Below are 56,280 nucleotides of genomic sequence, written 5' to 3'. Positions count from 1 at the left end.
GCAGTGGATGACCACCTCGTCGGGCCGGAAGGTGTGGCCGCACACCCAGCACCGGTGCCGCGTGGGCGCGCCGTCCCCGGGGCCCGGGTGCAGCCGCAGCAGCGGGTGGCCCCGGCGCAGCCGTACGGTGCTCAGCTCGGGCGGCGGCGGATTGGCCTCGTCCAGCCCGCGGTGGAACTGCTCGGCCACGGCCGACGCGGCCTCGCCGGTCCCGGGGTTGAGGCAGTCCAGCCGCCTGCTGTGGTGCTTGAGGACGACGCCGGGACCCGTGTCCGCGCGGTGGATGGAGATCTGCTCGCCCAGCCGGAAGGAGTGATGGCAGACCGGACAGGTGGTCCCGGCCCGGCCGAGCTTGCGCAGCAACTGCGAGGTGACGACGGTGACCTCCTCCTCCTGCGGCGGCCGCTCCTCCACGTCCTCGCCGTCCACCGGTGCGGCGAGGCCGGCCGCGTCGCGGCGCCCGCCGGCCTGGCCGAGCAGGAAGTCGTACGCCACCTGGCTCGGGCCCTCACCGGCGCCCTCGCGGGCCTCCGCCTCCGCGCGCTCGCGTTCCTGGCTGCGGCGGCGCCGCTCCGCCACGTCCACCCCCGGCGGGACCTGCACCCGCACCGGGCGGCGCCGCTGCTCCGTCATGCGCCGCCGCCCTCCGCCGGGCGCGGCATCCGGCGCAGGTCAGGGACGCCGCGCGGGCCCAGCGCGAGGCCCGCCCGGGCCTGGGCGAAGGCGCGGTCCAGGGGTTCGCCGAGGGCGAGCGCCGAGTAGTAGCCCCGGCAGAAGGCCAGCGCGTCCTCGTCGGCCAGCGGCTCGGCGGCGCCGATGACCTCCTGCGCGTACGGGGAGATCACGTCCAGGTAGCGTCCCAGGTGGCAGGCGTTGAGCACGGCGACCGTGACGCCGCCGACGGCGTCGAGGACGGTGGCGAGGGCCCGGGCGGACACCGGAGCCACCGTGCCGTCGTCCTCCTCCAGCAGGAGCAGGCCGTTCGGCGAGCCGTGCCCGGCGAAGTGCAGGATGTCCGGCTTGTGTTCGCTGATCGCCGGTACGACGTCGGCCCGGCGGGTCGCGGCCGACAGCCGGACGTTCAGGGTGCGCCGGCGCCCCCTGCGCGCGGCCTCCTCGATGGTGCGGAACTCGCGGCGCAGCTGCAGCTGGGACGGTCCCCTGGGGCCGGCGAGCAGACACAGAACGGTCAGCTCCTTCGGCGGTGCGCCGTCCGGCCGGACCGCCCCGCCGGCGCCCACCAGTTCGCTCAGCACGGCGTTCGAGGGGTAGTCCCGGTGCGCCGCGGCCAGAAGGTCCTCCAGGGTGAACGCGAAGGCACCGTGCTCGATCGCCAGACACGCCTGGAACCAGCTGCCGAGCGGCACCTGGGTGCCGCCGAAGTTCGGCAGCCGCGCCAGGTCCGCGCCCAGGCCGTGGAGGAGCTGCTGGGCGCCGACGGGGTCGGCGTAGAGCGTGGCGAGGACGCGCAGTACTCCGTCGCGGTGCAGCTGCCCCGCCGTCAGAGCCATCGGTGCCCTCCCCGTCGTCGTCGCGCCCGCACGGTGTCCCCGACTGTACCGGCCCGGAATGATCGCGGACTCGCCTTCATTCAACCGAAGTTGATCGGCCGTCAGACGCCGTGGAGATCCCGTGCACTCGATCAGGGGGCTGTGTCCGAAGCGGGGGCACGGGGCCCGCGTTCTGTGATAGTTGGTGTTCGGGGCGGGCCCGGCGTCACCGCATGGGGCCCGGCGGGGCCCGGACGGGGAGGAGGGGCGGGGTGGAGGAGTTCCGCGGGCGACGGCCCGGCTCCGGCGACGGGGAAGAGGTGACCTTCGCCCTCCAGGCGGACCCGGGGGAGAACGCCCGGTTCGAACAGCCGCCCTTCCGTGTGCGGCGGTACCGCAGGATGCCCGGCCGCCACCCGGTCATGGTGCAGGAGGCCGTCGGCCCCGAGGCCGAGCGGCGCATGCGCCGGCACGTCCGGCTCTTCGGCAGCCTGGCCGACTTCCACGGCCCGCACCTGCCCCGGCAGCTCGCCCACGTCCTCGCCCACGACGACACCACCCGTCCCCACCGGCTGCTGCTGGACTGCCGCGGCGAACGGCTCGCCGACCTCGGCTCCCCCGACCGGCTGCACGGACCCCGGCTGCGCACCGTCGTACGGGACCTGTTCGAGGCCGTCGCCGGACTCCACGAACCCCGCCTGGTGCACGGCCGGATCAGCCCCGAGCACCTGTGGTGGGACGACACCGACGGCCTGCAGCTGGCCGGACTGGACGGCGCCGTCCACGCCACCGAACCGCTGCCCGAGCGGCCGGCCACGCAGTGGGACGCGCCGGGCTTCCGGCCCGGTCTGCCGGCCGCGGCCGAACAGGACGTGCACAGCGCCGCCCTCGTCGCGTTCTGGATCGCCACCGGCGAGACCCTGCCGCGCGGCGCCTCCCGCGAGCATCTGCACGCGCTGCTCGGACAGGGCCACGAGGACTGGCTCCAGGAACTGCTCCGCTCGGCGTTCCCGCTCGGCTCCGCGGGTGCGGCGCCGGCCCGCGAACTGGTGCGCCTGCTGGCGGACGGAGACGAACCGTCGGGACTGTTCGAGCGCCCGTTCGCCGAGCGGCTGCGCCGCCGCGAGGCCGTGGCCCGCGAGGAGTTCCGCGCGTTGCGCGCCCGGCAGCGCACCGACGGCGCCGGACGCCCCCGAGCGGTGGTCGCGCCCGCCGTGCCCGGCACCCGGCGGCCGGGCTGGTGGCGCCGGATCCCGCTGCGCCCGCGGTCCGGGCGGCCCACCGCCCGCGGCCTCGTGGTCGAGTGCCCCATGTGCCTGAGCGAGCTGGACTGGGACACCGCCGAGCGCGTGGTGCTCGACGAGGCCCGCGGCATGGTGCCGGAGGCGGAACTGACCCCGCCCGGCGACGCCGCCCGGGACGCCCAGCTCGCCCGCACCTACGTCGTCTGCCCCGGCAACGACGACGTGCCCCGGCACGAACTTCCCTACCGCTACCCCACGTTCGGCACGGAACCGGTGCGCATCGGACTGGTCGGGGCCTCCACCACCGGCAAGTCCCACCTGCTGGCGGCCATGATCGACCAGGCCCGCAAGTCCACCGTCATGGCCCGGTTCGGGCTGCGCGTCGAGGCCCTCGACCCACAGCGCTACCACCGCTACCTCGGTGACGTCGTCACCCCGTTCATCGACGGCCGCCAGGAGCTGCCCGCCACCGCCGACCGGCCCGACCTGCGCTACTCCACCGGACTGATCGTCACCGACGAGCACTCCCGGCGCTCGCACAGCGTCATCTTCTTCGACGTGGCCGGCGGCCGGCTGGAGCGCACCGGCCGGGAGTCGGACTTCCTCAACCGGCTCAGCGCCCTGCTGTGCGTGGTCGACCCCACCCGCGTCGAGGGACTGACCGGGCACCGCGGCACGACCGGGCGCGACCCGGCCTTCGAACACGTCCGGCAGCGGCTGCGCCAGCAGCTGGCCGACCCCGCCGTCCCCTTCCTGCCGGTGCCCTGCGCCCTGGTCGTGACCAAGTGCGACCTGCTGCGGTTCCGCGGCTACCGGGAGATCGACGGCTGGCTGCACGAGAAGCCGGACGCCGAGGGCGACCTGAGCACCGTGGAGCAGGAGAGCGAGGACGTGTACGCGTTCCTCGGCGCCCGCGGCGGCGGCGACTGGCTGCAACTGGCCGGCGAGTGCCGGAACTCCACCCTGCACCTGGCCTCCGCCACCGGATGCGGCCCCCGGGAGCAGTCCGACGCGAGCGCGCCGCGCCGCTTCGACGAGACCCTGTTCCGCCAGCACCGGGTGCTGCGGCCGCTGCTGTCGCTGCTGGCGATGCAGGGCGTCATGACCGGCCCGGCCGCCGACGCCGTCCTCGGCGGAGGGGGACACGGCGCATGAGCCTGCCCGAATACGCCGGCCCGCGCGCCGACATGACGGTCTACCGCTGGTCCGAGCGGTCCCTCACCGGACGCGGCGACGTCGGACCCGTCACCACCTCGCTCGACCGGGACGCGCTGCTGCGCTGGAACAGCCGCATCGAGAACATGGTCTGGGCCACCCAGGACCACCCCGGCGACACCACGCCCGGCTTCGTCTACGTCCGTTACGAGGACGAGGCCGCCGTCCTGCGCAAGCTCCCGGTGCGCGACCCGCACGGCCGCTCCGGCTCCACCCTCACCCACGTCCTGACCGGCCCGGCCGCGGGCGTCGACCTCCATCTCGCGCTGGCCGCCTGCCGCAGCGACTGGGACGACTGGCTCCCGCCCCGCGCCCGCCAGTCCGCCCTGCTCGGCGGCCACGCCGGCCCGGGCCACGACGCCGGGCGGCTGCCGCCCGTGCCGCTGGGCAACGTGCGCCGGCTGCTGCTGGAGCAGGAACCCCTGCTGGACGCTCTCGACGCGGCGGCCGAGGACCTGCCCGACGCCCTGCTCGCCCGGCTCGCCGAGGCCCTCATGGCGGAGCCCGGCACGCCCCTGACCGTGATCGGCTCACCGGTGCCCGGCGAGGTCGTGGTGCACGCCCTCGCCGGTCTGCTGGGCCGCGTCCTGGCGGGCGGCTGGACCTTCGCCACCCGGGAGGAGAACGACGGGGCCAAGGACCTGCCCCGCTTCGTGTTCGTCCGCGGCGACGGCGCCGGCGTCCCGCACACCGGCCGGCGCCGGATCGACGCCACGGCCGACGCGGGGCCGGGCGGACCGCTGCGCGACCAGGCCGCCCGGCTGATCGCCTTCCGGCGCCGCCGCGGACCCGACGCCCTGACCCGGCTGCTCCCCGCGCAACCGCTGGCCAGCTCCGCACAGGTCGCGGACTGGGTGACCCGGCACCAGGTCGCCCCCGGCGTGATGAGCGACGTCACCAGCCTGCTGGAGGCCGCCCCGCACGGCGACCTGTCGCCGGAGGAGGACGCCTACCTGCGCAACCCCGCCGCCGTCCCCCGCGTACAGATGGAACTGCGACGCATGAGCGAGGGACACCTGGCCCGGCTGCTCACCACCTGGCGGACCCGCGGCACCGCGACCCCGTCCCTCCGGCACCTGCTGCGCGAGATGTACGTCGAGGCACTGCACCGCTGCTTCGACGCCGCCGTGCACGGCGGCACGTCCGAACTGGAAGGCGTGCTCGCCGCCGGCCCGCCCGACGGGCGGCTCGTCCAGGAGGTGCTGGACCACCGGATGGAGCTGGCCGGGCGCCGCGGTGAGCCCTTCGACGTGCTGCCCATGTTCCGCGCCGCCGGGCGGATCGGCATCCCGGTGGCGGAGCTGGACGACCTGACGGACGTGCTCGTGGACCGGTTGGCCACCGCCGACCTGCTGGGCGAGGTCGACCGGATCAGCCGCGTCGCCCCCGCGCAGGCCCGCGCCCTGCTGGCCCGCTGCGCCCGGCGGCGCGGCTCGTCACGGCAGCGCCGCGACCCCTTCGACGTGCTGCGCCGCACCCGGTTCCTCGCCGACGCCGTGGACCGCATGGCGCCCCACGCCCCCCGGCAGGCCGTGGACCTCTACCGCCTGCTGCTGTCGTGCACGGTGGGGGACTCCCCGGGCCAGCGGGAGGTGCTCGCCGTCCTGGAGGCGGCCGGGCACTCGCCCTCGCCCGCGCTGCTGCGGGCACTGCTCGACACCTGCCGGCGCGGGCGCGCCCAGGACCTCGTCGCCGGTGTCGTCGTGGAGCAGTACTTCCGCGAGCACCTGCCCGGCACACCGTACGACGGGGAGCACGGTGCGCCGTCCCCCCGCGACCCCTGGCACTGAAAGCGCGCACCGAGCCGTGCCCCGCACTCGCGCACCGCATCTCTGCACCGGGAAAGAGGTCAGGTCTTGGCCAGCAGGAAGCCTGTGAAACCCGAGTCTCCGCCACCGGCCCCCGCACCCTCGCCCTCGGTGGGCGCGGCAGCCGAGCGACTGGAGACGCTCGCCCTGCGCTGCCCCGCGGACAGCAGCGGCCGCGAGGTGCTGGCCTGGATCGCCGAGGACGCCCGCGCCGGCGGGCGGGCCCTGGCCGGTGTCAGCCTGCTGGACGCCTATCCGCCCGAGGCGCTGGTGCCGGACGCGCCGCCCCGGCACAGCGGGCTGATCGCCACCCTGGGCACCCTGCGGGACGTGGCCGTCTTCGTGCCGATCGTGCTGACCTGGCTGTCGCTGTGGTTCGCGTTCGAGGACTTCATGGACGCGCCGCGGGGCACCAACTTCGTCCAGCTGTGGGCCGAGGGCTTCGGTGGCACGGCGGTGTTCATCGTGGTGCTGCTGATCAGTGGGGTCGTCCTGGTGACCCTGTGGCTGCAGCGCCTGGAATGGGCCGCGGAACGCGACGCCTCGCGGGCCGCGCTGCGGCAGGAGGTCGCCGGGCAGCTGGCCGTCGTCACCATGGAGCTGGCCAGGCACGCCGTCCTGGAGGCGGCGGCCGTCCCGGCGGGCCAACTCGTCGGCATCGCCCGGGACATCACCAGGAGCACGGCCGAGCTCTCCCGCACCATGACGCACAGCGCCGACCGGATGGCGGAGATCTTCGCTCCGGGCCCGGAGGGCAGGTTCGTCGCCGCGCTCGACCAGTGGACGCGGTCGGCGGGCGAGCTGAGGGAGATGGGCCGGTCCCTGACCGTGCCGCACGAACTGCTCCGGGACTTCGCCCGGATGCGCGACGAGCTGCGCGCCGACGAGGAGGCGACGCGGCAGTCCCTGAGCCGCCTGCTGACCGAGCTGCGCAAGGCGGCGGGCAGCTCCCAGGAGGCCAACCGCGTGCACGCCACCGTCGCGGACGAGGTCTCCGAGACCACCCGCAAGGTCGGCGAGGCGATGCGGCTGTTCGTCGACAACAGCCAGCGGCTGTACGCCTACATGGAGGAGCTGGAGCGCGTCCTGGCGCTGCTCGAGACCGGCCGTACGGGCGGCGTCCCGGTCGGCGCGGCCATGACGAACTCCGACGGGTACGCCGACGGTTACGCGGGCGCGGACGGATACGGCGGTCCCCCCGGGGACGGCCAGGGCAACCACGACGGCCGGCCGGCGACCGGCGGCCCAGGCGGCCACCCGGGTCCCCCGCCCGGGACGGGGCCGGCCGCCCCGGACGCCGGAGGGATCGCGCCGCCGCGCCGGCCCAGTGACGACTGGTACGGCGAGGGGCCGAGGTGAACCGGCACCTCCGTCGCCCCGGCCCCGGTATCGCCCCGCGCCATCTGGCGGGCTGGCTCTTCGCGGACCTGTTCCTGGTGCTGTTCGTCGTCGCGCTCGGCATGGTCGTCTCGGACGGTCCGGGCCGGCCGGTGGCCGACGCGTCACGGAAGCCGTCGCCGTCGGGGACCGCCTCGCCCTCCCCGTCACGCACCGAGAAGGGCCCCACCGGACTGGACCCGAAGCGGCACGTGTTCGGCGTCCGGCTGTCCGGCGGCGCGACCGGGCGGGCGGCGGGCGACGGCTCCCTGAGCGCGGCCGACCGGCAGAGGATCGTCGCCGCTCTGGACAAGGAGGTGCGCCGCAGCGGCAAGGGACGGCGCATCGGCATGGTCATCACGTTCGGCGTCGGCCCCCAGGCCATGCTCGGCGCGGCGACCGACCTCGCCGAGGACGTCAACCGCACCCTCAAGTCGCGCCGCCCGAACGCCTTCTGCGGCGGCAACGTGGGCACCCGGCCGTTCTGGTCGGGAGGGCAGCCGGACCGCGTGGAGATCGAGGTGTACTACATCAACGCCTGCGAGGCCGAACGGTAGGCGGGCGACTGCCAAGAGGAGGACCAGGATGACCGAACCCGACGGCCGCAGCAACCCGGACCAGCCCGAGCCGGGCAGCGTCCGCTACGACGAGCAGGGCAGGGTGGAGTTCTACGACGGCACCGAGTGGAAGCCGTACGGAGCCGTCACCGATGCCGACGAGCCCCCGGTGTTCAGAGACGAGATCACGGCCGCCTTCGAAGCCGAGGTGCCCGGTCCGGCGGAGCCGCGGTGAGCCTGACCGAGGGGCAGCCGCCCGGCCCGGACCCGGCCGAGCCCGCCGCCGCGGTGTCCGCCGCCCAGGCGGCCGTGGCCGACATGCGGGCCACGGCACGATGGATCATCGCCGCCTTCGCCGCCACCGGTTCGGTGCTGCTCGGCGGACTGCCCCTCGCGGGCATCGGCAAGGTGGAGGGCGGCCCGGACACGGCGCTGGCCACGGGCGGGCTGGCCATGGCGGTGCTCGGCGTGGCCTGGGCCATCTGGCACACCAGCGAGGCCCTCACCCCGAGGCTGACCACCTTGCGCGTGCTGACCGACCCCACCCCGCGCGAGGCGCGCGCCCTGAAGGACCTGCACGCCGACCTGACGGCCGCTCCCCGGGCGTTCTACGGCCCCTTCGGCACCACGCCGGGCGAGCTGGACGCGGCCTGCCGGCTGCATGCCACGGTCGCGGCGCGCCTGGAGGAACTGCTCGTCCACGAGACCGACGACACCCGCCGGGCGGAGGCCACGCACCGGCTGGGCCTCGCCCGTGCCAACGCGGAGCAGGCGCTGCGCCGGCGCCGGGCCCTGCTGGAGCTCGCCCACGCCTGGCAGGTGCGCGGGGCGCTGCGCCGGGCTCGGCTGCACACCGTGGCCGGGGCGTTCGCGGTCGTCGCCGGAGCGGTGGTGTTCCTGCTGGCGACGACCTCGTGACGGCCTCAGACCACCGCGGCCATCTCGGTCTGCAGATCCGTCGCCTTGCGCAGCGGACCGCGCATGACGACGACGAACATGGCGAACGCCGCCCCCACACCGGCGCAGGCGAGCGCGGTGGCGAGCGCGCCGCGACGCCGGCCATCGCCACCGTCGCGTAGGGCACGGCTAGCGGGGCGTCGGGAGTACAAGGACGCTGACGTACCGTCGGCTCAGTCGGCCCGGTGGGGTGCGAGGCGAGGGATCTCGATGGCCGGGCAGCGGTCCATCACCATCTCCACACCCGCGGCCCGGGTCCGGTCGTACGCGGCCTCGTCGACGACGCCGAGCTGGAACCACACGGCCGCGGCGCCCTTGGCGACCGCCTCGTCGGCGACCGGTCCGGCCAGGTCGCTGTTGACGAAGACATCGACGACGTCCACGTCGAAGGGGATGTCCGCGAGGGAGGCGTAGCCCCGCTCGCCGTGCACCGTCTCGGCCTTGGGGTGCACCGGCACGACCCGCTTGCCGAAGCGCTGCAGCACCTCCGCGACGCCGTACGCCGCGCGCCGCCGGTTCGACGACAGGCCGACCACGGCCCAGGTGTCGCCCAGCTCGGTGAGAATCCTGCGGACGGTTGCGTCGTCGCCGTACATCCGGCGCCTCCTCGATCTGTGGAACGGACCCGGGCCCGCGAACAAGTCCCGGCCGGCTGTCTCGGCAACACCCGGCTGTCCCCTCGACAACGGACGACGGCGCACGGTGATTCCCCCGGCACGATTCCCTGGGCACGCGGACGCCGGACGCGCGCTCCCGGTGCGCCGGGGGCCCGGCCCGCCTAGGCTCACCCCGTGCTGCGCATCATCGACGCCCGGACCGGTGAGCCGGTTCCCGCCGCCCCCGCCCGTCGCGGCCCCACCCGCGTGGAGGCGCACGCGCAGGGCCGCGACGCCACCGGCCTGCGCGTGCTGCTCGTCGCCGACCTCCTCGTCCGCGCCCTGGAACTCGGCGGCACCCCCGTGTGGGCGCTGCTGACCGACGCCGAGGAGCGGGCGGAACTGCGGGCGGACGCCGCCGCCCTCGGCATCCGGCCCTTCGAGGACGGCCGAGACGCCGGCGCCGGACCGGGCAGGGCCCAGACCGTCCGTGTCGTACGCGAGGGTGGCGCGGCCACGGACGGGGCAACGGTCACCGTCGCGGCGGTCGAGCCGGCGGAACCGGATGGCATGGAGTCCGCCGGCCCAGACGCCCTGCGCATGGCCCTGCTCGCGCGGCGCCGGAACGTGCCGGTGCGGCTCGACGCGGCCGTGCTCGGCGACGCCCGTGCCGCCCTGCTGCGCCGGCGCCGGGCGGTCGCGGACTGGGCGCGGCAGCCCTCGCGCCCCGTCCCCGACAAGGTCCGCGACCGGCTCCGGGCCGCCTGGGAGGACGACCTCGACACCCCCGGTGTCCTGCGGATCCTGGACGAGGTGGCGAGCGATCCGGACCTCCCGGACGGTGCCCGTTTCGAGATCCACGCCTACGCCGACCGGTTCCTCGGGCTCGATCTCACCCGCGACCTGGGATCCTCCGCATGATCGCGCGTCCCGGGGCCGGACCGCTGCGCCGCCTGGTCGTCCTGCGGCACGCCAAGTCGGCCCGCCCCGCCGGTGTCGCCGACCACGACCGTCCCCTCGCCGGGCGCGGCCGGCGCGACGCCCCGGCCGCCGGGCGGGCGCTCGCCGAGGCCGACTGCCTGCCGGACCTCGCCCTGTGCTCCACCGCCGTGCGCGCCCGCCGGACCTGGGAGCTGGCCTCCGCCCAGTGGGGCACCCCGCCGCCGGTGCGCCACGACCCGCGGCTGTACGCCGCGGACGTGCCCGGACTGCTGGCAGTGGTGCGCGAGGTGCCGGCCGAGGTCGAGACGCTGCTGCTGATCGGGCACAACCCCGGCCTGGAGGACCTGGTCCTGACCCTGGCCGGCGACGACCTGGACCACGCGCTGGACCGGCTCCGGGTGAAGTTCCCCACGTCGGCGATCGCCGTACTGGCCTGGCACGGCGCCGCCTGGCGGGACCTCGCCCCGGGCGCGGCCCTGCTCACGGCGATGACGGTGCCGAGGGGCGCGAAAGGGTGAGCGCATAGGCTGGCCGGATGCAGGACGAGTACCGCACGGTCGCCCGCGCGGGCGTGCACGAAACCGAGATCAACCGCTCGCGCTTCCTGTGCGCCCTGGCCCCGGCGGCCACCGAGCAGGAGGCCCAGCAGTTCATCGCGGCCGTGCGCAAGGAGCACGCCGACGCCACCCACAACTGCTGGGCGTACGTCATCGGCGCCGACGCCGCCGTCCAGAAGGCCAGCGACGACGGCGAGCCCGGCGGCACGGCCGGCGTCCCCATGCTCCAGATGCTGCTGCGCCGCGACATGCGGTACGTCGTCGCCGTCGTCACCCGCTACTACGGGGGCGTGAAGCTCGGCGCCGGCGGACTCATCCGCGCCTACGGCGGAGCGGTCGGCGAGGCGTTGGACACCCTCGGCACGCTCACCCGCCGCCGGTTCCGGCTGGCCACGGTCACGGTCGACCACCAGCGGGCCGGCAAGCTCCAGAACGACCTGCGGGCGACCGGGCGCACCGTGCGTGACGTGCGGTACGCCGAGGCCGTCACCATCGAGATCGGCCTGCCGGACGCCGACGTGGACGCCTTCCGCGCGTGGCTCGCCGACACCACAGCGGGGACGGCCGGGTTCGAGCTGGGCGGAGAGGCGTACGGGGACGCCTGACAGCGGCCGGTGCCTAGAGGACCGCGATGCCGAGCGGGCGCCGCCCGACCGGCAGGCGCGTCACCTCACCCGTGCCGACGTCGACGACGCTCAGGCCGTTCCAGTAGCCGTCGCGGGTGAAGCCGCCGGAGACGTAGGCGGTGTCGCCGTCGGCCGACAGGGCCACGTCCTCGTGCGGACCGTCGAGGGGGACGACGCGTTCGCGGCCGTCGGGGGTGCGGACGGTCAGGGACGGCCCGTCGTCCTCGGACGGGTCGATCGGGCCGGTACCGACCGCGAAGAGGGTGCCGTCCTCGCCCGCCGTCACACCGTGCTGGTGGGTGTTCGCGGTCATGCGCTCGATGCGCACCCGGCCGGTGCCCGGGTCGACCACCGCGAGACGCTCGCCCTCGAAGGGCAGCAGCAGGGCGCCGTCGGACGGGCGTACGGCGGTGTAGTGCGGCTTGAGCCAGGAGCCGAGGCCGCCCTCGGTGCCGTACGGGGCGACCTCGATGCGGCGGGTCGTCCAGTCGCCGGTGTCGACGACGGTGATGTCGAAGGAGTCGTGGTTCGTGGCGTAGACGTGCCGGCCGTCGCGGGAGACGTCGACGTCGAAGGGGCGGCGGCCCACCGGCACGGTCGCCGTCACCTTCCGCCGCCCGGTGTCGATGACCTCCAGTGTGCCGCGCCCGCCGGGGACGTTCACGCCGACGTAGACCCGCCCGCCGTCCGGGGAGAGCACGATGCCCATGCCGCCGCCGCGGTACTCGCCGGTGGTCACGGGGCCCGTGTCCGTCGTGTACGGGATCAGCGCGGTGCGCTCGCGGGTGCGGGTGTCCACCGCGGCGACGCCCTGCGCGGTCGCCACCCATGCCGTGCCGTCGTCGCCGAGCGCGATCCCGTACGGCGCGGTGCCGACCCGCACCGATCCCAGGTCCGCCGCCGCGCCCCGCCGGGACGGATCGACGAAGGTGACCGTGTCCGCTCCGAAGTCGGTGACCAGCAGGGTGCCTTCGGGCGTGCGAGCCGGGGCGGATCCCGATGGCGTGGATGCGGGCGGGGCCGACGCCGGTGGTGCCGATGCGGACGGTGCGTCCTGCCCGCCGTCGCCGGGCGCGCACCCGGTGAGCATCGCCACGGCGGCCAGTGCGGCGAGCGCGCCCGTGGCGGTGTGCCTGATCATCGCTGCCCGTCCTTCCCGCCGACTCCGGCCACCCGCTCCTCGGCCCGCCGCAGCATGTCCGCCATCTCGCGGAAGCCGAGGCGTTCGGCGTGGGTGCGGGCCGTGACGCCGTCCCCGTCCGGCAGCAGCGGGTCGGCGCCCGCCGCGAGCAGGGCCTCCACCACCTCCTGGTAGGGACGGGTGCCGTCCCCGAGGAGCACCGCCTCCAGCAGCGCCGTCCAGCCCAGCCGGTTGACGTGGTCGACGTCCATGTCCGTCTCGGCGAGCACGGCCCGTACGTACGGCACGTGGGCGCGCTCGGCGGCCGGGATCACCGACACACCGCCGAAGCGGTTGGTCAGCGTCACGTCGGGACCGCCGGGCAGCAGGGCCCGCATCATCGGCACGCTGCCCGTGACACCGGTGACCAGCCACGCGCTGTCCTCGCGGGAGTCCTGCGCGTTCACGTCGGCGCCCGCCGCGACCAGCAGTTCGGCGACCGCGACGTGGCCGGCCAGGGCGGCCCGCAGCACCGGCGTGCGGCCGACCGCGTCGCGTGCCTCCGGGTCTGCGCCCGCGGCCAGCGCTTCGCGTGCGGCGGCGACGTCGCCGCGACGGGCGGCGGTCAGCAGGGCGATGTCATGGGGGGATGGTGACTTTTCGCTCATGGCAGGATTCCTTCGCAGGGGAGCGGACAACAGGACCGCACCGAGGCGCGCGCTCACTCCGCGATGCTCGGCGGGCATCAGCTTCCGTCGCCCAGCGCCGCGACTCCGGCCCGGGCGAACTTCTCGTCCAGGTCGCCGGAGGGGGCGCCGGCGACGCCGACGCCCGCGACCGGCGCGTCGTCGTGGGCGACCGGGGCGCCGCCGCCGAGGAACAGCGTGCCCGGGATGTCCTTCAGGTTCGGGGCGTTCTCCAGGCGCTTGGCCAGCTCGGAGGTGGGGGCGTTCCAGGAGACCGCGGTGAACGCCTTCTTCACGGCCGACTCGTACGACTGAGGGCCGGCGCCGTCGCCGCGCAGGGTGACCAGGGTGTTGCCGTCGCGGTCCACCACCGCCACGCTCACCCGCTGCCCCTCCTTCTCGGCGGCGTCCAGCGCGGCCCGGGCGGCGTCGGTGGCCGCCTCGACCGTGAGGTGGGTGCTGGTGGTCACGGCCTCGGACCGCACCGCGACCGGGGCGGCCGCAGGGGCGGCGGACGTGGTGTCGGCGGTGGCCGAGAACGCGCCGAACGCCCCGGCGCCGACCGCCGCGACGCCCGCGGTGGCCGCTATGGCCTTGGTGCGGGCGGAGAACTTCTTGGCCCTGTGCTGCATGGCAGGCAACTCCCTGTCGTATCGCGTCGTCGACGCGCTGCGCTTCTTGCGCCGTGCCCCCAGCCTCCGCCCGCCGAGGGCGCGCACCGGTCGGCGCACCGGCTGGTACGGGCGGGCGGAACGGCTGACGGCCCTGTCATCCGATCGGCTGACCCGCGGGACCGGATCGAGGCCGGTCTGCTCGCCGACGAGATCGATCTCGGGATCGCCTTCGAGGGGCCCCGCGCCGCCGGCATCACCGCCCAGGCCCTGTTCACCGAGCACCTGAGCCTGGTGGTGACGGCCCATGGCGGGGACCCCGAGGCAGAGAGGCCCCTGCCCGTGGCGCGGCTCGCCGAGCAGCGGCTCGCGCTCCTCAGCAACGACATCGTCACCCGCGGCCACATCGACGGCTGCTTCGCCGAGCACCACGTCAGCCCGCCCATCGCCGTGGAGGCCAACTCCATCCAGGCCCTCACCGAGATCGTGCAGCGCACCCCCTCGCCGGCCACGGTGCTGCCCGACGCCGTCACCGACGACCACCCCCACCTCCGGCCCGTCGCCCTCGATCCGCCGCTGCCCGCGCGCAGGGTGACCCTGCTGCGCCGGGACAGCGCGTACCACAGCGCGGCGGCCCGCGCCTTCGCGGAGCCGGCGGCCGGGGCTACGCACCGGCCCGGGCGCGCCGCGGCGGCCGGCTTCCGGCGGGCCCCGCGGCCGCCCGGCGGTCGATGGCACACTGAGGCCCGTGGGGGAGCAGGTACCGGCAGGCGTTAGCGTGGTCGGTGCCCACAGTGCGGACCCGACCGGTCCGGCACGGGGTTCCGGAAGTGGAGTGAGGGGAAGCATGCGGGTCGGAGCGGCGCCTTGAGGATTCTGCACACCTCCGACTGGCACCTCGGCCGGGCCTTCCACCGGGTGAACATGCTCGACGCCCAGTCCGCGTTCATCGACCACCTGGAGACGGCCGTGCGCGACCACGGCGTCGACGCCGTGGTCGTCTCGGGAGACGTGTACGACCGGGCGGTGCCGCCGCTCGCCGCGGTCGAGCTGTTCGACGACGCCCTGCACCGGCTGGCCGGCCTCGGCGTGCCGACGCTGATGATCTCCGGCAACCACGACTCGGCCCGCCGCCTGGGCGTGGGCGCCGGGCTCATCGGCCGCGCCGGCATCCACCTGCGCACCGACCCCGCCGGGTGCGGGACCCCCGTACTGCTGCCGGACACGCACGGGGAGGTCGCCTTCTACGGGCTCCCCTACCTCGAACCGGCCCTCGTCAAGGCCGAGTTCGGGGTCGACAAGGCCGGTCACGAGGCCGTGCTCGCCGCCGCCATGGACCGGGTCCGCGCCGACCTCGCCGCCCGCGCGCCGGGCACCCGGTCCGTCGTCCTCGCGCACGCCTTCGTCACCGGCGGCGAGCCCAGCGACAGCGAGCGGGACATCACCGTCGGCGGAGTGGCCGCCGTGCCCTCCGGCGTCTTCGACGGCGTCGACTACGTGGCGCTCGGGCACCTGCACGGCTGCCAGACCATCACCGACCGGATCCGCTACTCCGGCTCCCCGCTGCCGTACTCCTTCTCGGAGGCCGGCCACCGCAAGAGCATGTGGCTCGTCGACCTCGGCGCGGACGGCTCCGTCGCCGCCGAGCGCGTCGACTGCCCGGTGCCGCGGCCGCTGGCCCGCCTGCGCGGCACCCTGGAGGACCTGCTCGCCGACCCGGAGCTCGCCCGGTACGAGGAGGCCTGGGTCGAGGCGACCCTGACCGACCCCGTCCGCCCCGCCGAACCCATGGCCCGCCTCACCGAGCGCTTCCCGCACACCCTGAGCCTCGTCTTCGACCCGGAGCGCGCCCCCGACGACCCGGCCGTGTCCTACGCCCGCCGTCTCGCGGGCCGTGACGACCAGCAGATCGCCGAGGACTTCGTGGCGCACGTGCGCGGAGCGGGCCCCGACGACCGGGAGCGGGCCGTGCTGCGGGACGCGTTCGACGCGGTGCGCGCGGACGAGACGGTGCGGGAGGTGGCCCGGTGAGGCTGCACCGCTTGGACATCACCGCCTTCGGGCCCTTCGCCGGATCGCAGAGCGTCGACTTCGACCACCTGTCGGCGGCCGGGCTGTTCCTGCTGCACGGCCCCACCGGCGCCGGCAAGACCTCCGTCCTCGATGCCGTGTGCTACGCCCTGTACGGCTCGGTGCCGGGCGCCCGCCAGGCCGGACAGGGCATCACCCTGCGCAGCGACCACGCCGAGCCCGGCACCCGCACCGAGGTGCGCCTGGAACTCACCGTCGCCGGCCGGCGACTGGAGGTCACCCGGCAGCCGCCGTGGGAACGCCCGAAGCGGCGCGGCAAGGGCATGACCGTCGACAAGGCCCAGACCTGGCTGCGCGAGTACGACGCGGTGGCCGGGGACTGGAAGGACCTCAGCCGCTCCCACCAGGAGATCGGCGAGGAGATCACCCAGCTGCTCGGCATGAGCCGCGAGCAGTTCTGCCAGGTCGTCCTGCTGCCCCAGGGCGACTTCGCGCGCTTCCTGCGCGCCGACGCCGAGGCACGCGGCAAACTGCTCGGCCGGCTGTTCGACACCCGTCGCTTCGCCGAGGTCGAGAAGCGCCTCGCCGAGCGGCGCCGCACGACCGAGGCCCGGGTGCGCGAGGGCGACGCCGCGCTGCTGGCCAACGCCCACCGCATGCAGCAGGCCGCCGGCGACGCCATGGAACTGCCGGAACTGGCCCCGGGCGATCCCGGCCTCGCCGAGGCGGTCCTCGGCGCCGCCGCCGTCGCCCGCAGCACGGCCGCCGAACAGCTGGCCGTCGCCGACTGCCGGCTCACCGCCGCCGAGTCCGCCCAGACCGCCGCCGAGCACGCCCTGGCCGGCGTACGCGAACAGGACCGGTTGCAGCGGCGGTTCGCCGAGGCGCGGGAGCGGGCCGAGCGGCTGGCGGAACGGGCCGGCGCGCACCGCGCGGCCGAGGAGCGCATGGCCCGCGCCCGCAAGGCCGAGACCGTGGCCCCCGCACTGGACCTGCGGGACGCCGCCGACGCCGAACACCGACGCACCGCCGACGCGGAGGCGCAGGCCCGCGCCCTGCTGCCGGACGCCTTCACGGACGCCGGCGCGGCCGGGCTGGCCGCCGCCGCGCGCCGGACCGCCGAGGAACTCGGCGGACTGGAGTCGGCCCGCCGGGCCGAACAGCGCCTCACGGACCTGCTCGCGGAGCGCGCCGGCCTGGACCGCCAGGAGCGCGCCGACGAGGACGTCCTGCACGAGGCGGAGAGCTGGCTCGCCGACTGGGAGACGACCCGCGCCGCTCTCCAGGCCCGCGTCGACTCCGCGCAGGAGGCCACGACCCGCGCCGAACAGCTCGCCGTCCAGCGCGAGCCCGCGCGGCGCCGGCTGGCGGCCGCCCGGCAGCGGGACCGGCTCGCCGCCGACACCGCCGACGCACGCCGGCAGGAGCTGGCCACCGCAGAACGCGCCGTCGAGGCCCGCGCCCGCTGGCTCGACCTCAAGGAACAGCGCCTGAACGGCATCGCCGCCGAACTCGCCGCGAACCTCACCGACGGCGAGCCCTGCGCCGTCTGCGGCGCCACCGAGCACCCCGCCCCCGCCCGCAGGACCGCCGGGCACGTCGACCGCGAGGCGGAGGAACGGGCCCTCGCCGCCTCCCGGCGGGCCGACGAGCAGCGCGCCGAGGCCGAACGGCGCCACGCCTCCGTACGCGAGGCGCTGGCCGCCGCCACCGCCGAGGCTGGGGGCACCCCCACCGACCGGCTGGCCGAGGAGGCCGAGGAGCTGGAGCGGCTGTACGCACGGGCGCGGGCGGAAGCCTCCGGGCTGCACGCCGCCCAGGAGGAGCTGCGCCGGGCGGAGCGGGAGCGCGAGCGGCGGATCGCCGCCCAGCAGGAGGCCGCCGTACGGGCCGCCTCCCGGGTGGCGAACCGGGAACGGCTGGAGCGCGAACGGGCCGCGCTGGAGCAGGAGCTGGCGCACGCCCGGGGCACCGCCGGCAGCGTGGCCGCGCGGGCCGCCCAGCTGGAGCGGCTGGCCGCGGACCTGACCCGGGCCGCCGAGGCGGCCCGCGCCGCCGAGGACACCGCCCAGCGCCTCAAGGAGGCCGACGCCCGCCTCGCCGACGCCGCCTTCCGCGCCGGTTTCGACACCCCGCACGACGCGGCGGCCGCGCTCCTCGACGACGCCGCCCACCGCGAACTGCAACGGCGGCTGGACGCCTGGCAGACCGAGGAGGCCGCGGTCCGCGCGGTACTCGCCGAGGCCGACACCGCTGCCGCCGCCCGGCAGCCGGCCGCCGACGTCGCCGCCGCGGAACAAGCGGCAGCCGACGCCGGCCGCCGGCTGCGCGAGGCGTCCTCCGCCCGCGACGCCGCCGCCCGGCGCTGCGCCGAGCTCGGCGTCCTGTCCGCCCGCGCCACGGACTCGGTACGCCGGCTGGCCCCGCTGCGCGAGGAGTACGAGCGCGTCGCCCGCCTCGCCGCCCTCGCCGCGGGCACCTCCGCGGACAACGAACGCAGGATGCGCCTGGAGTCGTACGTGCTCGCGGCCCGCCTGGAACAGGTCGCCGCCGCCGCGACCGTACGACTGCAGAAGATGTCCTCCGGCCGCTACACCCTCGTCCACTCCGACGACCGCACCGGACGCGGCCGCAGCGGCCTCGGGCTGCACGTCGTCGACGCCTGGACCGGCCGCGAGCGCGACACGGCGACGCTGTCCGGCGGCGAGACCTTCTTCGCCTCGCTCGCCCTCGCGCTCGGCCTCGCCGACGTGGTCACCGACGAGGCCGGCGGGGTGCGACTGGACACCCTCTTCATCGACGAGGGCTTCGGCAGCCTCGACGACCAGACCCTCGACGAGGTCCTCGACGTGCTCGACTCGCTGCGCGAACGGGACCGCAGCGTCGGCATCGTCAGCCACGTCGCCGACCTGCGGCGGCGGATCCACGCCCAACTGGAGGTCGTCAAGGGGCGGTCGGGGTCGGTGCTGCGGCAGCGGGGCGTGGGCTGAGACGCCTCAGCGGCCCACGGGGCGGCGGGGGAGCGGCGAGGAGTAGACGACGCTCGTCGTGACCGAACCCAGCGCGCCGATCCGGCCCGACACCTCCTCCAGGTGCCGCATCGAACGGGCCGCGACCTTGATCACGAAGCAGTCGTCGCCCGTCACGTGGTGCGCCTCCAGGATCTCGGGCGTGGCGGCGACCAGGTCGTGGAACGGCTTGTAGTTGCCGTTCGGATAGCGCAGCCGCACGAAGGCGAGGATCGGCATCCCGAGCCGGTCGGGGTCCACGACCGCCGCGTACCCCTGGATGATTCCCGCCTCCTCCATGCGGCGCACCCGCTCGGTCACCGCGCTCGCGGACATGGAGACGGCACGGGCCAGCTCGGCGAAACTGGCCCGCCCGTCGCGCTGGAGGACATCGAGGATGCGCCAGTCGGTGGCGTCCGGGGAATACGTGGTCATCCCGGATGGATAGCAGGGCGATCCCCGGCGGATCAAGAGTCGCGCCGGGGATCCTCCCTTCTGGGAGCCGCTCGCCGACCGTAGATTTCCGCTCAGGAGATCCACTCGGGAGATCCACCGAGGAAAGGCCGGACCATGAGTGCCACCACCGTCAATCCCGTGCTCCGCGTCGCTCCCGCGTCCCCGGCCGAGGCCGCCGCGTACTTCCGGGCGAGCCTCGCCTTCCACGCCGACGTCTCCGACGTCGCCGCCGCGCTCACGGTCGGCGGCGATCCCGGGTTCGTCCTCGTGGACTCCCGCTCCACCGAGTCCTGGGACCAGGGACACGTCCCCGGCGCGGTCCACCTGCCGACCGCGCTCGTCCCCGAACAGGCCGAGCGGCTTCTCGACCGGTCCGTGCCGGTCGTGACGTACTGCTGGGGCCCCGGCTGCAACGGCGGCACCCGCGCGGCCCTCGCCCTCGCCGAACTCGGCTACCAGGTCAAGGAGATGCTCGGCGGGTTCGAGTACTGGGTGCGCGAGGGCTTTGCGTACGAGACCTGGCAGGGCCGCGAGCAGCGCGCCGCCGATCCCCTGACCGCGCCCGTGGACGCGGCCGACTGCGGCTGCTGAGGGGCGCGCAGGCTCTGCCGCAAGGGCCGGCCGGCGGCGACGGCCACGAGGCCGTCGCCGCGCGCTTCCCCGCCGGGCGGTCCGGGGGCGGATTCAGGGCGACGAGCCGGTGTCAGAGCCGGGACAGCTCGTCCACCAGGTCGTCCAGGCCCAGCGACCCCTGGGAGAGGGCCGCCATGTGCCACGCCTTCGCGTCGAAGGCGTCGCCGTGCCGCCTGCGGGCGTTCTCCCGGCCCAGCAGCCAGGCCCGCTCGCCGAGCTTGTAGCCGATCGCCTGGCCCGGGATCGTCAGATACCGGGTCAGCTCGCTCTCCACGAAGTCCGCCGGACGGCTGCTGTGGGCGCCGAAGAACTCCTGCGCCAGCTCGGGCGTCCAGCACTCGCCCGGGTGGAACGGCGAGTCGGCCGGGATCTCCAGCTCCAGGTGCATGCCGATGTCGACGATGACGCGGACGGCCCGCATCATCTGCGCGTCCAGGTAGCCGAGCCGCTGCTCCGCGTCCGTGAGGAAGCCCAGCTCGTCCATCAGCCGCTCCGCGTACAGCGCCCAGCCCTCGGCGTTGGCGCTGACCATGCCGACGGACGCCTGGTAGCGGGAGAGGTCCTGAGCCACGTGCGCCCACTGCGCGAGCTGGAGGTGATGGCCCGGGACGCCCTCGTGGTACCAGGTGGACACCAGGTCGTAGACCGGGAAGCGGGTCAGGCCCATCGTCGGCAGCCACGTGCGGCCCGGGCGCGAGAAGTCCTCCGACGGAGGCGTGTAGTACGGCGCCGCCGCGCTGCCGGGCGGGGCGATGCGCGACTCCACCTTCCGCACCCGCTCGGCGAGTTCGAAGTGGGTGCCGTCCAGCGCCTCGATCGCCTGGTCCATCAGGCCCTGGAGCCACTCGCGGACCTCCTCGACGCCCTCGATGTGCCGGCCGTGCTCGTCCAGGTGCGCCAGCGCCACCCACGGCGTCTCGGCGCCGGGCAGGATCTTCTCCGCCTCCTTCTTCATCTCGGCGAGCAGACGGTGGTACTCGGCCCAGCCGTACGCGTACGCCTCGTCCAGATCCAGGTCGGTGCCGTTGTAGTAGCGCGACCAGCGGGCGTAGCGCTCCCGGCCCACCGTGTCCGGGGCGTCCTCGACGGCCGGTGCGTACACGTCGCGCATCCAGTCCCGCATCTCCACCACGGCCGCGGTCGCGCCCCGCGCGGCCTCGTCCAGCTCGGCGCGCAGCGCCTCGGGGCCGGCGGAGGCGAAGTCCTCGAACCAGCCGCGGCCCTCACCCGTGTCCGCCCACTCGCCGAGTTGGTCGACGAACGTGGCGGTCGGCCGCGGACCCGCGTACAGCTTGCGCTCCAGGCCCCGCGCCAGGGACTCGCGGTAGCCCGCGAGCGCGGCCGGCACCGCGCGCAGCCGCTCGGCGATCCGCGCCCAGTCCTCGTCGGTCCCGGCCGGCGTCACCGTGAAGACCTCGCGCACCGCGTGCGCGGGCGTGCCCATGTTGCCGACCGAGCGCAGGCCCTCCTCGGCCTCGTGCACGGCGAGTTCGGCGGTGAGCCGTTCGCGCAGCAGCCGGGCGCAGCGCCGTTCGACGTCGCTGTCCCCGCCGGGCCGGCGCTCGGCCTCGTCGAGCCGTGCCAGCGTGGTCCGCGCCAGCTCGGCCAGGGCCTCCTGTCCCGCGGGCGAGAAGTCGGGCAGACGGCTGGAGCACTCGGCGACGCCGAGGTACGTACCGGTGACCGGATCGAGGGCGACGAGCTCGTCGACATAGGCGTCGGCGACCTCTCGGGGCAGGGGGCTCTTGGTCTCTGACATGCGGACATCCTCATACGGATACCGGTGCCCCGTCAGCCCGCTGTGCCGGGACGTGTGCGGCCGCGGCCGGATTTCGCTCAGGGCGTGGCCCCCGGCGCCGCGGGCGGCAGCAGCGGCCCGCACTCCCACTGCTGGAAGATCAGCCGCGTCTCGACGCGGGCCACCTCGCGCCTGGCCGTGAACTCGTCCAGGACCAGCCGCTGCAGGTCCGCCATGTCCGCGACCGCGACATGGACGAGGTAGTCGTCCGGGCCGGTGAGGTGGAAGACCGTGCGTGACTCCGGCAACGCCCGGATCCGCTCCACGAACGGTCCGACCAGCTCCCGCCGGTGCGGCCGGACCTGCACCGACAGCAGCGCCTGCAGCCCCCGCCCCAGCTTGGCCGGGTCCAGTTCGAGACGGTGGCCGAGGATCACCCCGGCCCGCCGCAGCCGCGCCACCCGGTCCAGGCAGGTCGACGGGGCCACCCCGACCTGGGCGGCGAGATCGCGGTAGGTGGTCCGGGCGTCGTTCTGCAACAGCCGCAGCAGATGGAGATCCACCGGATCCAGTACGACAGATTCGGCCATGAGCCGAACGTAACACGGCCCGTGGCCCCGGCGGGCCGGTCGCTGTTCACTCTTCCGCCATGGACTCTGCGCGCATGCCCACGTCACCACCCGACGACGTACGCACCACCGCACCCAGGAGCAGGGCACTGGCCACCGAGGCCGTGCACGCCGGCCGCGACGACCTCGCCCGCCAGGGACTGCACGCCCCGCCCATCGACCTGTCCACCACCTACCCGTCCTACGACAGCCGCGGCGAGGCCGCCCGCATCGACGCCTTCGCCGCCACCGGCGCCGACCCGGACGGCCCGCCCGTCTACGGGCGCCTCGGCAACCCCACCGTCGCCCGTTTCGAGACCGCTCTCGCCCGGCTGGAGGGCACCGAGGCGGCGGTCGCGTTCGCCAGCGGCATGGCCGCGCTCAGTGCCGTCCTCCTCGTCCGGGGCTCGATGGGGCTGCGGCACGTGGTCGCCGTACGTCCCCTGTACGGATGCAGTGACCACCTGCTGACCGCAGGACTGCTCGGCTCGGAGGTGACCTGGACCGACCCGGCCGGCATCGCGGACGCGCTGCGCCCGGACACCGGCCTGGTCATGGTGGAGTCCCCGGCCAACCCCACCCTGGCCGAACTCGACCTTCCGGCCGTCGCCCACGCCTGCGGTTCCGTACCGCTGCTCGCGGACAACACCTTCGCCACGCCCGTCCTCCAGCGCCCCGCCGAACAGGGCGCCCGGCTGGTGCTGCACAGCGCCACCAAGTACCTCGGCGGACACGGGGACGTGATGGCCGGGGTGGTGGCCTGCGACGAGGAGTTCGCGGGGCGGCTGAGGCAGGTCCGGTTCGCCACGGGAGGCGTGCTGCATCCGCTGGCCGGCTATCTGCTGCTGCGCGGCCTCGCGACCCTGCCCGTGCGGGTGCGGGCCGCGTCCGCGACCGCCGCCGAGCTGGCCCGGCGCCTCGCCGCCGACCCGCGGGTCGCCCGCGTCCACTACCCGCGCATCGGCGGCGCGATGGTCTCCTTCGAGGTGCACGGCGACCCGCACGAGGTCATCGGCCGCGTCCGCCTGATCACCCCGGCCGTCAGCCTCGGCAGCGTCGACACGCTCATCCAGCACCCGGCGTCCATCAGCCACCGCATCGTGGACGCCGACGACCGCCGCGGCGCCGGCGTGAGCGACCGGCTGCTGCGGCTGTCGGTCGGGCTGGAGGACGCCGAGGACCTGTGGGCCGACCTGGACGGGGCGCTGGGGGAGCGGGCGGAGGCGATACCGCTGCGCGAGGCGCTGGCACGGACGGAGTGACGGCGCCCGGCGCCGCCGCCCGTCCTACTCCTTGCCGATCCGCTCCCCGTGCCGCGGCCGGGTCGCCGCCCGGGCCGCCGCGTCCAGGCGGGCGGTGATCACCAGGGTCCCCTCCTCGATCTGGTAGTCGAGGGGGAGGCCCAGTCCGCGCATCGCGGCGACCATGCCGGTGTTGGACGCCTGGGTCACGGCGTACACGCTCTCGCAGCCCGTCTCCGCGGCCATCGCCACGAGCCGGCCGAGGAGTTCGGCGCCGATGCCCCGGCGCTGCCAGGCGTCCTCGACGAGCAGCGCGACCTCCGTCTCGTCCCCGTCCCACAGCAGGTGGCCGAGCCCGACGATCCGCCCCGACGCGGTCTGCACGGCGAGGGTGCGGCCGAAGCGCGGGCTGAGCAGGTGGTTCAGATAGCGGTCCGCGTCGCCGACCGGACCGTGGTACCGCATCCCGAGCGTGCGCGCCGAGCAGCGCTCGTGCATCTCCTTCGCCGCCCGCAGGTCACCGGTGTCGGCCCGGCGGACGGTGATGTCGCTGCCCTCGGGGAGGGTCAGCACGTCCCGGCCGCGCGGGATGCGCGGACCGAGCCGGGCGTCCAGCTCGACCAGCGCCCGGGCCCGGGCGAACTCGGCCGGGGTGAACGGCAGATACGGCCGCTCCACGCTGATCACCCCGCCCTCCGGCGCGCGCAGCCGCAGCACGGTGTCGTCGAGCGCGCCCTCCGGCGGCACCCCCTCCGTCTCGGCTCCGCCGGCGGACGCGGGCAGCGACCGGATGGTGCACCGGCCCAGCAACTGCCGCAGCGCCAGCGGCAGCTCCGCCGCGTCCTGGGCCGTACGGGCCGCCAGCCCGAGGATCCGGGTCGGCGCGTCCACCAGGTCGTGGGCGTCGGCCCGCTCGACCCAGGTGTCCGTGCCGCCCGCCGCCGACACCACCCGGGTCAGCTCGGACCCCGCCAGCTCGCCCGGGGCACGCAGCAGGAACTCGTCCACCGTGCCCTCGGCCAGCGGATGCGTCTGCAGGCTCAGGATGTCCACCCGCCGGCCGGCGAGGGCCGTGCACAGCGCGGCCAGCGACCCCGGCGCGTCCCGGACCGTCGTCCGCATCCGCCACAGCGCGCTCTCCCCGGGGGCGGCTCCCGGCGCCGCCGGGACGGGGTCGGACGGCCCGGCCTGCCGCTCGGCGGACGGCGGCCGGGCGCCGGTATCGTCCGTCGGCGGGGCGTGTCCGTGGCGCCGTGACCACCAGGTGTGGAAGCCCGCCGTGGCGATCAGGGCGACCGCCGAGACGACCAGCAGCGCGGGCCCGTCCGGACCGTGCCCGACCAGGTTCGCCACCGCGTCCGCCACCGCGACCGCGGTGAACAGGGCGGAGAGTTCGATCACGTCCCGTCGCCAGTGGTGCACGGGGCGGCCGTGCCGTGCGCGCGTCACATCAGACATTTCTCGACTCATGCAGCCACTGTGAAGGAACGGTGTTGCGTGATCACGAACGCCTTGTGACCGATGGGTAAAGAGGCTTCTGGGCAGATTCCTGCCTCTTCTCCCCCGTGTGTCACCCACCTCTCCCCGTGTGTCACTCACCCGGCGTGTCGCTACGCGGCGGCCGTCCCGTCCGTCAGTGCGCTGCGCAGCCGGCGGGCCTGTGCCACCAGCCGGGACGAGCCGCGCCGGTCCGCCGCCCGTGCCAGGTGCGGCAGTTCGCCCCGGGCGCCCGACCGCTCGGCGCACTCCGCGGCCACGGCCAGCAGGTCCCCGAGTCCGCGGGCCGAGGGCACGGTCCCGTCCGTGGCGAGATCGGCGAGCAGGACGGGCAGGGTGTGGCGCAGCACGCCCCAGATGGTGGCGTTCGCGCCCGTCGCCGCGGCCGTCCGCAGCGACTCGGCGAGCCGTACCGGCTTCACCGCCCCGTGGCGCGCCAACTGCCCGAGGTCCGCGCCCAGCAGCCCCGGATCGAGCCGGCCGCGCGCCGCCAGCACCAGCAGGGCGTCCACCGCGGCGAGCCGGTCCTGCGCGTGCCGCGCCCCGAGCCCGTAGGCCACGCACAGGTGCACGGCCCCGCCGGCCTCGCCGTCCGCCTCGGCCAGGCGCGGCAGCGCCGCGGCGGCACCCCGGTCGTCGTCGACGGCCACCGTGGACACGTCCCGCAGGATCCGCGCGGCCACCAGCTCCGGGAGTTCCGGCAGCAGGGCCGGCCAGTGCCCGCGTACGTCCGCGTTCCAGTGACGGCAGTACCAGCGGTCCCGGAAGACGCTCACCGGGCCGCCCAGCGGCTTCAGGGGCGCCGGGAGGCCGTCCCGCAGTCCGGGCAGCTCGTCGAGCTCGATCAGGACGCGCGGACCCGAGGTCCGCCGGGACGCCGGCCGGGCGGGCCCCTCGGCGGTCAGCCACCGGGCGAGCCGTGTCCCCTCCTCCGTGCCGAGCGCCGCCGCGCGCCGTGCCGCTGTCACGGCCGCCGCCCGGTCCCCGCGCCGGACCCGCAGCAGCGCGTGGCCGAAATCGACGGCCGCGACCCGCGCGCCGAGGCGCCGGTAGGCGTCCAGGCGGTCCACCAGCTCGTCGGGTTCGAGCAGACCCGTGCTCCAGGTGGGTGTGGAGAGCAGGAACGGCAGCGGTTCGGTGCGGATGCGGTGGGCCACCTCCCACAGGCGGGCCTCGACGGCCCGGGCGAGTGCGTCGTGGACGCAGCCGCCGTCCGGCGCGGTGCCCTGCGGGGCCGGCTCCAGGGCCGAGGTGATCACCTTCCCGCGCAGCGTCGCCAGGAGCAGGTCGAGGGAGCTCGCCGGATCGAGCAGGTGGTGGTACCGGCCGAACCAGTCGGTCGCGCGGAGGTCGTGGCGTACTGAGGGGTCACCCCACCAGCGGCGCGCGATCAACGGTTCGAGCGTATCCAGCAGAGCGTCCCGGTCCCGGTGCACGTGCCGGACCAGCCCGTCCAGCGTGCGCTCGAAGGCGGCCACGTCAGCGCCGGACGCCATCAACGCGTTCACCTCCTCGGCGAGTTCGGCAGCCGAACCGGGCGCGGGCGCCAGGCGCACCGGCTCCGGTGCGGGCGGCAGCAGCTCCTCGTACACCACGGGCTCCGGCTCCGGTACCCCGGCGCCCAGGCTCCCTGCCGCGCGGACGCGCAGTGCCGGGATCAACTCACCCGCCGCCTCGGCCAGTTCGTCCCGCACCTCGGGGGCGGTGACCTTGCCGATATGGCGTTCCACCAGCTTCAGCGCCCGCTCCTGCACGTCGGAGTCCTCGTGCGCGAAGGCCCGGGCGACGGCCGGCAGCAACTCGCCGGCCACGGACGCCTCCCGGGTGAGCACCTTGCCCACCAGGACGAGCTGGGCGCGCACCAGCTTCTTCTCCGGCCGGAACAGCACCCCCTCGGTCGTCTCGGCCAGCAGGCGCGGCGTCAGCTCGCCGTCCAGCGCCAGGGCGCCCAGCACCGACTGGGCGTGGGAGGCCACCACCGACACGGCGTCCGAGGCGAGCGCCGCCCAGTCGGCCGTACGCTGCCGCTGCTCGTCACGGGTGAGCGCCAGATCCCGCAGCAGGTCCAGGAACACCCGGTGATCCGCGGCGGAGCCGCCCCGCAGCAGCCGGGCCACGCACGCGTCGACCGTCGCCCTCCGGTCGAGCGTGCCCTCGGCGGTCAGCTCCGCCAGGGCCTTCGTCCAGCTGTGCGGTCCGTCGCCGGACAGCCACCTCAGCTGGGAGCCGATGTCGTCGATCTCGAAGAACGCGGGGACGAGCTGCGCGAGGTGCGGGTCCCGGCGGAGCCGGTCGCACAGCGTGCCGCCCCGCGGCCGGCTCTGGCTGATGTGGGTCATCCAGCCCCGTACGTACGCCTCCGTGGTCGGGACCGGGCAACCGGCGAGCCGTACGAGACCGGCCATCAGCTCGTACGGCACGTTGGAGCCGACCGGGCGACGGGCGAGCCGGTGAACGACGTCGGCGAGCCAGTCGGGGTCCCGGTCGCCCAGGACATCGATCAGCACCGCCGGCGCCGCCTGCGACCAGCGCATGTCCGTCCCCGAGAGCCAGCTCGCCACGGCCGCCGCGCCGGTCTGGCAGGCGGCACCGGCCGCGTGCAGGGCGGGGTGGGCGCGGCGGGACTCCGCGGACCAGGACGAAGCCGTCCTCAGCTCCTTGCGGAGCGCCTTCAACGCCGGGAAGTGCGCGCGCCGTTCGGCGTCGGTCATGCCGTCGAGCAGCCGCACCACCTCGTCCGTCCGCCCGGCACGCACCGCCTCCACCACCACACTCGTCGTAGCCGTAGCCGTAGCCGTAGCCGTAGCCGTAGCCGTAGCCGTAGCCGCAGCGGCAGCCGTAGCCGCACCAGTACCCGTCATCGCGCACCCCCGTCGAAGCGAACCGTCCCCTGTGCCTCAGCACTGCCGCGCCGCACCATCCGCACCGCCAGCGCGTGCTTGCACGGCCCGCGCCCGCCCCGGTACTTGGCCCACCACAGACAGCTGCACGTGAGCACCCCGGCCTCGTCCCGCACCCGGTGCACATGACCGTCCTCGGCCGTCACCGTCGCGATCGCGCCGTCCAGGGCGACCGCACCGGCGGACACCAGCGTCCGGGCCGAGCGCAGCCGCGGGTTGTGGCGCTCCACGCGCTCGGCGTCGTACGGCAGCTCCCGGTGGAAGTAGGCCGCCTCCGCCGTGTCGTACCCGACGCGTCCCGACGTGCCCAGCCGGACCAGGGCCGCGCGCACCCGCTCCGCGCTCAGGCCCGAGGCCGCGGCCAGGTCGGCGACGTCGATCCGGGGCTCCCACGCCAGGAGGACCGAGAGGAGCTCCGCGTCCGCGGCGGCCTCGTCGGTGGCGAGCGCGTCGAGGACACCGCCCTCGCCGGAGAAGCCGCGTGCGGCGTCGGGCGAGAGGGTCAGGGTGAGCCGCATGCCCGGCAGGACCACCTCCCATGCGGAGGACGTGGCGGCGGCGCCCTGCGTGACCGCCGGGCCGTACACCCGCAGGGACGTCGCGTGCCGCAGCACCCGCTGGAGCGCGGCCAGCCGCTCCGGGCCGGGCAGGCACACGGCGCCGGGCACCGCACGGGTCGTCGGCCGCAGCGTGCGCCCCGACGGCACCACCCATCGGGGGGCGACCGCGCCGCCGCGGCCGCCGCCGCGGGGGAGGGAACGCAGGAACCGCACCGCCTCGCCGGCGTCCAGCTCGGCACGCAGGTCGAAGCCCGCCGCGATGACCTGGGCCTCCGCGAAGCCACGCAGCCATCGGTCCGGCAGCGGCACCTTCTTCTCCACCACCGGGCCGTCCAGCGTGGTCACGGCCAGCTCCTCCGGACCGACCCGCAGATGCAGCGGGTCGTCGGCGCCGATCCGGGACAGGGCCTCGCGCAGCGGGTTGTTGACGTCGACGTTCGTCGTGCCGTGCCCCACCTCGCCGCCGTCGAGGCCCGCCTGCAGCACGTCCAGGCGCGCGTACACCCCGCCGCAGCCGGAGAACGACTCGAAGCGCAGCCGGTCGCCGTTGCCCGTCACCACCGGGTCCAACGAGGCGCGCAGCTGGGGCTGGTAGTACCGCGCGGCGGCCACGTCGGCCACCGCGAGCAGCCCCGCGGACGCCGGACGCGGCGACGTCAGGAAGCCCGCGAAGAACCTCGGGTGGTCCACGGCGCCGGCGGGAGTCGCTCCGTGTGAGGTCTCCAGCCCCAGGCGCCGTCCGTCCGCCGAGGACTCCAGCACGGAGGGTCGTCGATAGGCCACGGCCTGCAAAGATCGCGTCATGCGAAAAACCGTAGGGCCGACCACTGACAATCGGCTCCGACCTGCGGAAACGGCGCCGGACGAGGGGAAGTTGGGGCCGAAGGCCAGGGCCGCGCACCGGGGGATGACGCCGGTGCGCGGCACACCTGACAGGGTACGGGACCTACTGGCCGACCCGGCCCGGCTGGAGCACCTTGGTGAACAGCACCGTGCCGTCCTGCTCGCGCAGCCGCACCGTCATCTCCGCGCTGTCGCCGTCGATCTCGACCTCGCCGAAGAACTGGTAGCCGCCCGCGGGCGAGACGTTGGAGGCGGTCGGAGCCTTCACGAACACCCGCTCCGGACCGAACGTGCCGTCCAGCGCACTGGCCGGGAACGCGCCGGCGTTGAGCGGCCCGGAGACGAACTCCCAGAACGGCTCGAAGTCGGTGAACGCGGCCCGCGCCGGCTGGTAGTGCTGGGCCGAGGTGTGGTGCACGTCGGCGGTCAGCCACACGGTGCCGGTGATCCGCCGGTGCTTGACGAACCGCAGCAGCTCGGCGATCTGCAGCTCACGCCCCAGCGGGGCGCCCGGGTCGCCCTGGGCCACCGCCTCGAAGTTCGGCCTTCCCTCGTTCGTGTCCGGCACGACCAGGCCGATCGGCATGTCGGCGGCGATGACCTTCCACACGGCGCGCGAGCGCGACAGCTCCCGCTTGAGCCACTCCAGCTGCTCGCGGCCGAGGATGCCCTGGGGGTCCACGGTCTGGTCGTCGGAGGAGTTGGCGTTGCGGTACGTCCGCATGTCCAGGACGAACACGTCCAGCAGCGGGCCCTGCCGCAGCACCCGGTGGACACGGCCCTCCCGCGCCCCCGGCCGCAGCGTGGAGATCGGGAAGTACTCGGCGAACGCGCGCCGGGCGCGGGCCGTCAGCACGTCCACGCTCTTCTCGGTGTACCGGGCGTCCGTGTCCGCGATGGTCTGGCCGGGGTACCAGTTGTTGCGCACCTCGTGGTCGTCCCACTGGACGATCGAGGGGACCTGGGCGTTGAACCGCCGGAGGTTGTCGTCGAGCAGGTTGTACCGGAAGTTGCCGCGGAACTCGGCCAGGGTCTCGGCGACCTTGGACTTCTCCTCCGTGGTGATGTTCCGCCAGGTACTGCCGTCGGGCAGGGCCTGGGTCGCGGAGATCGGGCCGTCGGCGTAGACGGTGTCACCGCTGCACAGGAAGAAGTCCGGGTCGAGCGCGCCCATCGCGTCGTAGATGCGGTAGCCGCCGAGGTCGGGGTTGATGCCCCAGCCCTGGCCCGCGAGGTCGCCGGACCACACGAAGCGCACTCCGTCACGCCGGCGGACCGGCACCGTGCGGAAGGTGCCGGTGACGGGCTCGCCGGTGCGGCGGGGGTCGTCCGGGTCCGCGAGGAGCACGCGGTAGTGGATCTGCTCGCCCGGCGGCAGGCCGCGCAGCCGGGTGGTGCCGGTGAAGTCCGTGTCCGGGCCGAGCAGCGGACCCTGCCATCTGCGCGGGTTGCGGAACGACTCGGTCGCCGACGTCTCGACGATCATCCGGGCCGGCCGGTCGGACCGCACCCACACCAGCCCGGAGTGGGAGGTCACGTCTCCCGTCTGCACGCCCCAGCCCGCCGTCGGCCGCCCGGAGCGGGCGAACGCGGGTGCCGCCCCGAGCGCGGTGGGCAGGGACAGGGCCGCCGACGCGGCGAGGGTTCCGCGCAGCACGCTGCGGCGACCGGGGAGCGGACGGTGTGACATGGAGGCGCCTCCAGGGACGGGATCCGGCCAGTGTGCAGTGCCAGACCTACTGGTGCGGCGCGGCGCCCACGCAAACCCCGGGTGAACAACAGCCCGAACCGCAGGTGAGCAACGGCCCGATGCCCCGGGCGAGCCACTGCCCGAGCCCCGGGTGGGCCACTGCGCGATGCCCTGGGTGGGCAACTGCGCGATGCCCTGGGTGGGCAACTCCCGGAAACGGCGCCGGCGCCGGCGCGCAGGGTGGTACGCACGGTGGCGCAGGCTGGTGACGGGCCAGGGCTCCGGGCCCGCGCCGGCAGTCGTGTGCTCGGGCGTGCACGGTGGTTGTCCTGGTGCGGGTGCCGGAGGGCCGCTGCTGCCGCATGCGCCGGGGCGCGCCGCTGCTGCGGGTGCCGGGCGGTCGCTTCACCGCGGATGGCGGGCGGCCCTCCTCGCGGGTTCCACGGATGCCGGGCGGTCGTCCCACGCGGCATCCGGCAGTGGGCCTGGCGCGGCTTCCGGAAGTCGCACTCCCGTGTGCGCGTCAGCGCATGACCAGCCCGCGCCCCAGCCGCCGCCCTGACCGCGCCCCGGCCGGCGCCCCGGCCCGCGCCCCGGCCCGGACCCGGCCGACGCCCCGAACCGCGACCCAGCCGGCACGCCGGCCCGCGCCCATGCCGACGCCCCGGCCCGCGACCCGGCCGACGCCCCGCCCGACCGCGACCCACCCCCCACCCCGACGCACAACCAACCCGCACCCTGCCCCGCAAAGGCCCCGCCCGCCCGTGTTCACCCGTCGGCGGCCTCCGCCATCAGCCGCACCCCCGCCCGGATCCGCGCCGGTGTCAGATGCGCGTACCCCAGCACCAGGCGCACCTCCTTGCCCGCCTCACCACCACCATCCCCGTCCCCATCCCGGTCCCCGACCCCGCTCCCGTGCCCGTACTCGCTCAGAGGACGCACCGCGACCCCGGCCGCGGCCACGCGCGCGAGGAAGCGCTCCTCGGGACCGTGGCACTGCGGCAGCGCGGCGATGACGTGGAGCCCCGCGGCGATCCCCGAGACCCGCGAACCGGGAAAGTGCTCCGCCAGCGCGGCCACCAGCGCGTCACGGCGCTCGCGGTACGCGCGCTGGCAGCGGCGCAGCTGACGGTCGTAGTCGCCGCGCTCCACGAACCGCGCGAACAGCGCCTGGTCCAGGGACGGATGCCCGAGGTCGATGGTCCGCTTGCGCTCGACGACCTCGTCCGCCAGCGACTCCGGTACGAGCAGCCAGCCCAGCCGCAGCCCTGGCGCGAGTGACTTGCTGACCGACCCCGTGTAGGCGACGTGCTCCGGGTCGAGCCCCTGGAGCGCGCCGACCGGGGCACGGTCGTAGCGGAAGTCGCCGTCGTAGTCGTCCTCCAGGACCAGTCCGTCCACGGACCGCGCCCAGTCCAGCAGCTCGGTGCGCCGCCGTGCGGAGTAGGCGATGCCCGTCGGGAACTGGTGGGCCGGCGTCGTCACGACGGCCCGTACGCCCGAGTCCCGCAGCGGGCCGACGGCGAGTCCCTCGTCGTCCAGGGGCAGCGGAACGGCCTCGACGCCCGCCGAGGCGTACAGCGCCGAGTGCTGGGGGCTGCCGGGCTCCTCGACGCCGACGGTGCGCATCCCGCGCGCGTGCAGCACGAAACCGAGCAGCGTCATCGCCTGCGCCACCCCGGAGACCACCACGATCCGCTCGGGGTCCGCCACCACTCCCCGGCGGCGGGCGAGCAGTTCGGCCAGCGCGGTCCGCAGCCGCGGCAGCCCGCGCGGATCCGGATAGCCGAGGCCGTCGTGCGGCAGCTCCGCCAGCACCTCGCGCTGGGCGGCCGCCCAGGCGGCACGCGGGAACAGCGCCAGATCCGGCGTCCCCGGCACGAAGTCGGCGTGGGTGCCCGGGGAGCGCGGGGCGAGATCACGCACGCGCGGGCGGGCGGCCCGCACCGCGTCGCCCACCCATGTCCCGGCCCCGCGGCCGCTGCGCAGATAGCCCTCGGCCGTCAGCTGCTCGTACGCCTCCGTCACCAGTCCGCGCGACACGCCGAGGTCGGCGGACAGGTCCCGGCTCGACGGCAGCCGGGTGCCCGGCGTGAGGCGGCCCGAGCGGACCGCGTCGCGCAGGGCCGCCTGAAGCGCGCGGCCACGCGCGCGTGCCGGTGCCGAGGCGGCGGGCAGCAGCAGCTCCCAGGCGGCGGTCCGGTCGCCGGAGCCCCCGGCTCCGTCCGCGCCGGTCGGTGCTGACGTCATGAAACGGCTACCCCCCGAGGATCGTTCCGGCCCAACCGCCTCCACTTTACGAGGGGTTGCTCCCACTCGCGCGTAAACAGAAGTGACAGACCACAGCGAGGGGGCAGGCTGATGTCGGGCCCCGGAATCGTACGCGCAATCCTGGAGCGCCCGTGGACGCCAAGAACCGATTCGAGACGAAGACCACCTTCGCTCTCTCCCGACTCGAATGGCTGGGCTTTCTGGCCGTTTCGCTCGTGCTCGTATTCCAGCACTGGACGGAAATCCGCTGGGGCGTGTTCGTGCTGCTGTTCGCGGTGATCGACGTCATCGGCTACATCCCCGGCGCGATCGCCTTCCGGCGCAGCCCCGACGGCCGGATCCCGCGCCGCTACTACGTGGCCTACAACACGATGCACAGCCTGGTCACGGCCGGTGTCCTGGCCGGTGCGTGGGCGTTGTTCGTCCGGCCGGAGTGGGCGCTGCTCGCGCTTCCCGTCCACCTCATGGGCGACCGGGCCCTCTTCGGGAATTCCCTCAAACCCTTCGGTGTCGCATTCGAACCGGAGCCGAATCCGGCATTCCGGGCCTTCGAGCAGCGCTACCGCTCGCACGGATCCGGTACCGACGCGTCGCGGACTTCTGTGGAGGACACCGATGCCGTCCGTGCTTGACACGCTCGCCGCGCACAGCGACAACCCCAGTTCCTTTCTCGCCCTCAACAGCGGTAACGAATACTTCCACGACGACCGGTACGAGGGCGCGTGCGCCTATCGTGCCTCGGGACGTTACGTCCTCCAATTCGGCGGCCCCTTCACGGCACCGGAACACCGCGGGCGTCTGCTGGAGGCGTTCACCGCCCACGCCGGACGGCGCCTGGTCGCGGTGCAGTTGCAGCGGTCCGACGCCGAGCTGTACGCGGCGCACGGCTTCACCGTCAACCAGATCGGGGCGTCGTACGCCGTCGACCTCGGCCGCTTCACCCTGCGCGGTTCCCGGTTCGTCCGGCTGCGGAACAAGATCTCGCGCGCCCGGCGCGCCGGACTGGAGGTCACCGAGGTCCTCGCCGACGACGACTGCGCCGAGCTGGACCGGATCGACCAGCGCTGGCTGCGGGACAAGGGCCGGCACGTCAAGGAGCTGCGGTTCCTCGTCGGCCAGCGCACCGGCCCCCTCCAGGCGCACCGCCGCCTGTTCGTCGGCCGGATCGACGGCGAGGCGGTCGGCTACATCAACTACTCGCCGGTCTACGGCAGCCGCCCCGGCTGGCTGCACGACCTCAGCCGGCGCCGGCCCGACGCCCCTCCCGGCGTGATGGAGGCGCTCAACGCCACCGTCATGGACCGCCTGACCGAGGAGGGCGCCGGCTGGCTGCACTTCGGGTTCACCCCGTTCACCGGACTCGACCCGCAGCTCGAACTCCCGGACTCCAGCCGCCTGTTCACCCGGTTCGCCCGAGTGCTCGCCGAACGCGGCAGCGCGATCTATCCGGCGGCCTCGCAGCTCGAGTACAAGGAGAAGTGGGCCCCGCACGCGGTCCTCCCCGAGTACATCGCCTTCCGCGGCAGGCCCCGCCTCGGTGCCGTCTGGCAGCTGCTGCGCGCCACCAACGCCGTCTGAGCCACCGCCGTACGGCCGCCCCGTCACCCGTCCCACCCCAGGAGGACCGCACCCCCATGAGATTCCTCGAGCGTGAACGCGCCACCCTCGCCAAGCTGCTGCCGGACCTGGATCCCGCGCTGCGCGAGATGCCGATGATGGAACTGGAGCGGCCGGGCAGTCCGGGGATCCGGCTCTTCCGGGACAGCGGCGGACCGGGGCTGCTCGTCCCCGAGATCCACCAGGGCCGGGGGGCCACGGCGCTCGACGCCCTGCGCGTGCAGCGCGCCATCGGCAGCCGCTCGCCGTCCCTCGCCGTGGCCACCACCATGCACCACTTCTCCATGGCCACCCTGGTCGGCCTCGGCGGTCTCGGCGACGGCCTGGAGTGGATGCTGATCGAAGGCGTGGCGTCGACCAACCGCATCATCGCCTCGGGGTTCGCCGAGGGCCGCAGCGGCGCCGGCATCCTGGACCCGTCGATGACCGCCACGGTGACCGAGGACGGCATCCGGATCAACGGCGTCAAGCGGCCGTGCAGCCTGGCCCGGTCCATGGACGTGCTCACCGCCAGCGTCACGATCCCGCGCGAGGACGGACAGGGCGAGGAACTGGCCGTCGCCCTCGTACCCGCCGAGAGCGACGGGCTGAGCGTCAGCGGCTTCTGGTCCAGCGCCTTCCTGGCCGGCGCCGAGAGCGAGCAGGTCACGCTCACCGACGTCCTCGTCCCGCCGGAGCTCGTCCTGCGCACCGCGACGACCTCGGGCGAACGGCTCGACGAACTGCAGACCGCCGGGCTGATCTGGTTCCAGATGCTGATGACGGGCAGCTACCTCGGCGCGGCCAGCGCCCTGGTGGAACGGGTGCTGCTCAACGACCGGATCCCCGAGCACGACCGGGTGCGCCTGTTCCTGGAGACCGAGGCCGCGATGGCCACCGCCGAGGGCGTCGCCCGCCGGGTCGACGCCGGCGACCTCGGGGAGTCCGCGCTCGCCCAGGCGCTGTTCGTGCGCTACGGCGTCCAGGACGCCATCGCCCGCGTCGTCCCGCGCTCGGTCGAACTGCTCGGCGGACTCAACTTCATGACGTCCGACGAGGTGGGCCACCTGGCCGCCTGCGCCAACGGACTGTCCCTGCACCCGCCGTCCCGCTCCCGGATGACCGGCCCGTTCTCCGCCTACCTGGCGGACCGGCCGCTCGCCGTCGCCTGACGCGACCGGAAGCCCGACCCCCCACCGTTCACGGCAGCCGAGACCAGCTGGGGAGATCCGACCATGCCGCGAAACGTCCCACGTCCCACCGTCCTGCCCACACCCCTGACCGCCCCGCGCGAGGACCGCCCGGACCGTCCCACCCTGTTCCTCACCGGCGGCTCCGGAGTGCTCGGACAGGCCCTCATCGACGAACTGGCGCCCGACTTCGACCTGCTGTGCCTGCGCCGCGCCAGGCCCCTGGACGACCCCCGGGTGAGCGAGATCGAGGGCGACCTCCTCGCCCCCCGCCTCGGACTGAGCCGCCGGGAGTGGTACGAACTCGCCCTGCGCGTCGACGTCGTCCTGCACTCCGCCGCCCAGACCAACTGGCGCACCCCGCCCGAGGAGATCCTGCGGACCAACACCCTCGGCACGGAGACCGTGCTGGACCTGGCCGCCCGCGCCGATGCCCCGCTGTACCTGGTGAGCACCGCGTTCGTCGCCAACAGGCCGACCGACGAGGACAGGGAACGGTTCCCCGGCGCCGCCGCCTATCTCAACTCCAAGATCCGGGCCGAGCAGTTGTTGCGCGACGCGGGCCTGCCCGGTGCCATCGTGCGCCCCTCGGTGGTGATGGGGGACTCCGTCAACGGGCGCATCGCCGGAGAGCAGGGACTGACCAAGACGATCGGCTCGATGGTCCTCGGCCAGGTGCCGGTGCTGCCGGGCGCCCCCGAGGCCCGTATCGACATGGTTCCGCAGGACTACGTCTCCCAGGCCGTCGGCGACCTGATCAGGGGCGGTGTGGGCAGCGGCGAGTACTGGCTGACCGCGGGCAAGGAGGCCGTCGAACTGCGGGAGTTCGCCGACGTCTGCGCCGACGTCGCCGTACGCCACGGCCTGCCCCGACCAGAGCGGCCCCGGCTCATCCCGGTGGAGGCGGTGCACCGGCTGCTGCTGCCCATGCTGGAGGGCACCTCACTGCCCGGCGCGCTCCGCCGACGGCTCCAGCACTACGCGGAGCTGCTTCTGGTGTTCCAGCGGGAGCTGCCCTTCGACACCTCCCTCGGCGACCCCGACTGCGGCACACGCCTGACGCACGCCGACATCCGCTCCGCCCTCGTACGCAACGCGGAGAAGTGGGCCGAGGACAACTCCGGCCTGCTCAGCCGGCACCGCGCCACGACGGCCGCCCCGGCGGAGGTGGCGTCGTGACGGTCTCCCCTCCCACGCCCGCGACCACCGTGCGGGACACCGGCACCGAGTCCGACGTCGTCGGCCGCTACCGCAGGCACATCGGCACCGGCCGGGCCGTCATGGGCCGCGTCATGGGCGGCATGGCCGAAGTGCGCTCCGAGGGCGCCTGGATCCACGCCGACGACGGCCGCCGCTTCCTGGACTTCGGCGGCTACGGCGTCTTCATCCTGGGCCACCGCCACCCGGACGTCGTCGAGGCGGTGCACCGCCAGATCGACACCCACCCGCTGGCCAGCCGCGTCTTCCTCGAACCCGTCGCCGCCCGCGCCGCCGAGGCCCTGGCCGCACACACCCCGCCGGGCCTCGACTACGTCCACTTCGTCAACTCCGGGGCCGAGGCGACCGAAGCCGCCCTGAAGCTGGCCCGCGCCCACGGACGCACCTCGGTGATCACCACGCGCAAGGGCTTCCACGGCAAGACGCTCGGCGCGCTCAGCGTCACGGCCAACGCCACCTACCAGACGCCGTTCCAGCCGCTGCTCCCCGACGTCACCCAGGTCGAGTACGACGACCCGGCCGACCTCGAACAGGCGCTGGCCGCCCGCCGCGACCGGGCCTGCGTCGTCGTCGAGCCCGTACAGGGGGAGGGCGGGGTCCGCATCCCGCGCCCCGGCTACCTCGGCCGGGTCGCGGATCTGTGCCGGGCGTACGGAGCCCTGCTGGTCGTCGACGAGATCCAGACCGGCATGGGCCGCCTGGGCACCTGGTGGGGAGTCGACGCCGAGGGAGTGCGCCCGGACATCCTGCTGACCGGCAAGGGACTCAGCGGCGGCGTCGTCCCGATCGCCGCGATGACCGCGACCGCGGAGGCGTACGCCCCCTTCGGCCGCGACCCCTACCTGCACACCTCCACCTTCGGCGCCTCCCCGATCGCCTGCGCGGCCGCCCTGGCCACCGTCGGCGTGATGGAGCGGGAGGACACGGTGGCCCGGGCCGCCGCGCTCGGCGAGCGCATCCTCACCGGCGTGCGCGCGGCCTGCGCGCCCTACGAGGGCGGCCTGGTCCGCGAGGTGCGCGGCCGGGGCCTGCTGATCGGCATCGAGTTCACCGAGGACCAGGCGGTCGGTGAACTCCTGCTGGAGATGATCGCCCGCGGAGTGCTCGTCAACCACTCCCTCAACTCCACCCGAGTGCTGCGGCTGACCCCGCCGGCCGTGGTCGAGGACACCGCGCTCGACCTGTTCCTCACCACCCTCGCCGAGGCCCTGCGCAGCACGGCCGCCCGTATGGCCGGGTGACCCACCCGTCCGGAGACAGACCGGGAAGGAACCGAACAACCCATGCGCCACGTGGCTCTGCACGCACTCGCCGCCGGACTGGCACCCGCCGAGGTCTACCGACGCATCAGCGACTTCGGCCGCTACCCCGAGTACAGCGACACGTTCCGCGAGGTCCGCGTCGAGCCGCCGCAGCCCGACGGCTCCACGGTCTCGGACTGGACCGTGGAGTTCCGGGGCGGTCTGATGCGCTGGCGGGAACGCGACACGTACTCGCCTCAGACCCACACCCTCACGTTCGAACAGCTCAGCGGCGACTTCCAGACCTTCGAGGGGGGCTGGCGCTGCGAGGCGCGGGACGGCGGCACGCTCATCGTCTTCACCGCCTCCTTCGACCTGGGCATCCCGAGCCTGGCGGAGATCCTGGACCCGGTGGCCGAGTCCACCGTGCGCACCAACATCGCCCGCATCCTGAAGGGCCTGGTCGACGCGGAGGTGATCGATGAGTGCGCGGCTGCGGCTCGTGGCTGACCGGGCGGCCGCCCCGGCGGAACACCCGCCCGCCACCGATCCGCTGCGCGAGGAACCGGGTCCGGGCGCCGCCCGCTGCCTGGGCCTGTACGCCAAGCTGGCCGCCGGGGTGACCGTCGTGACGGCCCGGGGCGAGGACGGCCCCCTCGGCATGACCGTCTCCGCGGTCACCTCGCTGTCGGCCCGCCCGCCGCTGCTGCTGGCCTGTCTGCGCGACGGCTCGCGCACCCTCGCCGCCGTCCGTGCCCACCGCGCCTTCGCCGTCCATCTGCTGCGCGAGGACCAGCAGGACCTGGCCACCCGGTTCGCGTCCCCGACGACCACCGCCGTCGAGCGGTTCGCCGGCACCGGCACCCGGCACGTGCTCGGCGTGCCGGTGCTCGACGGATCCCTCGCATGGTCCGTGTGCCTGACGGAGGACGTGCGCCGCTACGGCGACCACCACCTCGTGGTCGGCCGGGTCGCCGCCGTGCACGTGGGCGGCGGACGTCCCCTGCTGTGGCACGACCGCCGGTTCGGGGCCCTGACCGGGCCGGTGCCGGACGCCGCGGGATGACCGGGCCACCGGCCGGAACGCCGTACTGGGACCCGGCGGAACTGCCGCCGCAGCCCCAGCTGCACGGCGTGGTCACCGCGGACGTGGCCGTCGTCGGGGCCGGACTGGCCGGGCTGGCCTGTGCGTACCACCTCGCCGAACGCGCCCCGGGGCTCGACATCGCCGTGGTCGACGCCCAGCGCCCGGCCGCCGGCGCCAGCGGCCGCGGCACCGGCCTGCTGGGCCCCCGGGCCGGGCCGCCGGTCGACCGGGCGGTGCGCCGCTTCGGTCCGCAGACCGCCCGCCGGATGCACCTGGCCAGCGTGCGGGCCGTCGAGGACGTCCTCGACCTGTGCGGACGGCTCGGCGTGCCCTGCGGGCTGCGGCCCGGGGAGCAGATCATGGCAACGCGCTCGCCCGCCGGCCTGGTGGCACTCGCCCGCCAGGCCCGTGCCTACCGCCGACTCGGCCTGGACGTCCCCGTCCTGACCGGCAACGGCGTCCACGACCGCGTCGGCGTGCCCTACAAGGCGGCCCTCCTCCACCGCCCCGCCGCGACCCTCGACCCCGCCGCCCTGACCGGCGCCCTCGCCCGCGCCTGCGCCACCAAGGGCGTCCGGTTCTACGGCGAGAGCCCGCTGCTGGCGGTACGCCCCGGCGACCTCGTCGGACCGGAGCTGGTCTTCCCGCACGGCCGCCTCTACGCCGGTCAGGCCGTGCTGGCCGTCAACTCCGCCGCCCAGGCACTGGGCCTGCCCGTCGGCACCGTCCTCCCGCTGGAGGTGTACGCCCTCGCCACCGCACCGCTCGGCGACACGGTGTACGAGGCACTGGGCGGGCGCGCCGGACCGGCCGTCGTCGACGCGGTGCCGATGGCGCCGTACTTCCGGCTGCTCCCGGACGGGGGAGTGGTGGCCGGCGGCGGAACCGCCACGGTGCCGGCCGGCCTCGGCCCGCCCCGGCTCCAGGCCGTCCGTGAGCGTGCCTGGGGCCGGCTGGAGCGCTGGCTGCGGTCCCTGCACCCCGGACTCGCCCGGGTGCGGGTCACCCACCGCTGGTCCGGCCGCATCGGCATGACCGGCGACGACCTGCCGGTGGTCGGGCCGGTCCGGGGCTTCCCCGACGTCTGGTACATCGGCGGCTGCTGCGGACACGGCCTGGCCCTCTCCGCGGCCCACGGTGCGTATGTCGCCGGGGCCCTGCTCGGCGAGCCCGGCCCCGGGGACCCCCTGCCATGGCACCGGTCCGGCGCACCGCGGCTGCCCGTGCGCGGACCCGCACGCCCCCTGCTGCGCGCGTACGTCGATGCGCGCGGGCGGGCGGCGCGGCGCGCCTGCTGACACCCGCCCGGGGGCGGTAGCCATGTCCTTGCACCGACAGAGAGGTTCCCGATGCCACTCCACCTAGGTTCCGACGGCGGTCTGCCGGCGTCCCTGCCCATGGGCACCGCGGACGTCGCCTACCACCTCGCGATGGCCGGCAGACCGCTGCCCGCCGGCTTCCTGTTCTCCTTCGCGGGCGGAGCCCCCACCCTGGACTCGCTGCGCGCCCGGGTCGCCGAACGCGTCCACCGCATCCCGGCGTTGCGCTACCGGATCGTGCGGGAGCGCAGGATGTTCCAGCGCGTCGACCGGATCGACCTGGAGCAGCATGTGCACGAGGCGTGGCTGCCCGGGGACGACGACGGCTCGGGCGCCGGGCGCCTGATGCTGTCGCGGCCCATGGGAGGCGACGGCCGGCCGCCCTGGGACGTGTGGCTGGTGCACGGCCCCACCGGCGGACACACCCTGTGCTACCGCACCGACCACACCCTTCAGGACGGTGTGGGCGCCGCCCACACCGCGCGGGCCCTCCTCGACGACGATCCCGCGGGCGGACCGCCGCCGCACCGCCCCGCCCGGCCCGCTCCCGGCGGAGTCGCCGGTGCCCTCGGCGATGTCGCCGCCTCCTTCCGGCGGACCGTCAAGCCCGCCTTCGACCTCCCCGTCAGCGGACGGACGACGATGTGCCAGGCGGTCGTCCCGGTGGCCCGGCTGCGGGCCCTCGGCCGTGCGCGGGGCGCCACGGTGAACGACGTGTTCCTCGCCGCGTACGCCCACGCCGTCGGCACCTGGCACCGCAAGGCGACCGGTTCCGTCCATCCGCCGCTGCCGGTGGCGATCCCCATGTCGGTGCGCCGCCGCGGCGAGGAGTGCGCCCCCGGCAACCGGCTCGTGGTCGCCCGTCTCCTCCTGCCCTGCGACGCCCCCTCACCCCGGCAGGCGCTGGCCGGGGTCGTGGCCCGCACGCACACCCTGCGCACGAGCCGCCGGCGCGAGGCCCTGCGCCTGATGCTCACGGCCGGGCCGCGCTCGGCCGGTGCGCGGATCGGAACCCGGTTGGTGAACGGCAGGTCCGTCGCCGGGCCCGTGAGCAGTGTCGACTTCGGCAGCGCCCTCGTCCACCAGGGCAGCGCCGCCCGCCGTGCCGTCGTCTACTCCGGGCTCGGCGGCGGGATCCGCTGCCTGACGACGCTGACGAGTCAGCACGACACCGCCTGCTTCGCCGTCATCCACGACGAGGCCCTGGCGACGGCCGACGAACTGCCGGATCTGTGGCTCGCGGCGCTGCTGGAACTGGAACGCCCCTAGCGTCGGCAGCAGGCGGTGGCCCCGGGCGGGACGGCCCGGGGCCACGTGCCGTGCGCGTCACTTCGGTTCGCGCAGCGCCCCGGTCGTCAGGAACACGCACTTCGCGGCGGCCTCGCCCAGCAGCGGCAGGTAGGGAGCCAGACGCTGGACCACGTACGGCAGCGTGAACAGGTCGGCCGCCCGCGCCTCCCAGCCGCACTCCGACCACCAGCGTTCGGGGTCGGCGAGCTGCCAGTGCCAGGCGATCCCGGTGGTGGACAGGGCGTCGAGGAAGGGCGCCACGAACGACGACGAGGCGGCCTGGGCGTTCACGCACTCGGCACCGAAGGTGCTGCCCGGCGCGGAGAGCCCGGTCATCGTCGAGACGATGGACTCCACCTGGGCCGGCTGGAGGTGGTAGAGCAGCGTCTCGCACAGCCACGCGGTGGGCCGGCGGGGATCGAGCCCCGCGGCGAGCAGGTCCTCGCCCCAGGACCCCCTCGGATCGGCGCCGACGGCCGTGCGGCGCCCGCAGGAGGGCGGGGCCCAGTCCAGCACGTGGTCCTTGAAGGACAGCAGGGCGGGATCCTCGACCTCGAAGACGTGCACCCCGGTGGGCCAGTCGAGCCGGAAGGCGCGCGTGTCGAGACCGGCGCCGAGCAGCACCACCTGGCGGCAGCCGGAGCGGGCCGCGGTCAGGAGGTGCTCGTCGTAGAAGCGGGTGCGCACCACGGCCCAGTCGGGCAGCAGCCGCTGGAGCGGGCCGTCCCCCGGAGGGCCGCCGGGGGCACCGGCCGCGTGCAGGAAGTCGGCGGCCCAGGGATCACTGACGTACGGTGCCGGGCGGCCGTGTTCGGCGGCGTGCGCGGCCGCCGTCCACAGCGCGACCTGCGACAGGCCGTCCGGCAGCGGGGCGGGCGGCGGAGTGTGGGGCCGTGCGGTGTCCGGCATGGGGAACCTCCGTGTCGATGGTGAGCGGGCGTTGCGCGCGTACCGGTCAGCGGGAGCGGCGGCGGCCGAGCAGCACGGCCAGCGCCCCCAGGGCCAGCAGGCCGCCGGAGGGGCGGGTGGCTCGCTGGCCGCCCATCGCCGCCGGGGTGCGGGGCTCGTGGATGTTCAGCGCGAACTGGCGGTTGGCGATGTCGGCGAGGACTCCGCGGACCTGCTCGGGGCTGGTGACGGCCGCGAGCATGACTTCCATGGTGTTGCGGGCGAACTGGTTGCGGCCGAGGAACTCACGGCCCAGCGCGAACAGGATCTTCGGCACCTCGCCCTGGAACACCTCCGGCAGGGTGATCTCGGGAGCCAGGCAGCGCACCGAGCCGTCGAGGTTGGCGAACGACTTGCCGAGCAGCGACACGGCCGGCGGCGAGCCGATACCGCGCTTGGTCGCCTTGGCCAGCACGGTGGTGAGCGAGACACCGAAGTTCAGGTCCTCCAGGGACAGATGGGAGACCTTGGGCACGAATGCGGCCATGTCGGCGGTGAACGCGGGCATGTTGGACCACGGCGTCATCCGTCCCATCTCCGCCCAGTGCTGCGCGAGCCCCGCCCCGTCGTTCTGCGCCAGCGTCATGAACAGCGGCAGGAGCTGCAGGCTGGTACGCCGGTCCAGGCGTCCGACCATGCCCCAGTCGATCACCGTGGCCGGGGCCCCGGGAGCGGCGAAGACGTTGCCGGCGTGCGGGTCGGCGTGGAAGAAGCGGTGCACGAAGTAGCCGTGGTACATGAAGCGCAGCAGGTCCTTGCCGATCTCGATGCGCTCGGCGTCGGTGAAGTGGGCCCGGTCGATGTGCCGCACCGACGTCCCCGCGGCCAGCGACTGGACGAGGACGCGCGGACTGGCGTGCAGGACCCGGGGCACCTCCAGGGAGCGGAAGGGCCGGATGTGTTCGCGGGCCTCGTCCATGTTGTGGGCCTCGCCGGTGAAGTCCAGCTCCGGCTCCATCGCGTCGAAGACGGAGCCGAGCATCGCCTCGATGTCGATGACCTCGTTGAAGCGGGGCGCGACCCGGGCCACGATCCGGGACGCCCGGCGCATCAGGGCCATGTCGGCGAGCACGCCCTCGCGGATGCCGGGCCGCTGGATCTTCACCACGGCCGGACGCCCGCCGGGCAGGGTCACCCGGTAGACCTGCGCGAGGGACGCCGCCCCGAGCGGGGCGACGGTGTCGATGTCGTCGAAGCGCAGCTTCCAGTCCGGCCCGAGGTCGCGGGCCAGTACGGGCTCGAACACCGAGAACGGCTGGATGTCGACCTGGTCGTGCAGGTTCTGCAGCTCGTCCCGGATCGACTGCGGCACCATGTCCGGCCGGGTGGACAGGATCTGCCCGAGCTTCACGTAGAACGGGCCGAGGCTCTCCAGTGCCTGCCGCACCGCCCTGGCACGCCGCTGTTCGGCCCCGGCGGCCCCGGTTGGGGGACCGCCGGGCTCGGCCGGAGCCCCGGCGGAGGCGTCGCCAGCCTCCGTCGGGGGCCATCCGTCCTGTTTCGCCCGTCTGCGCAGTCGCGTCGCCTGACCGACCTCGTCGACGACGAGGCTTCCCAGGACCTTGACCACGAGACGCAGCCGGTCGCCGACGACAGACGCCATCGTGTGTGACCCTCCTCAGAACGGGTTCCGGGTGCGGATGCGACGGTCGGCGTGCTCGCCGGAGCCGGCCGGGCGGGACGGTGGCGGGGCTGCTCAGGCCGAGGACGACTTCACGGCGCCCTGGGCCTGCTGGGCGAGCTGGGCCGGCAGATCGGCCAGGTTCTGCAGGCCCTGCAGCGCCTCCATGAGCTTCGGCAGCATCTGGAGGAGCTGGGCGAGCTGAGTGGGCAGCGAGAGCAGGTCGCCGGCCCCGCCCGCGGCCTGTCCGAGCCCGCCGGCCAGCTGGCCCAGTCCGCCGAGCGCGCCCGCCGCACCGCCGACCGCGGCGAGCGGGTTGGCCGCACCACCCAGCGCGGCGAGCGGGTTGGCGGCTCCCGCCGCGCCGGTGAGCGCGGCCAGCGGGTTGGCGGCACCGGCGACGGCCGCGAGCGGGTTGGCCGCTCCCGCCGCGCCGGTGAGCGCGGCCAGCGGGTTTGCCGCGCCCGCGAGCGCGGTCGCCGGGTTGACGGCGCCGGCGAGGGCCCCGAGGGCGTTCGCCGGCAGTGCGGCCAGCGCCTCGACGGGGTTTCCGGAGCCGGACGATCCCGGCTTGTCCGGCCGGTTGAGAAGGTCGTCGAAGGCCTCCTTCCCGCTGTCGGCCATGTTGCCGACCAGGTCCTTGAAGATGTCCTGGATATTCTTGTTGCTGGCCATGAAAAGGGTTCCTTTCCGTTTCTGTGCGTTGGAGGACAGGCGGTACCTGAGCCGCGTCGGTGAAGGCCCTGAGGTGACGCGGAGAGTTGCTGCGGATGTCTACCGTGCACAGCCTTCAAGGGCTTTCGCGCATACTGTCTTCAGGCGTGCGCGGCCTCTGGTGAAGGCGGCTTCGGCCGCTTTTACGGAGATGTTGTGCATGCGGGCGAATTCCGCAGTGGAAATACCCTTGGCGCGGGCGAGTATGACCTCCTGCTCCCGCCCTCGCAGGTGTTGTACCTGACCCAGCAGCCATCTGCCGAAATCCTCGTCACAGACGTCCTCCTCGGTGGTGCCGGGGGCGTCCATGAGCGCCGCGCGGTGGAGCAGCCTGCTACGACGCTCCATGTCGCGGTAGAAGTCGATGCAGAGGCGGAGCGCCACAGACGTGAGAAAGGAACCGAGTCGATTCCTGTCCAACGCGGCGTGGGCGGCTGCGCGGGCCATGGTTTCCTGAACGCAGTCCTCGGCGTCCTGAAAACTCGGCAGTCTTCGTCGAACCAACCGCATGAGGCGGTCCTGATGCTGGAAGATGTCTTCCCAGGAGCATTCAGCGGGCGATTGGCAGGTGGAATGTCGCACCATTGTGGATTGCAGCCCGTTGTCTCTCGTATGAGCAAGGAGAACCGAGGCCGACTTTCTATTTGTCGGCCATGTGGTTTTCCTACCCGAGGCCCTGGAGCGGCAAACCGGAATGTGTGCTTCCGCTGCGTCGGCAGGAATGTTTTTTCGCGGTCATTTCCGGCTGCGGCCGTCGCCGGGGCGCGGTCCGGGCACCGGCGTACGGGGAGCGGGGCGGCGGGACCAGTCCCGGTTCCAGTTGACCCACATGTCCCGTACGGTCTGGTTGACCTGGGTGACGCCGGCGCGCAGCTCGGTGGTGTACGCCTGGACCGCCTCCCGGCCCACCATGCGCGCACCGCCGGTGAAGTAGGTGCCCCGCACGTGCCGCGGTGAGCGGAACTTGCCCCACAGCAGGATCTTCATCAGCGGCCAGAGGGTGAACACCCCGGCGGGGCAGCGGTCCTGTGGGTCGAGCGTCCCCCACACCGCCGGGGCCAGCTCGCTCTCGCGCAACAGCTCGTAGATGCGGGCGACGGTCCGGTCCTGCGTCAGTTCACCGGCCCGGTAGGCCAGCACCGCGTCCCGCGACTGGTTGAACAGCCGTTCCACCCAAGGGTTGTCCACGCCCTGCAGCCCCCGGTACGGCGGCAGCTCCAGCGCGTCGAAGCAGGTGGGGTCGTGGGTCTTCTCGAACGTCACGGCGGCCTGGTTCTGCGCGTTCGTCCCGTACAGCGTGGTGATGGTCCACACCCGGTTCCACGCGTTCCACAGCTCGAAGTCGTCGAACGAGATGTAGCTGCAGGACACCAGGTCGTCGTAGAACCGGAACATGCGCTTGATCCAGTGCTCCAGGTACGCGAACCGGGCCGTGTCGAAGTCGTTCTGCCGCACCGCCTCGATCAGCCGGTGACCCAGCGCGTTCAGCGCCATCACGGTGACCGCGAGTCCGCTGGAGAAGAGCGGGTCGATGAAGTCGCTGGCGTGCGGCAGCAGGCACCACCGGTCGCCGACCACCGTCTGCGAGGAGAACTGGGTCCGGTCGGTCGACACGTACGGCCGTACCGACCGCGCCCGCTCGAACTGCCGTGCCACGCTGGGGAACCGGCGCACGTGCCGCCAGAACTCCTCCTCCGCCGACACGCCCTCCGGGCGGGGGTGGAGGTCCAGATCGAGGTTGACGCCGACGCTGCACAGCTCGCTCGTGCTCGTCGTGTGGTTGTCGAAGGGGATGACCCAGAACCACCCGCCCCGGAACATGTGGTGCAGGGTCCCCTGGCTGAACGGGCTGGGCATGCCGTGCTGTTCGCGGGGCGGCGCCACGGTGTCGAAGGGCAGCACGTCCACCATGTGCGTGAAGATCGTGCGCGACTGCGTGCGGTAGGGCGGCTCCTGGCGCAGCCCCAGCCGTTCGGGCAGGACGGCCCGCATCCCGCCGGCGTCGACCACGTACGACGCCCGGAAGTTGCCCCTGTCCCGGGTCACGAGCGTGGCGCCGTCCTCCTCGAACTTCACGTCGTCGACCATGGTGTGGTTGTACGCGGTGACGCCGTAGGACACGGCGACGTGGAACATGTAGGCGTCCACGTCCTGCCGGAAGTAGTGCGAGTCCGGGCCGAGCGGCGGACCCCAGGTGGGGTACTGGGTGCACTCGTCGGGCCGGGTCGGCTCGCCCTCGCGGTGGTAGACGAAACTGAAGTTCCGCTTGACCCCGCAGTTCGACGACACGTGCCGGCGCAGTGCCCCGTTGGTCGCCAGGTGCTCGATCTCCGGAACGTCGTAGCGGCGGGCCAGCACCCTCAGGCCGAAGGTGGTCTCGGGGACGGTGGATTCTCCGATGGCGAACCGGGGGTGGCCGCTGCCCTCCAGCAGCAGCACGCGCACCCCGTGGCGCGCGAGGATGGCCCCCAGCATCGTCCCGCCGATGCCGCCACCGACGATGGCGACATCGAAAACACGCTGGTCCTCTTGCATGTCTACGGTCCTTTCGCGACGGGATGAGCGAGTCGCCGGGCGGTCACCGGGAGGTGGCCGAGGAGTCCGGCAGCACCCGGCGCAGCCCGCAGGCCGCCACCCGGGCGGAGAAGGAGACGGCGAACCAGGGGGTGGGCGCCAGTCCGTTCAGCAGGCGCCGCTCACCCGGGATCTGACGCCCACCGCGCCCGGTGACGTCCAGCCAGGCACCGAAGTGCAGCAGCCGTGCCTCGGGCCCGGCGTCGCGCGCGGGGAACGGGCGCATGTGCTCCCGCACCGCACGGGTCAGGGTTCTGCGCCGCCCGGCGCCGACCTGGTGCCCCGCGAGGAACCGGTCGAGCAGTTCCGCCGAACGACGGGGGAACCCGCCGGGCCCGAGCGGCGTGCGCCCGACCAGGCCCGTGTCGTGGAACGCCGCGGCGGCGAGCAGGCCGACCCGGTCGTAGGCGGTCCCGAGGGTCCGCGCACAGGTGTCGGCCAGCAGGAACGTCCGCAAGGAGTGCAGCGCGACCCGGGGTGGCAGAAGCCGGCACATCTCCGTGAGGGCGGCGCCCGCCAGGGGATGGCCGAGCAGCTCGGCCAGGGCCGGCCTGCCGAGCAGCGGCCGCCACGCCTCGGGCCACGCCTCCGGTGGCAGCGGATGCCAACTCGCCCCACCACGACCGGAATCGGGCACCCCGGTCCCTGCGGCCATGTCCAACCCCCTTGTCCCTGCGCCGTATTGGCTGTGTCTCTCTCACCTGTCTTTACGCTTGGACTCCCCTTCCCCCTCCGACTGCTCATGCATCGCCCCGACCTTGGCCGATCTGCGCCCCCACGACGTCGAACGCGAATCCGGTCGTCCCATCGGGCCATCAGTGACGAGGAGTTGGGTGTCCCCGGGCGCGAGCTCTGTTCTGCAGAATCCGACGGCGGAAACCGGACATCCGCCAACAGCCTTCCTCTGCAGGCGCATTGGAGTGGAAATGGCGGCGCGCGACAGGAATTCGCACGCGGGCGTGCAATCACCCATCCTTTTTCGGAGACGTTCCGTGCGGATCGACTGTGGTAAATGTGCGACACGTGATCGCCGTGCTCAATGTTCACCAGCGCCCCCTCCCCGCGCCACCGGAAGCGGTCGGCGCCCTCATCGATTCCCTGGGCGGGGAGGACGACCGTCTGTGGCCCTCCGACTGGCCACCGGTACGCTTCGAAGGCCCCCTCGCCGTAGGCGTGGCCGGCGGCCACGGGCCCGTGCGGTATGTGGTGAGCCATTACGTGCCGGGCCGGTGGGTGCGGTTCCGGTTCACCGGGCCCCGGGGCTTCGAGGGATTCCACGAGTTCAGCGTCGAGAGCCTCGGCGACGGGCGGACCGTCCTGCGCAACACGCTGGTGCTCCGTCCCCGGGGTGTGCGCTGGCTGGCCTGGGTGCTGTTCTTCCGGCCGCTGCACGACGCGGCGTTCCGGCACAGCCTGGACTGCGCCGAGCAGGCGCTGACCGGCGAGGTGGCCGTCCCCGTCAAGTGGAGCTGGTACGTACGCCTGCTGCGCACCGCGACCGCCCGGCTGGCGCCGCGGCTGGCCGGCTGAACCCGCCGCGCCTGCGGCGTATTTATCGAATGGGAAGACCCTACTTACCCGATGGGATGAATTCTTTCCCCCGGTCGAGGGATCGTTGCGGCATTCAGTGGACGTGAGACTGAGAAGTCCGCGTGAACCCAGCGGTATTCCCCACGGAAGGGAGAGGGTCGTGAGCTTCCTGAACCCCCGCATTCCCGGCCTCAACAGCGACGACGTCATCACGGACGTCACCGAGGCGCCGCACCGCCTGAACGCGCTGGCCCAGGCCGGCGCGGCGCAGATCATCGCCACCGTCGACGTGGAGGCGGGAGAGGACGACTGGGACCTGGCACTGTCCGAGGAGCACCCGCGCCCGGTGGTGCTCGTGCACGGCACCTTCGGCAACCGCGGCTACACCTGGACCTCGGCCACTCCGCTGCTGCGGCAGCACGGCCACCGGGTCTTCCGCCTGGACTACGGCCGGCACGGCAATCCGGTGATCTTCGGCCTCGGCGACATCAAGCGCTCCGCCCAGCAGCTCGCCGACTTCGTCGACGAGGTGCTGCGGCGCACCGGCGCCGAGCAGGTGGACCTCGTCGGCTTCTCGCAGGGCGGCATGATGCCGCGCTACTACCTCAACGCGCTGGGCGGCGGCCCGAAGGTGCACAACTTCGTCGGCATCGCGCCCAGCAACCACGGAGTCACGGCCCAGGGCCTGCTGAACCTCGCCCGTCAGATCCCGGGCGCGGTCGAACTGCTGGAGCAGGGCGCCGTCGGGACGGTCGTCCCGGCCTGGCCGCAACTCCAGCACGACCACCCCTTCCAGCGCGAACTGGCCGACCTGGGCGAGACCACGGAGGGCGTCCGGCACACCGTCATCGCCACCCGGTACGACGACGTGGTCACCCCGTACACCTCCTGCGCCCTGGCCCCGGCGGAGGGCCGCTACGTCAACAACATCGTCCTGCAGGACATCGACCCGGACGACCGCACCCCGCATGTGAGCATGCCCTACAACGTGACCGTACTGAACGAGGTCCTCAAGGCGCTGGCCGGCTGAGCCCTGCTGCCGTCGAGGACGACGCGGGCCACCAGCGCCGGGTCGTCGTTCATCGGGACGTGACCGCAGCCGGGCAGCCGCACCAGCCGGGCCCGCGGTATGGCGTGCTTGGCCCGTATGCCCTGCCGGGGCACGAGCAGCCGGTCCCGGCTGCCCCAGGCCACGGTGACGGGCAGGCCGGGGACGTCGTCGGTGAACCGGACGCTCCGTCCGGCCCGCAGGGTCTCGAAGAAGCCCTCGGCGTGCGCGAGCGCCAGCGTCTCGGCGACCACGGCCTCCGGGGAGCGCCGTCCCGGCCGGGCGTAGATCGTGCTGGTCAGCACCGTGCGGCCGGCCGCCGAACGGGACAGCCGCTCGACCAGGGACAGCGGCAGGCGCTGGGCCGTCGCCCGCATTCCCCTCAGCACGCCGAACGCGTAGCGCCGCTCGGCCTCGGACCAGAAGCCGGCCGGGGACAGGGCGGTGACGGACCGCACGAGGTTCTCCCGGCCGAGTTCGAGGGCGAGCAGACCGCCCAGCGAGTTGCCCGCCACATGCGGCCGGTCCAGCTCCAGCGCCGCGCAGAACGCGCCGAGCACGGCGTTCACCGTCGGCAGGTCGTACGGCAGTCCGTCCGGCAGCGCCGGTGACCGTCCGCACCCGGGCAGGTCCACGGCGATCACGTCGCGCTCGGTCGCGAGGATGTCCACCACCGGGTCCCAGGCCTGGCGGTGGTGGCCTATGCCGTGCAGCAGGATCAGTGGCTCGCCGGCGCCCACGCGCGCGTAGGCGAGGGTGACGCGCTGCGGGCCGTGCGGGGTCGGGGCCGTGAAGGAGACGGTCGCGGACATGGGGCTCCTTGTCGGACGCGTGGTGACGGGCTGCGGTGACGGGCTTTCGGTGCCGGGCTCCCGGTGACGGCCGGCGGCGGTGTGCCGCCGGCGTGCGCCGGGCGGATTGCGGTAGACAGCCTGTCAGTAAAAGCTACCGACGGGTAGCCCCCAGGCGTCCCCGCACTGCGCTCCCGTCCCGGCCGGGGGGATTCCTCCTGGACAGCGCCGGACGCGTCCGCTGGGATGGAGCGGTGACCACCGACACCGCGACCGATGTCTTCGAAGAGCACCGCCCCGTCCTCCTGGGCGTCGCCTACCGCATGCTGGGCCGGCTGGCCGACGCGGAGGACGTGGTCCAGGAGGCGTGGCTGCGCTGGTCCGGCTCCGACCGGGCCGACGTCCGTGAGCCGCGCGGCTACCTGGTGCGCGTCACCACCCGGCTCGCCATCGACCGGCTGCGCCAGATCAAGTCGCGGGGCGAGACGTACGTCGGCCCCTGGCTGCCCGAACCGTACGTCACGGACTTCGGGGACACCGTCCCCGACACCGCCGAGCGGGCCGTGCTCGCCGACTCCGTCTCCCTCGCCGTCCTCGTCGTCCTGGAGTCGCTGTCGCCGCTGGAGCGGGCGGTCTTCGTGCTCCGGGAGGCCTTCGGCTACCCCTACGCCGAGATCGGCGCCATGCTCGACCGCTCGGAGTCCGCGGTGCGCCAGCTCGCCGGGCGGGCCCGCAGGCACGTCGACGAGCGGCGGCCCCGCTACGACGTCGACCCCGCCCAGCGCCGGGACCTCACCGAGCGGTTCCTCGCCGCCGCGGCCGACGGCGACCTCGAAGGACTGATGTCGCTGCTCGCCCCGGACGTCCGGCTGGTCGGCGACAGCGGCGGCAAGTCCAGGGCCCCGCTGCGCGTCCTGGAGAGCGCCGACAAGGTGGCCCGCTTCCTGGTCGGCGCCGCGCGGAAGGGCATCCCGGACTTCTCCTACCGCTTCCTGGAGGTCAACGGCGGCCCCGCCCTGCTGGCCCTGTCCGGGGACAAGCCCGACTCCGTCTTCCAGCTCGACGTCGCCGACGGGCGGATCCAGTCCGTGTACATCGTCCGCAACCCCGACAAGCTGCGGGCCCTGGCCGCCGTCTAGGCCACGCCCCCGTCCCCCGTTTCCCGCGACCGAAGCCCCCGTCCGTGACGGGGGCTTCGCCGTTCCGTGTCCCGCGGACGGCCCCGTGCGAACGCCCCGTGAACCCTTCGTGGCACGGCACCACGGCACGCACAGGCGATCGAGGATTGGTCTTGACCAAGGGTGAGGGCCGTCCTATGGTCGCAGAGAACTGCAACAACCTTTAATAAACAAGGGCGCTAAAACGCCGCCGGACCACGGTGATTGCGGAGGACAGGGTGGGGACCACGCAGCTGGAACCGGTGCCGGAACCGAAGTACTGGCATCTCAGGACCGTGCTCAGCGAGGCACTGGACTCGGAGTTCTCGGTGGGCGAGATCCTGCCCAACGAGCGCGACCTCGCCGCACGCTTCGGTGTCGCCCGCGCCACCCTCCGCCAGGCCCTGGAACAACTGGAACTGGAAGGCAGGCTCCAGCGCCGCCGCGGTGTCGGTACGACCGTCGCCCCGCCGCGCGTCGGCGTGGCCGTCGGCACGCAGCGGCACACCTGGCCGGGCACGGCCGGCGACGCCTGGCAGCCGGTCGACTGCACCCTGGCGGCCCCGCCCGCGCCGGTCGCCGAGGCTCTTGGGACCGGCCGGGACGAGCCGGTGCACACGGTCCGCCGCTCCCGCGTGACGCACGGCCAGCCCGTCGCGGCGGAGCTGCTGTACATCCCGCAGACCTCCGTGCCCGACCTCTCCGCCATCGACGCGCCGTCCGGGCCCGCACGCGCGCGTGCCGTGCTGCGCGAGCTGCAGCGCCTGGAGCTGGACCACCAGGACAGCGCCGTGGAACTGGGCTCGGCCCGCGCCGACGACGCCAGGGAACTGGACCGCCTTCCCGGGGCGCCCGTCCTCGTGGTCACCACCCGCTACACCGCCGAGGGCCGCACCGCCGCGCTCTCGACCGCCACCTACCGTGCCGACACCTGCCGGCTGACGTTCGGGGACTCCGGGGACGTCGAGATCCACCACGGCCCGCAGACCCAGGCATCCTGACCGGCCCGGCCCGCTCGGAGGACGGAGTACGGAGGACGGCTCGGCGCAACTCCGGGCGGGAGAGCACACCCCCGTCGCGCCGGCGAGGTCCCCGCACCGTCCCCGGTCGGACCGCCCCGCGGGCCGCGCGAAGCCGTTCGGACCGCCTCCGTGCGGCGCGAGCCGCCGGTCCCGCGTGCCGGCCGACGGGCCGGCGCATCAGCGGCGTGCCGTCGTGCCCTCGACCGCGAACAGCTGCTCCTCCACGTGATCGAGGGCCAGCCGCAGCGCCCCCGTCGCCACGGCCGCCTCGCCGAGGAGCGACAGGGTCACCTTCGGGGGCCTGAGGCAGTAGCGGGCCAACTCCCGCCGCAGCGGCTCCAGTACGCCGTCGAGACCGGCGGCCCAGCCTCCGATGACGACCAGCTCCGGATCCAGGGCCAGCGCCAGCGCCGCCACGTCGTGCACCAGCCGCTGGATGAAGCGGTCGACGGCCGCACGCGCCCGCCGGTCGCCGTCCCGGGCCTGGGCGAACACCTTGGCGACCGCCTGCTCGTCGAGCGGGTGCAGCGGCTCGTCCGTGGTGGACAGCAGCGTCTCCGGCGTCACCTCCCGGCCCAGCAGGTGCAGCGCGCCGATCTCGCCGGCCGCCCCGCCGTACCCGCGGTGCAGCCGGCCGCCGATCAGCGAACCGGCCCCCGGGCTCAGCCCGGCCAGCACGAACACCACGTCGTCGGACTCGGTCGCGGAGCCCTTCCAGTGCTCGGCGACCGCCGCCGCGTTCGCGTCGTTCTCCACCAGCACCGGGCACTTGAAGGATCGGCTCAGCCGCTCGCCCAGGCGCAGGCCCGTCCACTCGGGCAGCGCGGTGCTCAGCCGGACCGTGCCGTCCGCCTCGACTATCCCCGGCGTCGCCGCCCCCACGGCACGCAGGGACCCCCGGGCCACACCGGCCCGGCGCAACAGCTCGGCGACCGCCGTGCGCAGCCGTTCCAGGCGCTCGTCGGCGGGAGCGGTCTCGTGGACGTCCTTCGCCTGGGCGCCGATCACCCGCCCGTCCAGGTCGGCGAGGAGCGCGGCGACGCGGTGCGGGCCGATTTCCAGGCCCAGCAGGTGCCCCGCCTCCGCCCGGAACCGGAACCGCCGCGCGGGCCGCCCCTGGCGCCGGGCCGTGCCCTCGTCGGGGGCCGTCTCGACGACCAGACCGGCCTCGATGAGCCCCTCGACGACGCCTTCCACGGTGGGCCGGGACAGCCCCGTCACCCGGGTGATCTCGGTCAGCGTCGCACAGTCCGCGGCACGCAGCGCGTGCAGCACCACCGCGGAATTGATCCTCCGCAGCAGCGAGGGATCCCCGCCGGTCAGCCGCCCCAACGTCCGTCCTCCCAGCTCGTGCGCGTGTTGGCCGGATCGTACTCGGCCCGCCGCACCCCGGCGAGTGCCGGGCACCCGTGAGGCCGCCCGCACGGACCGCCCCGCCCGCCGGATCATCCCGGCGCCACGAACCCCGACTCGTACGCCGCGATGACCGCCTGTGTGCGGTCCCGCGCCCCCAGCTTCGACAGCACCGCGCTCACATGCGACTTCACCGTCTCCGTGCCGACGACCAGCCGGGTCGCGATCTCCGCGTTCGACAGCCCGCGCGCCATCAGCCGGAGCACCTCGCCCTCCCGCTCGGTCAGCCGGGCCCGCTCCAGCGCCGCCCGCGCCGCACGGTTCCCGCCGCCGTCGCCGTACTCGGCGGCGAGCTGCCGCACCGAGGCCGGGAACAGCAGCGACTCGCCCTCGGCGATCAACCGCACCGCGTGCACGATCTCGGCCGGCCGGGCCCGCTTGAGCAGGAAGCCATCGGCACCCGCGCGCAGCGCCTCGTACACGTACTCGTCGTTCTCGAAGGTCGTCACCACGAGGATCCGCGGCGGATCGGCCACCGTGCGCAGCAGGGCACGGGTGGCCTCGATGCCGTCCAGCAGCGGCATCCGCACGTCCATGGCGACCACGTCGGGCCGCAACTGCCGCACCAGCGGGATGACCGCCGCACCGTCGGCCGCCTCCCCGGCGACCTCGATGTCCGGCTGGGCCTCCAGGACGGCGCGCAGGCCCGCGCGTACGAGGGGTTCGTCGTCGACGAGGAGCACTCTGACCGGCATCCGCTCAGCGTAGATCAGCCCAGCGGCAGCTCCACGCGCACCTGCCAGTCACCGTCGTCGGGCCCCGTGTGCGCCCGCCCGCCGAGCAGCGCGGCACGCTCGCGTATGCCGCGCAGCCCGCTGCCGCGCCCGGGGCCGGCCCTGCCGTCCGCCAGCGGATTGCGCACCTCCAGGCTGAGGGCACCGTCCGTCACCCGGACGCGGACCCGCGCGGGCACCGCGCCCGCGTGCCGCAGCACATTGGTCAGCGCCTCCTGCAGGATGCGGTAGCCCTCGCGGGAGACCGGGCCCGGAAGGGTGTCCACGGGGCCCGTCACCTCGGCGTCCACCTTCGCCCCGGAGGCGCGGGCCGACTCCAGCAGCCGGTCGGCGTCCACGAGCGTCGGCCGGCTGCTCGCCGGCTGCCCCGACTCACGCAGCACACCGAGCACGCGTTCCAGGTCCTCCAGGGCGGCCCGGCCGGTCTCCTCGATCGCCTCCAGGGCCCGGTCGGTGAACTCGGGGCTGCCCGCCGCCCGCGCGGCGCCCGCCTGCACCACGGCGACGGTCAGCGCGTGGCCGATG

At 74.4% G+C, this 56,280-nt stretch carries 51 protein-coding genes (2 of these 51 cut by a window edge); 27 read left to right on the top strand and 24 right to left on the bottom strand.

Annotated elements, in window-relative coordinates; translation table 11 throughout:
- On the bottom strand, positions 1–633 hold the 5' portion of the coding sequence (locus H0H10_RS20370) for a hypothetical protein (RefSeq protein WP_188182443.1). 141 nt of this gene lie to the left of the window's left edge; the window shows 633 of its 774 coding nt (coding positions 1–633); it begins with the start codon at positions 631–633; its stop codon lies off the left edge, out of view.
- Entirely contained in the window at positions 630–1,511 is an 882-nt protein-coding gene (locus tag H0H10_RS20365; protein WP_188182442.1) for an effector-associated domain EAD1-containing protein, read from the bottom strand. Before H0H10_RS20365 ends, H0H10_RS20370 begins: the two co-directional genes overlap by 4 nt.
- Before the next feature lie 251 nt (positions 1,512–1,762).
- Here H0H10_RS20365 and H0H10_RS20360 point away from each other — a divergent pair, with 251 nt between their 5' ends.
- The 6 genes from H0H10_RS20360 (at position 1,763) to H0H10_RS20335 (ending at position 8,609) form a co-directional block, all read left to right on the top strand.
- The gene (locus H0H10_RS20360; protein WP_188182441.1) at positions 1,763–3,889 is read left to right on the top strand and encodes a serine/threonine-protein kinase; all 2,127 of its coding nucleotides are present in this window, start codon (positions 1,763–1,765) and stop codon (positions 3,887–3,889) included.
- Positions 3,886–5,739, top strand: coding sequence for a hypothetical protein (locus tag H0H10_RS20355; RefSeq protein WP_188182440.1), 1,854 nt, complete (start codon positions 3,886–3,888; stop codon positions 5,737–5,739). The genes H0H10_RS20360 and H0H10_RS20355 overlap by 4 nt, the downstream gene beginning before the upstream one ends.
- Positions 5,740–5,868: 129 nt before the next feature.
- The gene (locus H0H10_RS20350; protein WP_188182439.1) at positions 5,869–7,116 is read left to right on the top strand and encodes a hypothetical protein; all 1,248 of its coding nucleotides are present in this window, start codon (positions 5,869–5,871) and stop codon (positions 7,114–7,116) included.
- Positions 7,113–7,691: a hypothetical protein gene (locus H0H10_RS20345; RefSeq protein ID WP_188182438.1), complete on the top strand. Its 579-nt coding sequence runs from the start codon at positions 7,113–7,115 to the stop codon at positions 7,689–7,691. The genes H0H10_RS20350 and H0H10_RS20345 overlap by 4 nt, the downstream gene beginning before the upstream one ends.
- Before the next feature lie 28 nt (positions 7,692–7,719).
- The gene (locus H0H10_RS20340; RefSeq protein ID WP_188182437.1) at positions 7,720–7,926 is read left to right on the top strand and encodes a hypothetical protein; all 207 of its coding nucleotides are present in this window, start codon (positions 7,720–7,722) and stop codon (positions 7,924–7,926) included.
- Positions 7,923–8,609 (top strand): hypothetical protein, encoded by a 687-nt coding sequence (locus tag H0H10_RS20335; RefSeq protein WP_188182436.1) that lies wholly within the window; start codon positions 7,923–7,925, stop codon positions 8,607–8,609. Before H0H10_RS20340 ends, H0H10_RS20335 begins: the two co-directional genes overlap by 4 nt.
- A gap of 212 nt (positions 8,610–8,821) precedes the next feature.
- On the opposite strand, the gene H0H10_RS20325 is transcribed toward H0H10_RS20335, so the two are convergent.
- The gene (locus H0H10_RS20325; protein ID WP_188182435.1) at positions 8,822–9,244 is read right to left on the bottom strand and encodes a CoA-binding protein; all 423 of its coding nucleotides are present in this window, start codon (positions 9,242–9,244) and stop codon (positions 8,822–8,824) included.
- 195 nt (positions 9,245–9,439) lie between these two features.
- On the opposite strand from H0H10_RS20325, the gene H0H10_RS20320 reads away from it, so the two are divergent.
- Genes H0H10_RS20320 through H0H10_RS20310 form a run of 3 tightly spaced genes read left to right on the top strand, consistent with a single transcriptional unit; the run spans position 9,440 to position 11,348 of the window.
- Positions 9,440–10,165, top strand: a complete 726-nt coding sequence (locus tag H0H10_RS20320; RefSeq protein WP_188182434.1) for a hypothetical protein — start codon at positions 9,440–9,442, stop codon at positions 10,163–10,165.
- Entirely contained in the window at positions 10,162–10,704 is a 543-nt protein-coding gene (locus H0H10_RS20315) for a SixA phosphatase family protein (RefSeq protein ID WP_188182433.1), read from the top strand. The genes H0H10_RS20320 and H0H10_RS20315 overlap by 4 nt, the downstream gene beginning before the upstream one ends.
- 17 nt (positions 10,705–10,721) lie before the next feature.
- Positions 10,722–11,348, top strand: coding sequence for a YigZ family protein (locus H0H10_RS20310; protein WP_188182432.1), 627 nt, complete (start codon positions 10,722–10,724; stop codon positions 11,346–11,348).
- Between the two features lie 13 nt (positions 11,349–11,361).
- On the opposite strand, the gene H0H10_RS20305 is transcribed toward H0H10_RS20310, so the two are convergent.
- The 3 genes from H0H10_RS20305 to H0H10_RS20295 all read right to left on the bottom strand — a co-directional run bounded on the left by H0H10_RS20305 (position 11,362) and on the right by H0H10_RS20295 (position 13,807).
- On the bottom strand, positions 11,362–12,510 hold the full coding sequence (locus tag H0H10_RS20305) for a YncE family protein (RefSeq protein ID WP_188182431.1): 1,149 nt from the start codon (positions 12,508–12,510) through the stop codon (positions 11,362–11,364).
- Positions 12,507–13,157 carry an ankyrin repeat domain-containing protein gene (locus H0H10_RS20300; RefSeq protein WP_188182430.1) on the bottom strand — a complete coding sequence of 217 codons (651 nt, stop codon included), beginning with the start codon at positions 13,155–13,157 and terminating at the stop codon, positions 12,507–12,509. The genes H0H10_RS20305 and H0H10_RS20300 overlap by 4 nt, the downstream gene beginning before the upstream one ends.
- Positions 13,158–13,234: 77 nt before the next feature.
- Positions 13,235–13,807, bottom strand: a complete 573-nt coding sequence (locus tag H0H10_RS20295) for a GlcG/HbpS family heme-binding protein (protein WP_188182429.1) — start codon at positions 13,805–13,807, stop codon at positions 13,235–13,237.
- Here H0H10_RS20295 and H0H10_RS20290 point away from each other — a divergent pair.
- The 3 genes from H0H10_RS20290 (at position 13,799) to H0H10_RS20280 (ending at position 18,807) form a co-directional block, all read left to right on the top strand.
- The gene (locus tag H0H10_RS20290; RefSeq protein WP_188182428.1) at positions 13,799–14,563 is read left to right on the top strand and encodes a LysR substrate-binding domain-containing protein; all 765 of its coding nucleotides are present in this window, start codon (positions 13,799–13,801) and stop codon (positions 14,561–14,563) included. The two genes, H0H10_RS20295 and H0H10_RS20290, sit on opposite strands and share 9 nt — an antisense overlap.
- 90 nt (positions 14,564–14,653) lie before the next feature.
- Positions 14,654–15,817: an exonuclease SbcCD subunit D gene (locus H0H10_RS20285; RefSeq protein ID WP_188182427.1), complete on the top strand. Its 1,164-nt coding sequence runs from the start codon at positions 14,654–14,656 to the stop codon at positions 15,815–15,817.
- Positions 15,814–18,807 (top strand): AAA family ATPase, encoded by a 2,994-nt coding sequence (locus H0H10_RS20280; RefSeq protein ID WP_188182426.1) that lies wholly within the window; start codon positions 15,814–15,816, stop codon positions 18,805–18,807. The genes H0H10_RS20285 and H0H10_RS20280 overlap by 4 nt, the downstream gene beginning before the upstream one ends.
- A gap of 6 nt (positions 18,808–18,813) precedes the next feature.
- Here the strand turns inward: H0H10_RS20280 and H0H10_RS20275 are convergent, their stop codons facing one another.
- Positions 18,814–19,260, bottom strand: a complete 447-nt coding sequence (locus H0H10_RS20275; RefSeq protein WP_188182425.1) for an Lrp/AsnC family transcriptional regulator — start codon at positions 19,258–19,260, stop codon at positions 18,814–18,816.
- A gap of 135 nt (positions 19,261–19,395) precedes the next feature.
- Here H0H10_RS20275 and H0H10_RS20270 point away from each other — a divergent pair, with 135 nt between their 5' ends.
- Complete coding sequence (locus H0H10_RS20270) at positions 19,396–19,872, top strand: rhodanese-like domain-containing protein (protein WP_188182424.1); 477 nt, start codon at positions 19,396–19,398, stop codon at positions 19,870–19,872.
- Positions 19,873–19,984: 112 nt separating this feature from the next.
- On the opposite strand, the gene H0H10_RS20265 is transcribed toward H0H10_RS20270, so the two are convergent.
- Together H0H10_RS20265 and H0H10_RS20260 are read right to left on the bottom strand one after the other, a co-directional pair.
- Positions 19,985–21,673, bottom strand: coding sequence for a DUF885 domain-containing protein (locus tag H0H10_RS20265; RefSeq protein ID WP_188182423.1), 1,689 nt, complete (start codon positions 21,671–21,673; stop codon positions 19,985–19,987).
- 77 nt (positions 21,674–21,750) lie between these two features.
- Positions 21,751–22,242 carry an Lrp/AsnC family transcriptional regulator gene (locus H0H10_RS20260; protein WP_188182422.1) on the bottom strand — a complete coding sequence of 164 codons (492 nt, stop codon included), beginning with the start codon at positions 22,240–22,242 and terminating at the stop codon, positions 21,751–21,753.
- A 59-nt stretch (positions 22,243–22,301) separates the two neighbouring features.
- Between H0H10_RS20260 and H0H10_RS20255 the strand changes: the two genes are divergently transcribed.
- Positions 22,302–23,522, top strand: coding sequence for a trans-sulfuration enzyme family protein (locus H0H10_RS20255; protein ID WP_188182421.1), 1,221 nt, complete (start codon positions 22,302–22,304; stop codon positions 23,520–23,522).
- Between the two features lie 24 nt (positions 23,523–23,546).
- Here the strand turns inward: H0H10_RS20255 and H0H10_RS20250 are convergent, their stop codons facing one another.
- The 5 genes from H0H10_RS20250 to pdxR all read right to left on the bottom strand — a co-directional run bounded on the left by H0H10_RS20250 (position 23,547) and on the right by pdxR (position 33,241).
- The gene (locus H0H10_RS20250) at positions 23,547–24,959 is read right to left on the bottom strand and encodes a GNAT family N-acetyltransferase (RefSeq protein WP_223180132.1); all 1,413 of its coding nucleotides are present in this window, start codon (positions 24,957–24,959) and stop codon (positions 23,547–23,549) included.
- A gap of 152 nt (positions 24,960–25,111) precedes the next feature.
- Positions 25,112–27,859: a DUF7824 domain-containing protein gene (locus tag H0H10_RS20245; RefSeq protein ID WP_223180131.1), complete on the bottom strand. Its 2,748-nt coding sequence runs from the start codon at positions 27,857–27,859 to the stop codon at positions 25,112–25,114.
- Positions 27,856–29,262 (bottom strand): SWIM zinc finger family protein, encoded by a 1,407-nt coding sequence (locus H0H10_RS20240; RefSeq protein ID WP_188182419.1) that lies wholly within the window; start codon positions 29,260–29,262, stop codon positions 27,856–27,858. Before H0H10_RS20240 ends, H0H10_RS20245 begins: the two co-directional genes overlap by 4 nt.
- A 142-nt stretch (positions 29,263–29,404) precedes the next feature.
- Positions 29,405–30,991 carry an alkaline phosphatase D family protein gene (locus H0H10_RS20235; RefSeq protein ID WP_188182418.1) on the bottom strand — a complete coding sequence of 529 codons (1,587 nt, stop codon included), beginning with the start codon at positions 30,989–30,991 and terminating at the stop codon, positions 29,405–29,407.
- Positions 30,992–31,759: 768 nt separating this feature from the next.
- Positions 31,760–33,241 (bottom strand): MocR-like pyridoxine biosynthesis transcription factor PdxR, encoded by a 1,482-nt coding sequence (pdxR, locus tag H0H10_RS20230; RefSeq protein WP_188182417.1) that lies wholly within the window; start codon positions 33,239–33,241, stop codon positions 31,760–31,762.
- 152 nt (positions 33,242–33,393) lie between these two features.
- On the opposite strand from pdxR, the gene H0H10_RS20225 reads away from it, so the two are divergent.
- From H0H10_RS20225 to H0H10_RS20185, 9 genes are all read left to right on the top strand, one after another.
- The gene (locus H0H10_RS20225) at positions 33,394–33,894 is read left to right on the top strand and encodes a hypothetical protein (protein ID WP_188182416.1); all 501 of its coding nucleotides are present in this window, start codon (positions 33,394–33,396) and stop codon (positions 33,892–33,894) included.
- Positions 33,878–34,840 (top strand): bifunctional lysylphosphatidylglycerol flippase/synthetase MprF, encoded by a 963-nt coding sequence (locus H0H10_RS20220; RefSeq protein WP_188182415.1) that lies wholly within the window; start codon positions 33,878–33,880, stop codon positions 34,838–34,840. The genes H0H10_RS20225 and H0H10_RS20220 overlap by 17 nt, the downstream gene beginning before the upstream one ends.
- Positions 34,841–34,896: 56 nt before the next feature.
- Positions 34,897–36,030, top strand: coding sequence for an acyl-CoA dehydrogenase family protein (locus tag H0H10_RS20215; protein WP_188182414.1), 1,134 nt, complete (start codon positions 34,897–34,899; stop codon positions 36,028–36,030).
- A 63-nt stretch (positions 36,031–36,093) separates the two neighbouring features.
- Positions 36,094–37,227, top strand: a complete 1,134-nt coding sequence (locus H0H10_RS20210; RefSeq protein ID WP_188182413.1) for an SDR family oxidoreductase — start codon at positions 36,094–36,096, stop codon at positions 37,225–37,227.
- Positions 37,224–38,507, top strand: a complete 1,284-nt coding sequence (locus tag H0H10_RS20205) for an aspartate aminotransferase family protein (protein ID WP_373566856.1) — start codon at positions 37,224–37,226, stop codon at positions 38,505–38,507. Before H0H10_RS20210 ends, H0H10_RS20205 begins: the two co-directional genes overlap by 4 nt.
- A 42-nt stretch (positions 38,508–38,549) precedes the next feature.
- The gene (locus H0H10_RS20200) at positions 38,550–39,017 is read left to right on the top strand and encodes an SRPBCC family protein (protein WP_188182412.1); all 468 of its coding nucleotides are present in this window, start codon (positions 38,550–38,552) and stop codon (positions 39,015–39,017) included.
- Positions 38,989–39,573, top strand: a complete 585-nt coding sequence (locus tag H0H10_RS20195) for a flavin reductase family protein (RefSeq protein WP_188182411.1) — start codon at positions 38,989–38,991, stop codon at positions 39,571–39,573. Before H0H10_RS20200 ends, H0H10_RS20195 begins: the two co-directional genes overlap by 29 nt.
- The gene (locus H0H10_RS20190; protein ID WP_188182410.1) at positions 39,570–40,892 is read left to right on the top strand and encodes an NAD(P)/FAD-dependent oxidoreductase; all 1,323 of its coding nucleotides are present in this window, start codon (positions 39,570–39,572) and stop codon (positions 40,890–40,892) included. The genes H0H10_RS20195 and H0H10_RS20190 overlap by 4 nt, the downstream gene beginning before the upstream one ends.
- Before the next feature lie 51 nt (positions 40,893–40,943).
- Positions 40,944–42,182: a wax ester/triacylglycerol synthase domain-containing protein gene (locus H0H10_RS20185; RefSeq protein ID WP_188182409.1), complete on the top strand. Its 1,239-nt coding sequence runs from the start codon at positions 40,944–40,946 to the stop codon at positions 42,180–42,182.
- A 57-nt stretch (positions 42,183–42,239) separates the two neighbouring features.
- Here H0H10_RS20185 and H0H10_RS20180 read toward each other — a convergent pair whose 3' ends face one another.
- The 6 genes from H0H10_RS20180 to H0H10_RS20155 all read right to left on the bottom strand — a co-directional run bounded on the left by H0H10_RS20180 (position 42,240) and on the right by H0H10_RS20155 (position 48,715).
- Positions 42,240–43,112 (bottom strand): SAM-dependent methyltransferase, encoded by an 873-nt coding sequence (locus tag H0H10_RS20180; RefSeq protein ID WP_188182408.1) that lies wholly within the window; start codon positions 43,110–43,112, stop codon positions 42,240–42,242.
- A gap of 46 nt (positions 43,113–43,158) precedes the next feature.
- Positions 43,159–44,754: an ABC1 kinase family protein gene (locus tag H0H10_RS20175; protein WP_188182407.1), complete on the bottom strand. Its 1,596-nt coding sequence runs from the start codon at positions 44,752–44,754 to the stop codon at positions 43,159–43,161.
- Positions 44,755–44,847: 93 nt separating this feature from the next.
- Positions 44,848–45,447, bottom strand: a complete 600-nt coding sequence (locus H0H10_RS20170; RefSeq protein ID WP_188182406.1) for a hypothetical protein — start codon at positions 45,445–45,447, stop codon at positions 44,848–44,850.
- 99 nt (positions 45,448–45,546) lie between these two features.
- Positions 45,547–45,996 (bottom strand): RNA polymerase sigma factor, encoded by a 450-nt coding sequence (locus H0H10_RS20165; RefSeq protein ID WP_262506284.1) that lies wholly within the window; start codon positions 45,994–45,996, stop codon positions 45,547–45,549.
- 225 nt (positions 45,997–46,221) lie between these two features.
- Entirely contained in the window at positions 46,222–48,021 is a 1,800-nt protein-coding gene (locus tag H0H10_RS20160; protein WP_188182404.1) for an NAD(P)/FAD-dependent oxidoreductase, read from the bottom strand.
- A gap of 43 nt (positions 48,022–48,064) precedes the next feature.
- Positions 48,065–48,715, bottom strand: a complete 651-nt coding sequence (locus tag H0H10_RS20155) for an HD domain-containing protein (protein WP_188182403.1) — start codon at positions 48,713–48,715, stop codon at positions 48,065–48,067.
- A 368-nt stretch (positions 48,716–49,083) separates the two neighbouring features.
- On the opposite strand from H0H10_RS20155, the gene H0H10_RS20150 reads away from it, so the two are divergent.
- Both H0H10_RS20150 and H0H10_RS20145 read left to right on the top strand, forming a co-directional pair.
- Positions 49,084–49,590 carry an SRPBCC family protein gene (locus H0H10_RS20150; protein WP_309141848.1) on the top strand — a complete coding sequence of 169 codons (507 nt, stop codon included), beginning with the start codon at positions 49,084–49,086 and terminating at the stop codon, positions 49,588–49,590.
- 160 nt (positions 49,591–49,750) lie between these two features.
- Complete coding sequence (locus H0H10_RS20145) at positions 49,751–50,620, top strand: esterase/lipase family protein (RefSeq protein ID WP_188182402.1); 870 nt, start codon at positions 49,751–49,753, stop codon at positions 50,618–50,620.
- Here H0H10_RS20145 and H0H10_RS20140 read toward each other — a convergent pair.
- Positions 50,572–51,450: an alpha/beta fold hydrolase gene (locus H0H10_RS20140; protein WP_188182401.1), complete on the bottom strand. Its 879-nt coding sequence runs from the start codon at positions 51,448–51,450 to the stop codon at positions 50,572–50,574. The genes H0H10_RS20145 and H0H10_RS20140 overlap by 49 nt on opposite strands.
- A 233-nt stretch (positions 51,451–51,683) precedes the next feature.
- Between H0H10_RS20140 and H0H10_RS20135 the strand changes: the two genes are divergently transcribed.
- Together H0H10_RS20135 and H0H10_RS20130 are read left to right on the top strand one after the other, a co-directional pair.
- Positions 51,684–52,568, top strand: coding sequence for an RNA polymerase sigma-70 factor (locus H0H10_RS20135; protein ID WP_188182400.1), 885 nt, complete (start codon positions 51,684–51,686; stop codon positions 52,566–52,568).
- A gap of 257 nt (positions 52,569–52,825) precedes the next feature.
- On the top strand, positions 52,826–53,587 hold the full coding sequence (locus tag H0H10_RS20130) for a GntR family transcriptional regulator (protein ID WP_188182399.1): 762 nt from the start codon (positions 52,826–52,828) through the stop codon (positions 53,585–53,587).
- 198 nt (positions 53,588–53,785) lie between these two features.
- Here H0H10_RS20130 and H0H10_RS20125 read toward each other — a convergent pair whose 3' ends face one another.
- From H0H10_RS20125 to H0H10_RS20115, 3 genes are all read right to left on the bottom strand, one after another.
- A complete protein-coding gene (locus tag H0H10_RS20125; RefSeq protein WP_188182398.1) occupies positions 53,786–54,940 on the bottom strand; it encodes an ROK family transcriptional regulator in 1,155 nt (384 codons plus the stop codon).
- 113 nt (positions 54,941–55,053) lie between these two features.
- On the bottom strand, positions 55,054–55,716 hold the full coding sequence (locus H0H10_RS20120; RefSeq protein WP_188182397.1) for a response regulator transcription factor: 663 nt from the start codon (positions 55,714–55,716) through the stop codon (positions 55,054–55,056).
- A 14-nt stretch (positions 55,717–55,730) separates the two neighbouring features.
- Positions 55,731–56,280: the 3' end of a sensor histidine kinase gene (locus H0H10_RS20115; protein ID WP_188182396.1), read on the bottom strand. 605 nt of this gene lie beyond the right edge of the window; the window shows 550 of its 1,155 coding nt (coding positions 606–1,155); the start codon falls outside the window, past its right edge; its stop codon occupies positions 55,731–55,733.

The organism is Streptomyces griseicoloratus (assembly GCF_014534645.1).
In the GTDB taxonomy this organism is placed as follows: domain Bacteria; phylum Actinomycetota; class Actinomycetes; order Streptomycetales; family Streptomycetaceae; genus Streptomyces; species Streptomyces griseicoloratus.
The sequence above is the reverse complement of the archived record's forward strand: the minus strand, read 5'-3'. Positions and strand labels throughout refer to the sequence as shown.

What these genes read in the sequence shown, in the direction of transcription:
- H0H10_RS20120 (WP_188182397.1), bottom strand. Translation starts at nt 55,716, where the DNA reads ATGCCGGTCAGAGTGCTCCTCGTCGACGACGAACCCCTCGTACGCGCG.
- H0H10_RS20155 (WP_188182403.1), bottom strand. Translation starts at nt 48,715, where the DNA reads ATGGCCGCAGGGACCGGGGTGCCCGATTCCGGTCGTGGTGGGGCGAGT.
- H0H10_RS20140 (WP_188182401.1), bottom strand. Translation starts at nt 51,450, where the DNA reads ATGTCCGCGACCGTCTCCTTCACGGCCCCGACCCCGCACGGCCCGCAG.
- H0H10_RS20245 (WP_223180131.1), bottom strand. Translation starts at nt 27,859, where the DNA reads ATGACGGGTACTGGTGCGGCTACGGCTGCCGCTGCGGCTACGGCTACG.
- H0H10_RS20195 (WP_188182411.1), top strand. Translation starts at nt 38,989, where the DNA reads ATGAGTGCGCGGCTGCGGCTCGTGGCTGACCGGGCGGCCGCCCCGGCG.
- H0H10_RS20220 (WP_188182415.1), top strand. Translation starts at nt 33,878, where the DNA reads ATGCCGTCCGTGCTTGACACGCTCGCCGCGCACAGCGACAACCCCAGT.
- H0H10_RS20240 (WP_188182419.1), bottom strand. Translation starts at nt 29,262, where the DNA reads ATGACGCGATCTTTGCAGGCCGTGGCCTATCGACGACCCTCCGTGCTG.
- H0H10_RS20200 (WP_188182412.1), top strand. Translation starts at nt 38,550, where the DNA reads ATGCGCCACGTGGCTCTGCACGCACTCGCCGCCGGACTGGCACCCGCC.
- H0H10_RS20255 (WP_188182421.1), top strand. Translation starts at nt 22,302, where the DNA reads ATGGACTCTGCGCGCATGCCCACGTCACCACCCGACGACGTACGCACC.
- pdxR (WP_188182417.1), bottom strand. Translation starts at nt 33,241, where the DNA reads ATGACGTCAGCACCGACCGGCGCGGACGGAGCCGGGGGCTCCGGCGAC.
- H0H10_RS20185 (WP_188182409.1), top strand. Translation starts at nt 40,944, where the DNA reads ATGCCACTCCACCTAGGTTCCGACGGCGGTCTGCCGGCGTCCCTGCCC.
- H0H10_RS20170 (WP_188182406.1), bottom strand. Translation starts at nt 45,447, where the DNA reads ATGGCCAGCAACAAGAATATCCAGGACATCTTCAAGGACCTGGTCGGC.
- H0H10_RS20160 (WP_188182404.1), bottom strand. Translation starts at nt 48,021, where the DNA reads ATGCAAGAGGACCAGCGTGTTTTCGATGTCGCCATCGTCGGTGGCGGC.
- H0H10_RS20210 (WP_188182413.1), top strand. Translation starts at nt 36,094, where the DNA reads ATGCCGCGAAACGTCCCACGTCCCACCGTCCTGCCCACACCCCTGACC.
- H0H10_RS20325 (WP_188182435.1), bottom strand. Translation starts at nt 9,244, where the DNA reads ATGTACGGCGACGACGCAACCGTCCGCAGGATTCTCACCGAGCTGGGC.
- H0H10_RS20165 (WP_262506284.1), bottom strand. Translation starts at nt 45,996, where the DNA reads ATGCGGTTGGTTCGACGAAGACTGCCGAGTTTTCAGGACGCCGAGGAC.
- H0H10_RS20270 (WP_188182424.1), top strand. Translation starts at nt 19,396, where the DNA reads ATGAGTGCCACCACCGTCAATCCCGTGCTCCGCGTCGCTCCCGCGTCC.
- H0H10_RS20365 (WP_188182442.1), bottom strand. Translation starts at nt 1,511, where the DNA reads ATGGCTCTGACGGCGGGGCAGCTGCACCGCGACGGAGTACTGCGCGTC.
- H0H10_RS20295 (WP_188182429.1), bottom strand. Translation starts at nt 13,807, where the DNA reads ATGCAGCACAGGGCCAAGAAGTTCTCCGCCCGCACCAAGGCCATAGCG.
- H0H10_RS20275 (WP_188182425.1), bottom strand. Translation starts at nt 19,260, where the DNA reads ATGACCACGTATTCCCCGGACGCCACCGACTGGCGCATCCTCGATGTC.
- H0H10_RS20235 (WP_188182418.1), bottom strand. Translation starts at nt 30,991, where the DNA reads ATGTCACACCGTCCGCTCCCCGGTCGCCGCAGCGTGCTGCGCGGAACC.
- H0H10_RS20310 (WP_188182432.1), top strand. Translation starts at nt 10,722, where the DNA reads ATGCAGGACGAGTACCGCACGGTCGCCCGCGCGGGCGTGCACGAAACC.
- H0H10_RS20215 (WP_188182414.1), top strand. Translation starts at nt 34,897, where the DNA reads ATGAGATTCCTCGAGCGTGAACGCGCCACCCTCGCCAAGCTGCTGCCG.
- H0H10_RS20355 (WP_188182440.1), top strand. Translation starts at nt 3,886, where the DNA reads ATGAGCCTGCCCGAATACGCCGGCCCGCGCGCCGACATGACGGTCTAC.
- H0H10_RS20180 (WP_188182408.1), bottom strand. Translation starts at nt 43,112, where the DNA reads ATGCCGGACACCGCACGGCCCCACACTCCGCCGCCCGCCCCGCTGCCG.
- H0H10_RS20190 (WP_188182410.1), top strand. Translation starts at nt 39,570, where the DNA reads ATGACCGGGCCACCGGCCGGAACGCCGTACTGGGACCCGGCGGAACTG.
- H0H10_RS20305 (WP_188182431.1), bottom strand. Translation starts at nt 12,510, where the DNA reads ATGATCAGGCACACCGCCACGGGCGCGCTCGCCGCACTGGCCGCCGTG.
- H0H10_RS20260 (WP_188182422.1), bottom strand. Translation starts at nt 22,242, where the DNA reads ATGGCCGAATCTGTCGTACTGGATCCGGTGGATCTCCATCTGCTGCGG.
- H0H10_RS20265 (WP_188182423.1), bottom strand. Translation starts at nt 21,673, where the DNA reads ATGTCAGAGACCAAGAGCCCCCTGCCCCGAGAGGTCGCCGACGCCTAT.
- H0H10_RS20340 (WP_188182437.1), top strand. Translation starts at nt 7,720, where the DNA reads ATGACCGAACCCGACGGCCGCAGCAACCCGGACCAGCCCGAGCCGGGC.
- H0H10_RS20175 (WP_188182407.1), bottom strand. Translation starts at nt 44,754, where the DNA reads ATGGCGTCTGTCGTCGGCGACCGGCTGCGTCTCGTGGTCAAGGTCCTG.
- H0H10_RS20300 (WP_188182430.1), bottom strand. Translation starts at nt 13,157, where the DNA reads ATGAGCGAAAAGTCACCATCCCCCCATGACATCGCCCTGCTGACCGCC.
- H0H10_RS20315 (WP_188182433.1), top strand. Translation starts at nt 10,162, where the DNA reads ATGATCGCGCGTCCCGGGGCCGGACCGCTGCGCCGCCTGGTCGTCCTG.
- H0H10_RS20250 (WP_223180132.1), bottom strand. Translation starts at nt 24,959, where the DNA reads ATGTCTGATGTGACGCGCGCACGGCACGGCCGCCCCGTGCACCACTGG.